This is a genomic window from Cyanobium sp. ATX 6A2 (genome assembly GCF_024346355.1).
Classification (GTDB): Bacteria; Cyanobacteriota; Cyanobacteriia; order PCC-6307; family Cyanobiaceae; genus NIES-981.
Map to the genome: position 1 here is coordinate 1 of NZ_JAGQCU010000018.1, position 55,507 is coordinate 55,507.

At 69.3% G+C, this 55,507-nt stretch carries 53 protein-coding genes and 2 tRNA genes (1 of these 55 cut by a window edge); 20 read left to right on the forward strand and 35 right to left on the reverse strand.

Annotated features, from left to right (window positions below; genetic code table 11):
* A partial coding sequence (locus KBY96_RS13360) for a hypothetical protein (RefSeq protein WP_254979970.1) occupies positions 1-373 on the forward strand: 373 nt, incomplete at its 5' end.
* A 1,014-nt stretch (positions 374-1,387) separates the two neighbouring features.
* Here KBY96_RS13360 and KBY96_RS13365 read toward each other — a convergent pair.
* The 19 genes from KBY96_RS13365 to KBY96_RS13455 form a co-directional block, all read right to left on the reverse strand.
* Positions 1,388-1,942 (reverse strand): N-acetyltransferase, encoded by a 555-nt coding sequence (locus tag KBY96_RS13365; RefSeq protein ID WP_315859500.1) that lies wholly within the window; start codon positions 1,940-1,942, stop codon positions 1,388-1,390.
* Positions 1,943-2,104: 162 nt separating this feature from the next.
* The gene (locus KBY96_RS13370) at positions 2,105-3,625 is read right to left on the reverse strand and encodes a GMC oxidoreductase (protein WP_254979971.1); all 1,521 of its coding nucleotides are present in this window, start codon (positions 3,623-3,625) and stop codon (positions 2,105-2,107) included.
* A 13-nt stretch (positions 3,626-3,638) separates the two neighbouring features.
* The gene (locus tag KBY96_RS13375) at positions 3,639-4,253 is read right to left on the reverse strand and encodes a cytochrome c oxidase subunit 3 (protein ID WP_254979972.1); all 615 of its coding nucleotides are present in this window, start codon (positions 4,251-4,253) and stop codon (positions 3,639-3,641) included.
* Positions 4,254-4,257: 4 nt separating this feature from the next.
* Positions 4,258-5,970, reverse strand: a complete 1,713-nt coding sequence (locus tag KBY96_RS13380) for a cbb3-type cytochrome c oxidase subunit I (protein WP_254979973.1) — start codon at positions 5,968-5,970, stop codon at positions 4,258-4,260.
* 2 nt (positions 5,971-5,972) lie between these two features.
* On the reverse strand, positions 5,973-6,932 hold the full coding sequence (locus KBY96_RS13385; protein ID WP_254979974.1) for a cytochrome c oxidase subunit II: 960 nt from the start codon (positions 6,930-6,932) through the stop codon (positions 5,973-5,975).
* Complete coding sequence (locus tag KBY96_RS13390) at positions 6,929-7,573, reverse strand: DUF2231 domain-containing protein (RefSeq protein WP_254979975.1); 645 nt, start codon at positions 7,571-7,573, stop codon at positions 6,929-6,931. The genes KBY96_RS13385 and KBY96_RS13390 overlap by 4 nt, the downstream gene beginning before the upstream one ends.
* Positions 7,573-8,070 carry a DUF2231 domain-containing protein gene (locus KBY96_RS13395; RefSeq protein WP_254979976.1) on the reverse strand — a complete coding sequence of 166 codons (498 nt, stop codon included), beginning with the start codon at positions 8,068-8,070 and terminating at the stop codon, positions 7,573-7,575. Before KBY96_RS13395 ends, KBY96_RS13390 begins: the two co-directional genes overlap by 1 nt.
* A 146-nt stretch (positions 8,071-8,216) precedes the next feature.
* Complete coding sequence (gene ggt, locus KBY96_RS13400) at positions 8,217-10,058, reverse strand: gamma-glutamyltransferase (RefSeq protein WP_254979977.1); 1,842 nt, start codon at positions 10,056-10,058, stop codon at positions 8,217-8,219.
* A 2-nt stretch (positions 10,059-10,060) separates the two neighbouring features.
* Entirely contained in the window at positions 10,061-11,905 is a 1,845-nt protein-coding gene (locus KBY96_RS13405) for a V-type ATP synthase subunit A (RefSeq protein WP_254979978.1), read from the reverse strand.
* The gene (locus KBY96_RS13410; RefSeq protein ID WP_254979980.1) at positions 11,902-12,642 is read right to left on the reverse strand and encodes a DUF2764 family protein; all 741 of its coding nucleotides are present in this window, start codon (positions 12,640-12,642) and stop codon (positions 11,902-11,904) included. Before KBY96_RS13410 ends, KBY96_RS13405 begins: the two co-directional genes overlap by 4 nt.
* Entirely contained in the window at positions 12,639-13,340 is a 702-nt protein-coding gene (locus KBY96_RS13415; protein ID WP_254979982.1) for a hypothetical protein, read from the reverse strand. The genes KBY96_RS13410 and KBY96_RS13415 overlap by 4 nt, the downstream gene beginning before the upstream one ends.
* Before the next feature lie 67 nt (positions 13,341-13,407).
* On the reverse strand, positions 13,408-13,863 hold the full coding sequence (locus KBY96_RS13420; RefSeq protein WP_254979983.1) for an ATP synthase subunit C: 456 nt from the start codon (positions 13,861-13,863) through the stop codon (positions 13,408-13,410).
* Positions 13,860-15,683, reverse strand: coding sequence for a V-type ATP synthase subunit I (locus KBY96_RS13425; protein ID WP_254979984.1), 1,824 nt, complete (start codon positions 15,681-15,683; stop codon positions 13,860-13,862). The genes KBY96_RS13420 and KBY96_RS13425 overlap by 4 nt, the downstream gene beginning before the upstream one ends.
* Entirely contained in the window at positions 15,680-16,285 is a 606-nt protein-coding gene (locus KBY96_RS13430; protein WP_254979985.1) for a V-type ATP synthase subunit D, read from the reverse strand. The genes KBY96_RS13425 and KBY96_RS13430 overlap by 4 nt, the downstream gene beginning before the upstream one ends.
* Positions 16,286-16,295: 10 nt before the next feature.
* Complete coding sequence (locus KBY96_RS13435; protein ID WP_254979987.1) at positions 16,296-17,636, reverse strand: V-type ATP synthase subunit B; 1,341 nt, start codon at positions 17,634-17,636, stop codon at positions 16,296-16,298.
* Positions 17,637-17,700: 64 nt separating this feature from the next.
* Positions 17,701-21,582: a hydantoinase B/oxoprolinase family protein gene (locus KBY96_RS13440; RefSeq protein WP_396122327.1), complete on the reverse strand. Its 3,882-nt coding sequence runs from the start codon at positions 21,580-21,582 to the stop codon at positions 17,701-17,703.
* Positions 21,582-23,120, reverse strand: coding sequence for an inorganic phosphate transporter (locus tag KBY96_RS13445; protein ID WP_254979989.1), 1,539 nt, complete (start codon positions 23,118-23,120; stop codon positions 21,582-21,584). The genes KBY96_RS13440 and KBY96_RS13445 overlap by 1 nt, the downstream gene beginning before the upstream one ends.
* Positions 23,121-23,122: 2 nt before the next feature.
* Positions 23,123-23,782, reverse strand: coding sequence for a DUF47 domain-containing protein (locus KBY96_RS13450; RefSeq protein ID WP_254979992.1), 660 nt, complete (start codon positions 23,780-23,782; stop codon positions 23,123-23,125).
* Complete coding sequence (locus KBY96_RS13455) at positions 23,779-24,276, reverse strand: YajQ family cyclic di-GMP-binding protein (RefSeq protein ID WP_254979993.1); 498 nt, start codon at positions 24,274-24,276, stop codon at positions 23,779-23,781. The genes KBY96_RS13450 and KBY96_RS13455 overlap by 4 nt, the downstream gene beginning before the upstream one ends.
* A gap of 62 nt (positions 24,277-24,338) precedes the next feature.
* Here KBY96_RS13455 and KBY96_RS13460 point away from each other — a divergent pair, with 62 nt between their 5' ends.
* Complete coding sequence (locus tag KBY96_RS13460) at positions 24,339-24,812, forward strand: MAPEG family protein (RefSeq protein ID WP_254979994.1); 474 nt, start codon at positions 24,339-24,341, stop codon at positions 24,810-24,812.
* Positions 24,813-24,824: 12 nt separating this feature from the next.
* Here the strand turns inward: KBY96_RS13460 and KBY96_RS13465 are convergent, their stop codons facing one another.
* The 3 genes from KBY96_RS13465 to ebsA are packed head-to-tail and all read right to left on the reverse strand — an operon-like array spanning position 24,825 to position 26,987.
* Positions 24,825-25,337, reverse strand: a complete 513-nt coding sequence (locus tag KBY96_RS13465; protein WP_254979995.1) for a DNA recombination-mediator protein A — start codon at positions 25,335-25,337, stop codon at positions 24,825-24,827.
* 47 nt (positions 25,338-25,384) lie between these two features.
* Complete coding sequence (locus KBY96_RS13470; protein WP_254979996.1) at positions 25,385-26,482, reverse strand: phosphotransacetylase family protein; 1,098 nt, start codon at positions 26,480-26,482, stop codon at positions 25,385-25,387.
* 25 nt (positions 26,483-26,507) lie between these two features.
* A complete protein-coding gene (gene ebsA / locus KBY96_RS13475; protein ID WP_254979997.1) occupies positions 26,508-26,987 on the reverse strand; it encodes a type IV pilus biogenesis protein EbsA in 480 nt (159 codons plus the stop codon).
* Positions 26,988-27,125: 138 nt separating this feature from the next.
* Between ebsA and KBY96_RS13480 the strand changes: the two genes are divergently transcribed.
* Positions 27,126-27,887, forward strand: a complete 762-nt coding sequence (locus tag KBY96_RS13480; RefSeq protein ID WP_254979998.1) for an NAD-dependent epimerase/dehydratase family protein — start codon at positions 27,126-27,128, stop codon at positions 27,885-27,887.
* Here the strand turns inward: KBY96_RS13480 and map are convergent.
* Positions 27,884-28,762, reverse strand: coding sequence for a type I methionyl aminopeptidase (map, locus tag KBY96_RS13485; RefSeq protein WP_254979999.1), 879 nt, complete (start codon positions 28,760-28,762; stop codon positions 27,884-27,886). The two genes, KBY96_RS13480 and map, sit on opposite strands and share 4 nt — an antisense overlap.
* A 94-nt stretch (positions 28,763-28,856) precedes the next feature.
* Here map and KBY96_RS13490 point away from each other — a divergent pair, with 94 nt between their 5' ends.
* The 6 genes from KBY96_RS13490 (at position 28,857) to gltX (ending at position 31,853) form a co-directional block, all read left to right on the forward strand.
* A complete protein-coding gene (locus KBY96_RS13490) occupies positions 28,857-29,168 on the forward strand; it encodes a peptidase (protein ID WP_254980001.1) in 312 nt (103 codons plus the stop codon).
* A gap of 48 nt (positions 29,169-29,216) precedes the next feature.
* The gene (rplS, locus tag KBY96_RS13495) at positions 29,217-29,708 is read left to right on the forward strand and encodes a 50S ribosomal protein L19 (RefSeq protein ID WP_254980003.1); all 492 of its coding nucleotides are present in this window, start codon (positions 29,217-29,219) and stop codon (positions 29,706-29,708) included.
* A 67-nt stretch (positions 29,709-29,775) separates the two neighbouring features.
* Positions 29,776-29,848 (forward strand) — tRNA-Trp (locus tag KBY96_RS13500).
* A 70-nt stretch (positions 29,849-29,918) separates the two neighbouring features.
* Positions 29,919-30,107 carry a hyperconserved protein Hcp gene (locus tag KBY96_RS13505; protein WP_006043540.1) on the forward strand — a complete coding sequence of 63 codons (189 nt, stop codon included), beginning with the start codon at positions 29,919-29,921 and terminating at the stop codon, positions 30,105-30,107.
* Positions 30,108-30,281: 174 nt separating this feature from the next.
* A tRNA-Asp gene (locus KBY96_RS13510) sits at positions 30,282-30,355 on the forward strand.
* A gap of 28 nt (positions 30,356-30,383) precedes the next feature.
* Entirely contained in the window at positions 30,384-31,853 is a 1,470-nt protein-coding gene (gltX, locus tag KBY96_RS13515) for a glutamate--tRNA ligase (protein WP_254980005.1), read from the forward strand.
* Here the strand turns inward: gltX and KBY96_RS13520 are convergent.
* From KBY96_RS13520 to KBY96_RS13530, 3 genes are read right to left on the reverse strand one after another with little or no spacing between them, the layout of a single operon-like run.
* Positions 31,785-33,068: a sodium:proton antiporter gene (locus tag KBY96_RS13520; RefSeq protein ID WP_254980006.1), complete on the reverse strand. Its 1,284-nt coding sequence runs from the start codon at positions 33,066-33,068 to the stop codon at positions 31,785-31,787. The two genes, gltX and KBY96_RS13520, sit on opposite strands and share 69 nt — an antisense overlap.
* Entirely contained in the window at positions 33,065-33,310 is a 246-nt protein-coding gene (locus KBY96_RS13525; RefSeq protein ID WP_254980007.1) for a hypothetical protein, read from the reverse strand. Before KBY96_RS13525 ends, KBY96_RS13520 begins: the two co-directional genes overlap by 4 nt.
* On the reverse strand, positions 33,268-33,858 hold the full coding sequence (locus tag KBY96_RS13530; protein WP_254980009.1) for a DUF1643 domain-containing protein: 591 nt from the start codon (positions 33,856-33,858) through the stop codon (positions 33,268-33,270). Before KBY96_RS13530 ends, KBY96_RS13525 begins: the two co-directional genes overlap by 43 nt.
* Positions 33,859-33,892: 34 nt before the next feature.
* On the opposite strand from KBY96_RS13530, the gene KBY96_RS13535 reads away from it, so the two are divergent.
* The 7 genes from KBY96_RS13535 (at position 33,893) to KBY96_RS13570 (ending at position 43,066) form a co-directional block, all read left to right on the forward strand.
* Entirely contained in the window at positions 33,893-36,004 is a 2,112-nt protein-coding gene (locus KBY96_RS13535) for a mechanosensitive ion channel family protein (RefSeq protein WP_254980010.1), read from the forward strand.
* 62 nt (positions 36,005-36,066) lie between these two features.
* Positions 36,067-37,557, forward strand: coding sequence for an SGNH/GDSL hydrolase family protein (locus KBY96_RS13540; protein WP_254980011.1), 1,491 nt, complete (start codon positions 36,067-36,069; stop codon positions 37,555-37,557).
* A gap of 216 nt (positions 37,558-37,773) precedes the next feature.
* Entirely contained in the window at positions 37,774-38,112 is a 339-nt protein-coding gene (locus tag KBY96_RS13545; protein ID WP_396122328.1) for a nucleotidyltransferase domain-containing protein, read from the forward strand.
* The gene (locus KBY96_RS13550; RefSeq protein ID WP_254980013.1) at positions 38,109-38,501 is read left to right on the forward strand and encodes a HEPN domain-containing protein; all 393 of its coding nucleotides are present in this window, start codon (positions 38,109-38,111) and stop codon (positions 38,499-38,501) included. Before KBY96_RS13545 ends, KBY96_RS13550 begins: the two co-directional genes overlap by 4 nt.
* Before the next feature lie 49 nt (positions 38,502-38,550).
* Positions 38,551-41,538: a DNA polymerase I gene (gene polA, locus KBY96_RS13555; protein ID WP_254980014.1), complete on the forward strand. Its 2,988-nt coding sequence runs from the start codon at positions 38,551-38,553 to the stop codon at positions 41,536-41,538.
* A 768-nt stretch (positions 41,539-42,306) separates the two neighbouring features.
* Positions 42,307-42,579 carry a DUF1778 domain-containing protein gene (locus tag KBY96_RS13565; protein ID WP_254980015.1) on the forward strand — a complete coding sequence of 91 codons (273 nt, stop codon included), beginning with the start codon at positions 42,307-42,309 and terminating at the stop codon, positions 42,577-42,579.
* Positions 42,572-43,066, forward strand: a complete 495-nt coding sequence (locus KBY96_RS13570; protein ID WP_254980016.1) for an N-acetyltransferase — start codon at positions 42,572-42,574, stop codon at positions 43,064-43,066. The genes KBY96_RS13565 and KBY96_RS13570 overlap by 8 nt, the downstream gene beginning before the upstream one ends.
* A gap of 130 nt (positions 43,067-43,196) precedes the next feature.
* On the opposite strand, the gene KBY96_RS13575 is transcribed toward KBY96_RS13570, so the two are convergent.
* Entirely contained in the window at positions 43,197-43,463 is a 267-nt protein-coding gene (locus KBY96_RS13575) for a CopG family transcriptional regulator (protein ID WP_254980017.1), read from the reverse strand.
* A gap of 213 nt (positions 43,464-43,676) precedes the next feature.
* On the opposite strand from KBY96_RS13575, the gene KBY96_RS13580 reads away from it, so the two are divergent.
* Positions 43,677-44,126: a hypothetical protein gene (locus tag KBY96_RS13580; RefSeq protein WP_254980018.1), complete on the forward strand. Its 450-nt coding sequence runs from the start codon at positions 43,677-43,679 to the stop codon at positions 44,124-44,126.
* On the opposite strand, the gene KBY96_RS13585 is transcribed toward KBY96_RS13580, so the two are convergent.
* From KBY96_RS13585 to KBY96_RS13595, 3 genes are read right to left on the reverse strand one after another with little or no spacing between them, the layout of a single operon-like run.
* Entirely contained in the window at positions 44,111-44,677 is a 567-nt protein-coding gene (locus tag KBY96_RS13585; protein ID WP_254980019.1) for a hypothetical protein, read from the reverse strand. The two genes, KBY96_RS13580 and KBY96_RS13585, sit on opposite strands and share 16 nt — an antisense overlap.
* Positions 44,677-45,582: an archaeosortase/exosortase family protein gene (locus KBY96_RS13590; RefSeq protein ID WP_254980020.1), complete on the reverse strand. Its 906-nt coding sequence runs from the start codon at positions 45,580-45,582 to the stop codon at positions 44,677-44,679. The genes KBY96_RS13585 and KBY96_RS13590 overlap by 1 nt, the downstream gene beginning before the upstream one ends.
* Positions 45,579-46,349, reverse strand: a complete 771-nt coding sequence (locus KBY96_RS13595) for a DUF1631 domain-containing protein (protein WP_254980021.1) — start codon at positions 46,347-46,349, stop codon at positions 45,579-45,581. The genes KBY96_RS13590 and KBY96_RS13595 overlap by 4 nt, the downstream gene beginning before the upstream one ends.
* A gap of 132 nt (positions 46,350-46,481) precedes the next feature.
* Between KBY96_RS13595 and KBY96_RS13600 the strand changes: the two genes are divergently transcribed.
* Complete coding sequence (locus KBY96_RS13600) at positions 46,482-48,866, forward strand: polysaccharide biosynthesis tyrosine autokinase (protein ID WP_254980022.1); 2,385 nt, start codon at positions 46,482-46,484, stop codon at positions 48,864-48,866.
* A complete protein-coding gene (locus tag KBY96_RS13605) occupies positions 48,863-49,522 on the forward strand; it encodes a hypothetical protein (RefSeq protein ID WP_254980023.1) in 660 nt (219 codons plus the stop codon). Before KBY96_RS13600 ends, KBY96_RS13605 begins: the two co-directional genes overlap by 4 nt.
* Here the strand turns inward: KBY96_RS13605 and KBY96_RS13610 are convergent.
* From KBY96_RS13610 to KBY96_RS13625, 4 genes are all read right to left on the reverse strand, one after another.
* On the reverse strand, positions 49,480-49,971 hold the full coding sequence (locus KBY96_RS13610) for a dual specificity protein phosphatase family protein (RefSeq protein ID WP_254980024.1): 492 nt from the start codon (positions 49,969-49,971) through the stop codon (positions 49,480-49,482). The two genes, KBY96_RS13605 and KBY96_RS13610, sit on opposite strands and share 43 nt — an antisense overlap.
* Positions 49,972-49,980: 9 nt before the next feature.
* Positions 49,981-51,030 carry an SLBB domain-containing protein gene (locus tag KBY96_RS13615; protein ID WP_254980025.1) on the reverse strand — a complete coding sequence of 350 codons (1,050 nt, stop codon included), beginning with the start codon at positions 51,028-51,030 and terminating at the stop codon, positions 49,981-49,983.
* Between the two features lie 113 nt (positions 51,031-51,143).
* A complete protein-coding gene (locus KBY96_RS13620) occupies positions 51,144-51,461 on the reverse strand; it encodes a hypothetical protein (RefSeq protein ID WP_254980026.1) in 318 nt (105 codons plus the stop codon).
* A 70-nt stretch (positions 51,462-51,531) separates the two neighbouring features.
* Complete coding sequence (locus KBY96_RS13625) at positions 51,532-52,572, reverse strand: hypothetical protein (protein WP_254980028.1); 1,041 nt, start codon at positions 52,570-52,572, stop codon at positions 51,532-51,534.
* Positions 52,573-52,750: 178 nt separating this feature from the next.
* Between KBY96_RS13625 and KBY96_RS13630 the strand changes: the two genes are divergently transcribed.
* Positions 52,751-55,075, forward strand: a complete 2,325-nt coding sequence (locus tag KBY96_RS13630) for a polysaccharide biosynthesis tyrosine autokinase (protein WP_254980030.1) — start codon at positions 52,751-52,753, stop codon at positions 55,073-55,075.
* On the opposite strand, the gene KBY96_RS13635 is transcribed toward KBY96_RS13630, so the two are convergent.
* A protein-coding gene (locus tag KBY96_RS13635; RefSeq protein ID WP_254980031.1) for a glycosyltransferase family 4 protein crosses the window boundary here: on the reverse strand, positions 55,065-55,507 show its end. 958 nt of this gene lie beyond the right edge of the window; the window shows 443 of its 1,401 coding nt (coding positions 959-1,401); its start codon lies beyond the right edge, outside the window — the gene reads right to left on this strand; it ends in the stop codon at positions 55,065-55,067. The two genes, KBY96_RS13630 and KBY96_RS13635, sit on opposite strands and share 11 nt — an antisense overlap.

Sequence of the window (55,507 nt, forward strand, 5' to 3'; positions counted from 1 at the left end):
ATGGGCAAGTTTCGGCTCCCAGAAAGGTGAAATCAGGCCAATCGAGGCTCAGATCCGCCAAAAATTGTTCATTCCGAGCAAATTGGAACCTTGGCCTCTCTTTCAGGGCTCGTTGCCCAGAGGTTCCCTAGAAACATGGGGAGACAAGCTTGATGCGATTGACTTCTACGTGGTGATTGGCCAGAGCAGGCCTGTCTCATTGCGATCAGGGTCTAACTTGAAAGCCGGAGTTGATGATAGCGCCAATAGGGATCCTGGATTGGTTAACTTTAAGATCTACAAGCCAACAACCAATCATGGCTCAGTGATTGAGCAAGAGCACACGGTCACCCAAGACGGTTTTGTTCGCTTTGCGATTTCAGGAAAACTCTAAAGACTATCAACTTAGCGAGTTGCATCCTCTTGGCGCCTAGGATACAAAACCAAGGCTATTCTATTCCGAAGTAAAGCGCGTTCTGCCTAAGCAGAACGCGCCTTGGATGTATAACGTGACTTTACAGGCCTAGGGTGCATAATCTCGTGGATTCTGAATAGGAAGCCAGACAGTCGTGCCTCGGCCTGTTTCCAGGGAGTTTCCAGGGATTAGCTTGCTGCCGGGAAGCAACAGGTCCTCTTCCTTGCCCAAGCAACCAATGAATGCGCTGCCTATCGAGTAATGGCTCATTCATTGCTGAGACTTATGCAAGGTAGCAGTCTCTTATTCGATCAGGTCTGAAGGGGCAAGTGTCTTTGCTTCCGCGAGAAAGCAGGTAACTGCGCTTGACATCTTTACGAATGTCTTGGCGGTCGCGAAGTTTCGAGAATCCAGTCTGTACGGGCGGCTTGACTCACGCGCCTCTTCCTTCAACGCTCCATCTAAATCAACAAATACATCAACGGTGTACTCGTTGTAGCCTAATACAATGTCTGGCGTTTTTCGTGGCTTTCCATTCTTGAAGAAGCAATGGAGAGAAATAGTCTGTTCAGCAAGTTCTACATGCCAGCCTAGCGACTGGAGATCCTCTACCCCGGCTGCAAGAACCCCCCGGAATGCTACCAGACAATTCAACGGCTGTAGGATACGCAGGGTTGTATTCCGGAGTACTTGTGGACGCATCTGCTAACTCGATCTTTTCAAGTTTGAAGGTTTTGACAGCCCCAACCGCGAGGTCGCGAGCGCGTACCTCCAGCTCAGTAACGGCAATAATGCTGATTGAGCGAACAGTTCCCGGCTGACTGCCGCCATGGTAGATGATGCGAACTACCTCGCCGTTATCGCATGCCTCAGCCAATATCTTTCGGATGGATCGCGACATTTCTTCCTCACCTAACGCCTCGCATGACCCTCAAATGGACACGCCTGCGGCGGGTTCATTTGTAGTGGTCGATGCGGTTGTTGGCAGAATCCTCACCATAGTTTTGGGTTGCACAGGGCCGGGACACAGGAGATAGGTCCCAGACATTTCTTGGCCAGCGCTTCATCTAGAGTGATGGCCTGCCATCCAAACGGGTATTGCAGATCGTAAGGGGGCTTAAAGGGTTTGGCGACATCGCCGCTAAACCCGAATCTTCCGTAGTACTTGGGGTCCCCATAGACAAAGAAGATGCTTGTGCCCATTTCCGAAAGTTTGCGGATACCGTCCTCAACAAGCGCCGACCCGATTCCGGTTTTCTGATGGGTCGGTTCCACGGCGAGGGGGGCAAGAATGTGTCCGTGGACGTCTTCGCTGTTCCTAAAGGCCACCGGACTGAACGCCACGTGACCAACAGCATCGCCTCCTGATTCAGCAACCAATGAAAGAGTGACGGGGGTCGTCCTCTGCGTAAGGAGGTCGACGGCAAGATCAGAGATGAGATTCCTCTCGCCTTCCGGAAACGCTGATAAGTAGATGCTGCGCACATCGTCACGATCAGCCTGGTTTGCGATTCGGATTTCCATCATTCCTCTCTGCCAACTAGTCATTGGAAGGTTCCGTGAACCACGGGGAGCGCTGTCCCCCTTTCCGATAACCACATCCCTGCCATGGCTCCATCCCTCGCAGAACTCTGGTGAGGCATGGCTTCTGGCTTCGACACTTCACAGGGTCGAGGTGAATATCGGACCCGAGAACCACCCGCCCCAACCTCACCCCAACACCCCCTGCACCTCCCCCGCCACCCGCAGGGCATTGGCGATCACCGTGAGCCCAGGCCCCACCGCCGGACAACTGGGGAACACGCTGGCATCGGCAATCCAGAGGTTCTCGAGCTCATGGCAGCGGCCCTGCAGGTTCACCACCGAGGTGGCCGGATCGGGGCCCATGCGGCAGGTGCCGCAGGCCTGGCCCATCACGCTCAGCGGGGCCTCGCCGCGGGGATAGATCGGGGCTCGTTGCACCACCGTGGTGGCGGGGTCGGCCTCGGTTTTCTGGATCGTGTCCAGCCAGCGGTACACCAGCCGGTCGTGGGCTTCGCGGTTGTTGGCGATGTAGGCCACATCGATGCGCTCGCCCCGCACCGTCACCCGGTTCTCCGGGTCGGGCAGCACCGCCGTCATCGCCCACCAGGTGATCGAGCGGTCGGCCAGCCACTCCAGCGCCGGATCCGGCAGCAGCCGGCTCACCAGCGACAACAGCGGCGGCGACTCGGCGAACAGCGGATCCTGCAGCACGCCGCCGCCGTTGCGGATCGAGCCCAGCGCATAATCCACGTTCTTGTCGCCCCAGTAGTACTCGGTGAGGCCCAGGGCCGGTGAGTAGCGCCCCGAATTGGGGCTGCTGGCCCGTTGCAGCAGCGCCGTGAGCTGGGGCTTCATCAGGTTGCGGCCCACCTGATCTGAACCGTTGGCCAGCCCGCGCGGGTGCCGCTCCCCCGCCGAACGCAGCAGGATCGCAGCCGTGTTCACCGCTCCCGCCGCCAGCACCACTTGGTGGCCCTGGAAGAGCCAGCGGTCCTCCCCGATCCGTGCCTCCACCCCCTTCACCTGGCGGCCGGAGGGGTCCACATGCAGGGCCTCCACCGTTGCGCCGCTGCGCAGGGTGGCGGGGGTGGCGGCGGCCAGGGCCCGCTCCACGCCGAACTGCTCCGCATCGCCGCTGGGATCCGCTGCGCTCTCGCTCCAGCTCAGCGGCAGGTGGTAGGGCCGCAGCCCCTGGCGCGAGAGGTCGGCGTGCAGCTGCTCCAGCACCGGCTCCATCGGCCGCGGTTCATGGGGATAGGCCCCCGAGCGCGGTGGTGCCGTGGGGTCTTCGCCGGCCTGGCCGTGCACCCGGTAGAGCGCCTCGGCCCGGTCATACCAGGGGGCCAGATCGCCGTAGCGCAGGCCCCACTCCGGCGAGCGGCCGTCCTGCATCGCCACCCCCTCGAATTCCGCCTCCCGCAGCCGCTCCAGCACCGCCGCCCAGATCTTGGTGTTGCCCCCCAGCGCATACACCATCTGCGGCTTGAAGGGATCGCCGTCGCTGCCAAACCATGGCTCTTTTGGGTGGTAGCGCTGCTTGCGGAACAGGTCCACATCGCCCACGTTCTGATCCACCAGCGGCAGCCGCTCGCCCCGCTCCAGCAGCAGCACCCTGCGGCCCGCCTCGGCAAGGTCGGCCGCCAGGGTGCCGCCGGCCGCGCCGCTGCCGATCACCACCACGTCGTAGAGCGTGTCGTCGATGATCATCGCCAGGGCTCCATCAGCGCTGCCACACGTAAATCAGCACGAACAGCACCACCCAGATCACATCCACGAAGTGCCAGAACAGCGACACGGCCGTCACCCCCACCGAGCCGGCGTCGTAGTTGCCCGGCCGGAACGAGCGGGCCAGCATCAGCCCCATCAGCAGCACGCCGGTGAGCACGTGCAGTCCGTGGAAGCCGGTGAGCAGGTAGAAGCTGGCGCCATAGACGCCATCACTGAGGCCGAACGGCAACGCCGCCCACTCCAGCCCCTGGCCCACCAGGAAGATGGTGCCCATCGCCATGGTGAGCAGCCACCAGGCCCGGAACTGCCACAGCCGGCCCCGGTGCAGGGCCCGTTCAGCCAGGTAGATCACGCCGCTGCTGCTCACCAGCACCACGGTGAAGCGCAACGGCTCGCTCACCTCCAGCCCCTCCACCCCCGGCGGCAGCCACAGGGGAGAGGAGGTTTTGTAGATCGCGTAGCCGGCGAACAGCGCCAGGAAGATCACGCTCTCGGAGAGCAGGAAGATCACGAACCCGGTGAGGGTGTGATCGGCATGGCCGTGGCCATGGCCATGCGCTGCTGGCTGGGCGGGCAGGTCGGCCGGGGTGGGTGTGGTGGTGGTCATGGCGTCAGGCTCCGGTGGCGGCGCTGGCGGCTTTGGCCACGTAGCGCTCCTCGTCTTCAACAAGCGGCCGGCCCAGGCCGTAGCCGTAAGGGCCGCTGATCACCGTGGGCACGTCGTCTTCGAAGTTCTCCGCCGGTGGTGGCGAGGGCAGCAGCCACTCCAGGCCGATGGCGTTCCAGGGATTCGGCGGCGCCTTCTCGCCCCGCACCCAGGAGCTCACCAGGTTGAGCAGGAAGGGGATCGTGGCCACCCCCAGCAGGAAGGCGCCGAGGCTGGCGAGCACGTTGGCGAAGGCAAACTCCGGGTCGTACGACGCCACCCGCCGCGGCATGCCCATCAGCCCCGCCGCGTGCATCGGCAGAAAGGTGAGCTGGCTGCCGATGAAGGTGAGCACGAAGTGCAGCTTGCCCAGGCCCTCATACAGCATCCGGCCGGTGAATTTCGGAAACCAGTGGTAGATGCCGGCAAACACCCCGTAGGTGATGGTGGAGAAGATCACCGTGTGGAAGTGGCCCACCACGAAGTAGGTGTTGCCCACGTGGATGTCCACCGGCACCGTGGCCAGCATGATGCCGGTGATGCCGGCGAAGATGAAGTTGAACACCCCCCCCAGGCTGAACAGCATCGCCGTGGTGAGCCGCAGCTTGCCGCCCCACAACGTGCCGATCCAGGCGAACACCTTGATGCCGGTGGGCACCGCGATCAGCATCGTGGTGACCATGAACAGGTTGCGCATCCACTGCGGCGTGCCGCTGTAGAACATGTGGTGCACCCACACGATCAGGCTGAGGAAGGTGATCGCGAACGAGGCGATCGCCACCACGTGATAGCCGAACAGCGGCTTGCGGGCATACACCGGAAACAGCTCCGAGAAGATCCCGAACACCGGCAGCACCATCACATACACCGCCGGATGGGAATAGAACCAGAAGAAGTGCTGATACAGCATCGGGTCGCCGCCACCCTCCGGCAGGTAGAAGCTGGTGCCGAAGCTCAGATCAAAGAGCAGCAGCACCGCCCCGGCGGTGAGCACCGGCAGGCCGATCAGCTGGATCGCCTGGGCGGCCACCGCCGTCCAGCAGAAGATCGGCATCCGGAACCAGCCCATCCCCGGCGCCCGCATGCGGATGATCGTGGTGATGAAGTTCACCGCCCCCATGATCGAGGAGATGCCCGAGAGCGCCACCGCCAGGATCCACAGGAACTGGCCGTTGATGAAATGGCCCAGCGGATTCTGGATGCTCTGGGGCGGATAGGCCCACCAGCCGGCGCCGGAGGGCCCGCCAGGCACCAGGAAGCTGGCCATCAGGATCACCCCGAACACTGGCACCATCCAGAAGGCGGCCGCGTTCAGGCGCGGAAAAGCCATGTCCGGCGCGCCGATCATCGGCGGAATCAGCAGGTTGTTGAAGCCATTGAGGATCGGGAACAGAAACAGGAACAGCATCACCGTTCCGTGCATCGTGTAGAGCCCGTTGTACACCGTGGGGTCCACCAGATCTGCCGCCGGCGTGATCAGCTCGCCGCGCATGATCATCGACAGCAGGCCGCCCACCAGCAGGAAGAACAGCGCGGTGATCATGTACTGCAGACCGATCACCTTGGCGTCGGTGTTGAAGCTCAGGAAGCGCCGCCAGTTGTTCGGCGCGCCGGGCACCGGATGGGGCGCCTTGAGCACACGGGGATCGAAGGGGGGAGCCGGGGTGGTGCTGGTCATGGTCAGGACTCGTGGGGGGCTTCGGGGTCGGCACTCACATGCACCAGGGGCGGCGGGGCCGGCGGCACCGTGGCCCAGCCGCGATCACCGCGCGCCAGACGCTGGTTGTAGAGATCGGTGGCGGCATTGGCGGCCGGGCGCAACGGCTGGCGCAGGGCCTCGGCCAGCCAGTCCTCATAGGCCTCCGGCGGCTCCACCACCACGTCGGTCTGGTTGGAGGCGAAGTAGCCGCCGCTGAACATCGAATCCCGCAGCCGGTAGCGGCCGGCGCGGGTGGGGATGAGGCTGTAGTCGATCACGCTGCCGGGGATCAGGTCCTGCTTGAGCCGGAAGGCCGGCACGTAGAAGCCGTGGATCACATCGGTGGCGCTCAGGCGCAGGAAGCTGCGCTGGCCTTCGGGCAGGTGCAGCTCGCTGCTGTGCACGCCGTTGGGATAGATGAACTCCCAGCTCCACTGGCGGCCGATCACGTCGATCGGATTGGCCGCGGCGGTGGCATCCGCCGCCATCGGTGCGGCCGCCGGCGCCTCGGCGCCGTGCATCGCCGCGTGCCCGCCGCTCACGCGCACCTTGCCCCCCAGGGTGGAGAGGGTGGTGCTCACAGCGATCGCCTTCCAGGCGATCAGCATCACGATCACCAGCGGGATCACCGTCCACACGATCTCCAGCTTGAGGTTGCCCTCGATCGGATCGCCGTTGTCGAGGTCGTACTTGGGGGCGCGGTTGAACAGCAGGGTCCAGAGCATCACGCCGCTGCAGCCCAGGAAGATGAAGCTGCCGATGCCCACCTCCAGGGCGAACAGGTCATCCACCGGCCCGGCCGCCGCCGAAGCCGCCACCGGCAGCCAGCGGTGCGACTGGGCGGCCATCCAGAAGCTGGCGGCCAGATCGCTGAGCACCGCCGCCAGCAGCAGCAGCACCGCCCAGGGCCGTGGGGAGCCAGAGGTGGCCGTGGTGGTCATGGCAGGGCCTCCCGCAGATCCACGCCGCTGGCCAGCAGCTGGGCCGCGGTGATGTGCACGCCGAACTCACCGGCCAGCTGGGCGCCGAGGGTGCCGTGCACGCCGATCAGCACGAACAGCCCCAGGCCGGCCAGCAGATAGCTCCACTGCACCTCGCGGCCCAGGTCGCGGCGCCAGCGGAAGCGCTGCAGACCGCGCCACACCGTCATCGCCACGATCAGCAGCAGCACCACCACACCGCCCACCCCGTGCCAGAGCATGGTGGCGGGGCCGCCGAGGCCGAAGACGCTGCTCACCCCCTTGATCGGCACCGCCAGGAGCATCTCGTAGAAGCCGGCCGCCACCGTGAGGAAGGTCACCGCGGCGCAGGCCAGCAGGTTGTACCAGCCCACGTCGTGGAAGCCGGCGCGGGTGACCGGCAGGGCCAGAAAGCGGAACAGGCGCTTCTCCAGCGGGAACAGGGCCCCGGCGATATCGAACACGATCGCGATCACGAACAGCCCGATGGTGAAGTGCACCAGGTTGGGATGGATCGGCAGGGCGTAGGGCAGCTGGTTGGGCCCGAGCTGCTCCGCCACCGGCAGGGCACCCAGAGGGAGGGCCGCCAGGGTGGCTGCGGCGAGAGGCGGAAGGGCTGTCATCACACCAGGCCCGCCCGCACGGCCTCCACCACGGGCACCGTGTGCAGCCCGTACACCCACACCAGCTGGTTGCCGAGCACCACCTGCACCACCACCAGCACGCTGAGCAGGGCCCCGGCCCCCAGGAAGGCCGGCGGCAGGCGCAGGGGGTCGCGGCTGCGGATCACGTAGCGCCAGCCGGAGAGCAGGGCCAGCACTCCCGCCAGCGACCAGCCCAGGGTGCTGTGCAGGTTGAGGATCGTGCTCGACTCGCCGTAGGGGTTGGCCAGGCCCGCCTCGATCTGGCCGAAGATGATCGCCACGAAGATGGCCAGGGTGGCCACCAGCAGGTTCCAGTAACTCACCTCGAACAGGGCCGGCCGGCGGGCAAAACGACCGATCAGATCAAACACCACGCTGATCAGCGCCATGGCGATCACGAAGTGCACCACGATCGGGTGGATGGTGTCCATCCACGGCAGGTTGCGGTCGTTGAGCGCGGGCAGCAGCTCCAGCATCGGGTGGGGGTTGGCGGGGAGACGTGTGGAGAGCTTGGGGTGCCAGAACCCTGGCGCAGATGAGATCCACCATCGGTAGCCCGCGACACGAGCGCGGGGGGCTGTGACGGATTGCCACAGAGTGATCAGGGTTCGCTGATCCCGGTTCACTCCACCGCCACGGCAGCCTCCGGCCGGCGGGGATCCACCACCCCAAGGCTCCCGGCCAGCTGGGGCGACCCCGCCGGGCCCGGCTGCCACAGCAGCTCCACGCTGTTGGCCGAGCCCATGGCGCTGCTCGCGGCCAGGCTGTGGCCCCGGGCCGCCAGCAGCGCCAGGGTGTCGGGGCTCAGGCCCTGCTCGTGGCTGAGCCGGTCGGGCCAGAGCTGGCTGTGCACCCGGGGGCTGGCCACCGCCGTGGCCAGGTTGTGGCCGTGCACGATCCGGTTGAGCAGCACCTGCAGCACGGTGGTGGGGATGCGGCTGCCCCCCGGCGATCCGGTGGCCAGCCAGGGACGGCCATCGGGGCGGAACACCAGGGCGGGGGCCATCGAACTCAGGGGCCGCCGGCCCGGGGCGATGGCGTTGGCCTGCCCCTGCACCAGAGCGAAGGCATTGGGGCGCCCCGGGGCGGCGCTGAAGTCGTCCATCTCGTTGTTGAGCAGGAAGCCGGCGCCGGGCACGCTGATGCCGTTGCCGTAGGCGAAGTTCAAGGTGGTGGTGGTGGCCACCAGGCCGCCCCGGCGATCCGCCACCGACAGGTGGGTGGTGTTGTCACCGCCAACACCAGCAGCCGGCAGCCGAGCGGGATCCAGCTCGCTGGCCGGGCGATGGCTCAGGGGATCGATCTGCCGGCGCAACGACGCGGCATAGGGGCGGCTGAGCAGCCGCTCCAGGGGCATCGCCACCTGGTCCGGGTCCCCCAGCCAGCGGTTGCGGTCGCGGTACACCAGGTTCATGGCCTCCACCAGCCGGTGCAGCGAGGCGGCACTGTTCGGACCCCAGCTCTCCAGGGGCAGGGGCTCGAGGATCTGCAGCAGCTGCAGCAGCCCCACACCCCCGGCGCTGGGGGGCGGCATGGTGAGCAGCCCATGGCCGTGGAAGCGACCCACCAGGGGCCGCACCAGCTGGGCGCGGTAGGCGGCCAGATCGGCGGCGCTGATCAGGCCGCCCCGCTCCTCCATCAGCGCCACGATCCGCTCGGCGGTGGGGCCGGCGTAGAAGCCCGCGTCCCCGTTCTCGGCAATGCGCCGCAGGCTGGCGGCCAGATCGCTCTGGCGCAGCCGCTCGCCGGCGGCATAGGGCCGGAGCCCACCACCCGGCTGCAGCGGCGGCCGGTAGAACAGCGCGCGGGAGGTGGGGTCGGCCTGCAGCAGGGGCACCGCCCGGGCCAGGGACGCGGCCAGGGGCTCACCCACCGCGAAACCGTCCTCGGCCAGGCCGATCGCCGGCTGCAGCACCGCCGCCAGGCTGAGGCGGCCGTAGCAGCGCTGGGCCAGCACCAGCCCCGCCGGGGTACCCGGCACAGCGGTGCTGAGCAGGCTGCGGGTGGCCAGGCGCCGATCCACGCCGCCGTCCGGCGCCAGGAACAGATCCGCGGTGGCGGCCTGGGGGGCGGTTTCGCGGAAGTTCACGGCCACGGCCGTGCCGCCGCCGATCGCCAGCTCGGCGGCCGTGGGGCAGCCGCGAGCGGCCGCCGGCGACGGTCCCGGCAGCCACAGCACCAGGAAGCCGCCACCGCCGAGGTTGCCGGCCTGGGGCAGGGTCACGGCCAGGGCAAAGGAGGTGGCCACGGCCGCGTCCACGGCGTTGCCGCCCCGGCGCAGCGTCGCCGCGCCCACCTCCGAGGCCAGCCGGTCCTGGCTGGCCACCACCCCGCCGGCCGACACCACGCCATGGAAGCGCTGGTCGCGCTCCTGCAGGGGCGAGGCGCGCAGGGCCGGGGCCAGCAGCCCAGCCGCCACACCGAGCGCCGGCAGCAGCAGACGGATCAGCGGCCGCAGGGCCATGGTCAGGAGCTGGCCACGGGCAGGCAGGCCGCCTCGGCCAGGGCCTCGATCTGCTGCCGGTAGGAGAGGAAGCTGGGGGACTCCTCCTGGGCGTAGTTGAGGTTCTTGAACAGACCGGTGAGCCGCGTGAAGAAGTCGCGGGCGGCCGCCTTGTCGCTGAACTGATACGGGCGCTCGATCAGGTCGCAGACCAGATCGAGGCTGCGCTGCTGGCGACTGAGCGGACAGCTGGCATCCACCGCATCGAAGGCGTCCTGCTGCAGATACACCATGTCCAGGAACTGGCCCTTCTGGTAGAGGAGAAAGTCGTCGAGACTCACCCCCTCCTCGCCGGTCACCTGGATCATCTGCTGCACCCCGTCGCCGCGGTGCAGCAGATCGGTGAGCTGCTGCACGCGCGGCACCCAGTCGGGCGACAGGTGACTGGAGAACCAGCCCTCCAGCTGGCTGAAGTAGCGCGACCAGGAGAGCAGCAGATCCACCGCCGGATAGCAGCGCTTGTAGGCCCGTTCGGCACTCAGCCCGAGAAAGGTCTTCACGGTGCTGAGGGTGGACTGGGTGACCGGCTCCTCGAAGTTGCCGCCGGCGGGCGACACGGTGCCGATCATCGTGAGGCTGCCGATGCTGCCGTCGTTGGTGCGGATGATGCCGGCCCGCTCGTAGATGGCCTTGATCGAGGAGTCGAGATAGGCGGGGAAGGCCTCTTCCCCCGGGATCTCCTCCAGCCGGCAGGAGGTTTCCCGCATCGCCTGGGCCCAGCGGGAGGTGGAATCGGCGATCAGGAGCACGTTGTAGCCCATCTGGCGGTAGTACTCGCCGAGGGTGAGGCCGGTGTAGATCGAGGCCTCCCGCGCCGCCACCGGCATCGAGGAGGTGTTGCAGATGATGATCGTGCGATCCATCAGCGAGCCGCCGCTCTTGGGGTCGGTGAGCTTGGGGAATTCGGTGATCGTTTCCACCACCTCACCGGCCCGTTCGCCGCAGGCCACCACCAGCACGATGTCCACATCGCTGTGGCGCGAGATCAGGTTCTGCAGCACGGTTTTGCCGGCGCCGAAGGGCCCCGGGATGCAGCCGGTGCCGCCACGGGCGATGGGCAGAAAGGTGTCGATGATCCGCTGGGTGGTGATCATCGGCTCCTGCGGATAGAGGCGCTCGCTGGTGCGGTTTTCGAGCAGGTGCTGGGGCAGGGGGCGGCGCACCGGCCAGTGCTGCACCAGGGTGAGCGAGCGGCTCTGGCCGCTGCCATCGACGATGCGGGCCACCACGGTGTCCACCGTGAATGAGCCCTGCTGGATCCAGTCCAGGCGCACCGTGCCCGACAGGTCGAAGGGCACCATGATCTTGTGGCTGAAGCGCCCCTCCTGCACGGTGCCGATCACGTCGCCGGCCCGCAGCGTGTCGCCCATCCGGGCTGTGGACTGGAACGACCACTTCGCCTCCGGATCCAGGGGCGTCACCGCGGCGCCCCGGGGCAGGAAGGTGCCGTAGCCGGCGGCGAGGCCGGCCAGGGGGTTCTGCAGCCCGTCGTACACCTGGGTCAACAGCCCCGGGCCCAGGCTCACCGAGAGCAGCTCGCCGGTCTGCTCCACCGGATCCCCCACCCCCACGCCGCGGGTGCTCTCGAACACCTGGGCATCGGCGCTGGTGCCGTTCACCCGCAGCACCTCGGCCTTGAGCCGCTCCTGCCGGTCGCCATCCAGGCGCCGGGGGCAGATGTAGATCAGCTCGTTCTTGAGGATCGGCCGCGGCTGGCTGGGGGCCATGGCGATCGTCACCAGATCGTCCTGAACAGCCACCACACGGGCGGGATTGAAGCTGGCGGCGGCTGTGGTCGCGTCGGTCATCGGGCTGCGCAGACGGCGATGGTGTCGGTGAAGCGGCCGAGGCCGCCATGAACGAGCTGGCGGAAGCGCCGGGCGGCGGCAACGGTGTCGTAGTTCGACCAGCGCTCCACCAGGCTCCAGCGGGCCAGGTAGATCACCACCGCCTCGAAGTCGAAGTTGTGGCCCTGGGCCAGGCGATCGAGTTCGCGCCAGATCAGGGTGAACAGCAGGCGCTCGAGGCCGATCAGGTCGTTGCTCTCCAGCAGGCGCACGGCCTCGCCGATCCAGGGGAGCACGCCGGCCAGCCCCAGGGTGGGTTCACTCCAGTGGCGCTCGATCGTGGGCAGCAGGGGCCCATACCCCCAGGCCTGATCGCGGGGGGGTTCGCTCTCGCCGCGGTGGCGGCGACGCAGGGCGGCCACCACCGTGCGCAGATCGAGCCGGTGGCCCACCAGTTGGCGCAGCAGCGGGTTGCTCACCTCCCGGAAGAACCGCTGGGTGTCCGCCAGCAGCAGGGCATCGCCGCCGGCGCCCCCCTGGGCCGCTCCCCCGCCGGAGGTGCCGCCGTCGTCGCTGCTGGTCTCGAAGAGCCCCTGGGAGAGGATGCCGATGGCGCGATCCAGGCTGCGGCGGTCGTTGGGGTGCAGCAGGGAGAGCCGGCTCTGCAGCTTCAGGCGGGAGATGGCCGGCTCGCGGGCCTCGAACAACCCCCCCAGGGGCGGCAGGCTGGCCACCAGGGTGGTGTAGCGGGGGCTCACTTCACCACCCCCTCCAGCAGCGCCCGGAAGCGGGGCTGCAGATGTTCGAGGATGGCGTCAGCGACGGCCCGGTCGCTGAGGTCGAGCACCACCTCCCGATCCACCAGGCGCAGGCTCAGGCCGGCGGCCTGACCTCGGCCCACACCGAAGCTCACCCCCTCCCGCAGCATGCCGGCGGACACCAGGCGCACGAACTGGGTGAGTTCCCCCTGGGCCAGCTCCTCGGGGTTCTGGCTGAGCTCGGCGAAACCCACCGCCCGCTGCGGCAGCAGCACTTCGATCTGCTCGGCGCGGTCGGCCTCGGGGCGCACCCGGCCCACCACCTCGAGAATCATCTTCTCCAGCAACTCCTGCTTCTGTTGCTCCTCGCCCAGCAGCTGGCGCACCTCGCCCCGGAAGCGCTCCATCAGCCGGGTCTTCATGGTGAGCACGGCATCGCGCAGGGCCAGTTCCAGCGCCTCACGGCCCGATTGCTCCAGGTTGCCGGCCTGCCTGCGGGCGTCGGCCACGATCCGCTCGGCCTGCTGGCGGGCCTGATCGAGGGTCTGGCGGGCGTCGGCCTGGGCCTGGGTCACGATCTCCTCGGCCTGGCTGCGGCCGGCCTCCACGCCCTGATCCCGCAGGCGCGCGATCAGGCCCTCCACCCCGGCAGCCACCTGCACGGGGGTGTCCTTGCGGCTGGAGCGTTGCTGGGCCATGGGAACGACGCTTGCGCGGGCGGGGTGGGGGTGCGGGAGCTGGTGGGGTCGGCGGGCGGGGTGGGACTCAGCTGGTGGGGATGCCACCGGCCGCCACCAGGGCGAACACGAAGGCGAACACGGCGAAGCCCTCCACGATCGCCGCCGGCGCCAGGGCCAGGCCGAAGATCTCCGGCTTCGACTTGGAGCCGGAGATCGCCGAGGCACAGCAGAGGCCCTGGTAGATGGCGGCCACCAGGAAGGCCAGGCCCGAGAGCACGCCGATGCCGAACAGCCCCCCGGAATTGATCGGCGTGACGGGGCGGTTGAGGATGAACATCACGACGATGCCGTAGATCGACATCGAGGAGGGCAGGGCCGAGAGCCCCACGAAGCGTCCATAGCCGCTGCTCACCTCCATCATCGCGCCGATGGCGGCCTGGCCGGCGATGGTGCAGCCGATGGCGGCCCCGATCGCCCCCAGGGCCACCGGGGCATAGATGCCGATCCAGCCGAGCACGGTGAGGGAGAGATGGTCGTTCACGAAGCAGGCTCCTTTTTGAGAAATGGCTTGAAGGGAATCCCCTCACCGGAGAGGCCCCAGTTGAAGAATTCGATGTAGTTCAGGCGCAGTCCATGAACAAAGCCGCTGATCACGGCCAGCAGCAGATTGATGCCATGGCCGAGGATCAGGATCAGGATGGCGATGGGCAGGGCCAGCACCACCCCCGACTGCACCACCTGGGTGGCCAGTTGGTTGAACGTGACCGCCAGGGAGGCGCTGGCCAGACCCAGGGCAAACAGCCGCAGGTAGCTCATCACATCCCCGAACAATTTGGAGATGTTGGTGAGTGAACCCAGGCCATCGATCAGCCGCAGCAGCAGGTGGGCCGGATGGGAGATGCGGCGCTCACTGCTGAGCAGCAGGATGGTGAGCAGGCCGCCCACACCCAGTCCCACCCCCAGGTGCAGCCCCCAGGCAACGCCGGCCCCCAGGTAGAGCACGAAGCCCGCCAGGATCACCGCCATCCAGCCCAGGGGGCGGGCCCGGGCCGCCACACCCGTGGCCCGCACCGCCACGATGCCGTTGGCCAGCAGCAGATGCAGGGCGCCCACCACCAGGGCGAGCTTCATCATCGCGTCGTAGTCGTTGAGGTTGATCACCTTCAGGGCCGCCAGCGGTGAGGCGGCGGCCGGGGGGATGCCGAAATAACTGCCGGCGAGGATGCCGTAGATCAGCGCGAAGCTCAGGCCCACCAGCGCCTGAATGCGGAAGTGGCGCCCCCCGGCCGTGCGGCCCATGCTCCGCCACAACAGGCCCACCACCACGGCCAGCACCAGGGCGTAGCCGGCGTCGGCCAGGATCATGGCGAAGAACACGGCGAAGGAGAAAAACACCAGCAACGAAGGGTCCCAGTCGCGATAGGCGGGGGTTTCGTAGAAGGTCACCAGGTCCTGGCCGCCGCTCAGGGCGGGGGGGTTCTCCAGCAGGGTGGGCGGCGTGTCGCGGGGCTGGGGCGTTTCCGCCAGCCAGGCCAGGCCGCGGCTGGCCGTGAAGGCCTCCAGCCGGGGCAGCTCCCGACGCGGCAGCCAGCCCTGGAGCTGCACGAGGCTGTCGTCGTCGCGGGTCATGGCGCTGGCTTCGGCCCGGGCCTGGGCGTCTTCGGCGCGGGCCAGATGGCGGCAGAGCAGGAAGATCCAGCGGCTGAGGGCCTCATGCTCGGCCTCCACCTCCTCGAGGGCGGAGCGGGCCGCATCGAGCTGACAGCGCACCGTGGCCGGCGATTCGGAGCCCACACGGGAGCGGGGCACCGGCAGGGCGGCGGCGTTGGGTTCCGCCGCCGCGATCAGCACCACATAGAGGTGGCGGGGGCTCTCGTAGAGCTGCTGCCAGGGGGTGTCGAGCTGGGCCAGGGCCTGCCGGAACGCCTTCGCCTTCGCCTGGGGCACCCGGTAGAACCACAGGCGCTGCCCCCCCAGGTGATCGAGATCGGGGAGCACGAAGTCACCCCAGGGCTCCAGTTGCTGCAGGCGGGCCTGCAGGGCCAGCACTCGGTCTTCGGCCTCGCGCTTGGCGCCCCGGTTGGCGAGGGCCTCGGCGATCAGGCGATCGAAATCGAACGCCGCATCAACCCGCGTCTGGTGACGCAGCCGGCGCACATCGCCGAGGTAGCGCAGGGCCTTGCGGGCATCCTCGATGGGCCGGCTGCTCACGAACGGCTCCGCCCCCTCCCCGGAATCCTGCTGCGGGTTGTGCAGCGGAATCAGATGCACACAGCCCAGCTGCTGCAGGCCTTCGACGAGGTCGTGCTTGTCGGCGGTGAGGCCGATCACGGTGACTTTGCTGAGGGGAACGATGGTCATCGCGTCTGGGCCCGCTCCTTCTTGCGCTTGGCGAGCTTGGAATTCACCACCCCGGCCCGATCGGCGTCGGAGAGATAGATGGCAATGGAGCGGATGTTGCTCCGGGTGCGCGGAATCAGCACCTTGTCGAAGAGGTTGAAGCGCTGGGTCACGGTGCGCTCGGCCTGCACCAGCCGCTCGATCCGCTCCCGGGCCACCTGCAGCCGAACCTGGGTCTCCAGCGCCTCCCGCAGACAGCCCACCACGTGATCCACCCAGAAGGGCAGGCTGAGCAGGCCGTAGTGGGCCACCGCCACCGTGATCGCCTCAACCCGGGGCAGGCGGGTGCCGATCAGGTTTTCCTCGCTGAGCCGCACCTCCACCACCCGGGCCAGACCCTCGAGCCGGATGTGCTCGTGGGCCAGCATCGGGCACACGCGGGCCACCTCGGCCTCGAGCTCGCGGCAGCGCTCCTCCAGCACCTGCAGCTGGCGCCGCGCCCGGGCCCGCTCGGCGCTGATCTGGCGGCGCTTGAGATCCAGCGACGGCAGCACGGCGCCATAGGTTTTGAGCAGGCCCTTCTGGCGGCTGAGCGAGGCCTTGGTGAGGGTGATCCGGCCCATCAGGGTGTCCTCATGGGGCCTTGGGGAAGTACTTGTCGATCAGCTCCTGCTTCATCAGCAGTTCCTGGGGCTCGAAGCACTCCGCCATCGTCTGCCAGGCCAGATCCAGGGCGGCCTCGAGGGCCATGTCCACGTTGATGTCCATGAAGCGCTCGCGGAAGAGATCGCCGAAGCGGATCAGCTTCTGGTCGTAGCTGGAGAGATCGAAGGCCATCGCCTGCTTCTGCTGGGCATCGCGGGCGCCGGAGTAGAGGCGGATCGTGGTGTTCATCACCTGGTTGTGATCATCCCGGGTCTGCTTGCCGATCACGTTCTGCTTGAGCCGCGACAGCGAGCCGAAGGGATCGATCACCCCGTTGTGCAGATAGAACTGCCCTTCGGTGATGTAGCCGGTGTTGTCCGGCACCGGATGGGTGATGTCACCGCCGGGCATGGTGGTCACGGTGAGCAGCGTCACCGAGCCGCCCTTGGCATAGTCGGCGGCCTTTTCGTAGCGGCGGGCGAGCTGGGAGTAGAGGTCGCCCGGATAGCCCCGGTTGGCCGGCACCTGATCCATGGCGATGCTCACCTCCTTGAGGGCATCGGCGAAGGCGGTCATGTCGGTGAGCAGCACCAGCACCCGCTTGCCCTCCTCCACCGCGAAGCGCTCCGCCACCGCCAGGGCCATGTCCGGGATCAGCATGCGCTCCACGATCGAATCGGAGGCCAGGTTCACGAACATCACCGTGCGGTGAAACACGCCGGCGTCTTCGAAGGTTTTGCGGAACGCGTAGTAGTCGTCGAAGATCAGGCCGAGGCCGCCGAAGATCACCACGTCGGCGTCGGCCTGGATGCCGATCCGCCCCAGAAAGGCGTTGAACGGTTCGCCCGACACCGAAAAGATCGGGATCTTCTGGCTCTCCACCAAGCAGTTGTAGACGTCGATCATCGGCACGTTGGTGCGGATCATCTTCGAGGCCAGCACGCGCCGCATCGGGTTCACCGACGGCCCACCGATGGTGACGCGGGGATCTCCGGACAGGTCGGGGCCGCCGTCGATGGGCTCGCCGGTGCCGCGGAACACCCGGCCCAGAATGTTGCCGGAGTAGGTCACCGTCATCGGGTGGCCGAGGAAGCGCACCTGGGAGGCGGTGGACACCCCCTTGGTGCCGCTGAACACCTGCAGCGCCACCGAGTGTTCGCGCAGATCGATCACCTGCGCCAGCGACTGGCTGCCATCGGCGGCGTGCACCACGGCCAGATCGTTGAAGCGGGGCGCGCCGTCGCTGTCGTGACCGCCGGGGGGCACCTCCACGCGAATGATGTCGCCGGCGATCTCGAGCACCTTGGAGTAGCTGATCAGAACGCTCATCGCTGCTCCTGCCGAACCCACGGCGCCGGCCCCCACTCTGGAGCGGATGGAGAGGTCTGGGCGCCTATGTGAAGGCTGGATCAGCCGTATCGCCTGCGGTGGCCGGATCAGCAGCGCCGAAGCCGCCGCCGCCGGGGGTCTCGATCACCAGCACATCACCGGCCACCACCTCGATCTGGGCCGCGCCGGGCAGCACCTCCTGCAGGGGCTTCGCCGCCCCGTCGATACCGGCAGCACCGGCCCGCAGCAGACGGTTGCGACCCACCAGCCCAGGCTTGCCGCCGGCCAGGCCGAAGGGGGCCACCCGCCGGCTGCCGCTGAGCAGCGCCACGGTCATCGGTGCCAGGAAGCGCAGGCGCCGCACCACCCCGTCGCCCCCGGGCCAGCGGCCGGCACCGCCGGAACCGCGGCGGATGGCGAAGGCCTCCAGCCGCACCGGGAAGCGCGCCTCCAGCACCTCCGGGTCGGTGAGGCGGGAGTTGGTCATGTGGCTCTGCACCGCCGAGGCGCCGGCAAAGCCCTCGCCGGCGGGCGTGCGGCCGCCACCGCAGCCGCCGCAGATCGTTTCGTAGTACTGCAGGCGCGCGTCGCCGAAGCTGAGGTTGTTCATCGTGCCCTGGGCCGCTGCCTGGATGCCGAGGGCGGCAAACAGGGCATTCGCCAGGGCCTGGGAGGTTTCCACGTTGCCCGCCACCACCGCCGCCGGCGGCCGCGGCCGCAGCAGGGAGCCCTCGGGCACCACCAGCTCCAGGGGCTCGAAGCAGCCGGCGTTGAGGGGGATGTCCTCCCCCACCAGGCAGCGGAACACGTAGAGCACCACCGCCTTGGTGATCGCCAGGGGGGCGTTGTGGTTGCCGGCCTGCTGGGGGGAGGTGCCGCTGAAGTCGATGCGGGCCCGGCGGCGCCGATGATCGAGGCTCACGGCCACGGCGATGCGGCTGCCGTCGTCGAGCTCCACCTCGGCGCTGCCGCTCTGGAGCCTGCCCAGGGCCCGGCGCACCGCCTCGGCCGCGTTGGCCTGCACATGGGCCATGTAGGCCTCCACCTCCTCGCGGCCGGCCAGGCCCAGCAGCCGCTGCAGCTCGCGCACACCGAGGCGGTTGGCCGCCGCCTGGGCCTTGAGGTCGGCCAGCAGCTGGCCGGGGTTGCGCACCGGATGGGGGCCGGCGGCGAAGCGCTCCAGCCAGGCCCGCTCATCCAGGTCACCGCCCCGCAGGAAGGGGGCGTTGTCGAGCAGCAGCCCCTCGTCGTCGATGCAGCGGCTGAAGGGGGGCATCGAGCCGGGGGTGATGCCGCCCACATCGGCGTGGTGGCCTCGGCTGGCCACGTAGAAGAGGGGGGCGCCAGGCAACGGCGCAGCGGCGACCGCACCGGCCCCTCCGGCGCCGTCCACGAACACCGGCGTAATGGCGGTGATGTCGGGCAGGTGGGTGCCGCCGTTGTAGGGGTTGTTGGCGAGCACCACATCCCCCGGCGCCAGGGGATCCCGCTGGCCGGCGGCGATGGCGGCCAGCAGGGCGGCGACGCTGTCGCCCATCGAGCCCAGGTGCACGGGGATGTGGGGGGCATTGGCCACCAGACGGCCGCGGCCGTCGAACACGGCGCAGGAGAAGTCGAGCCGCTCGCGGATGTTCACCGAGCGGGCGCTCTGCTGCAGCTGCACCCCCATCTGCTCGGCGATGGCCGAGAAGCGGTGGTTGTAGAGCTCCAGCAGGGTGGGGTCGGGCGGCCCGGCGGCTGGGGCCGTGGGCGCGGCAGTGGCAGGGGCAGGGGCGGTGGCGGGGGCAGGCTGATGGCGCAGCAGCAGGGCGCCATCAGCCAGCAGCTGGCCGCTCCAGTGGGGCTCCAGCAGGGTGGTGCTGGTGGGATCGAGCAGCAGCGCCGGACCCTGCAGCTCCTGGCCAGGCCGCAGCTGATCCCGCCGCCACAGGGGCACCGGTTGGGGGCCGCGATTGATGGTGAGCCACACCGGCACCGCCTGGGGGCCCAACTCAGCGCCCGGCCCATGGCCAGCGGCCACCAGCCGGGCCGGCGGCAGCGGGCGCAGGGGCTCGGCCAGCTCCACCAGCAGGCGCTCCACCACCAGATCGGCCGTGAGATCTGGCCGGTAGCCGAAGCGCCGCTGGTGGCTGCGGGCGAAGGCCTGCCGCAGGCGCTCCAGCTCACCGGCCACCGCCCCGGGCCCGTCCGCCCCGGGCCCATCCGCCTCGAGCTCATCCGCCTCGGGGCCATCCGGCGGCTCCCAGGCCACCACCAGCCCCTGCTCGCTGGCGGCGAACCGCAGCTCCAGCCGCCACCACACCCGGCCCCCCTCGCCGGCGGCCAGGTCGCCGGCCCGCTGCAGATCGGCGCGGGCCTGGGCGCTGAGGGCCTCGGCCTGGCGGCGCAGCTGCCCCAGGGTGGCGGCGCTGAGCGGCAGCCGGGGCGAGCGCTCCAGCAGCAGCCGCTGCTCGGCGCGGCCGATGCCGTAGGCCGAGAGCACGCCGGCCAGGGGGTGCAGCAGCACCTGGCTCAGCCCCAGCGCCTCGGCCAGGCGGCAGGCGTGCTGACCGCCGGCGCCGCCGTAGCTCACCAGCAGGGCACCGCGCAGGTCGTGGCCGCGCTGGATCGAGATGCGGCGGATGGCGGCGGCCATGGTTTCGATGGCGATCGCCAGGGCACCGGCGGCCACCCGTTCGGGGCTCACACCGATCGCCGCCGCCAGGGCCTCGAAGCGCTGGCGGGCGGCCGCCAGGTCGGCGCTCTGATCGCCGCCGGGGCCGAACACCGCCGGCAGGGCCGCGGCCGGCAACCGGCCCAGCAGCAGGTTGGCGTCGGTGATCGTGGCGGGGCCGCCGCGGCGGTAGGCGGCCGGGCCGGGATCGGCGCCGGCCGACTCGGGACCCACCAGCAGCCGCTGGCCGTCGAAGCGCACGATCGAGCCGCCACCGGCGGCCACCGTGTGGATCGGCAGCATCGGCGCCTGCAGCCGCAGCCCGGCGATCTCCGTTTCCGGCTGGCGCTCCCAGGCCAGGCCGGCGAGGGCCGGATCGAAGTGGAACACGTCGGTGGAGGTGCCGCCCATGTCGAAGCCCACCACCGGCCGGGGCGCCTGGCCCGCCGCCGCCAGGGCCTGCTCGGCCACCGCCACCGCCCCCACCATGCCGCCGGCCGGACCGGAGAGGATCGTGTCCTTGGCGTGCAGCAGCTCGGGAGCGGCCAGCGAGCCGCTGGAGCGCATCACCCGCAGCCGCGGCCCCGGCCCGAGGGCGCCGCGCACCTGCTCCAGATAGGCGTCGAGCACCGGCGCCACCGCCGCCTCCACCAGGGTGGTGTGGCCGCGGGGCACCAGGCGCGGCTGGCGGCTGAGCTGGTGGGAGAGGGCCAGCCGCTCGAAGCCGAAGCCCTCCAGCCAGGCGGCCAGCCGGCGCTCGTGGTCGGGGTTGCGGCAGGCGTGCAGCAGGGCCACGGCACAGCTGCGGTAGCCATCGGCCATGGCGGCACGCAACCCGGCCGCGAGGACGTCGTCGAGCTGCAGGGGTTCGAGCTCGCTGCCGTCGGCCGCCAGCCGGCCCTCCACCTCCAGCACCCGCACCTGCAGGGGCCGGGGCTTCTCGATCGCCAGGGCGAAGATCTGGGCACGGTGCTGGTCGCCGATCTCCAGCAGGTCGGCCAGGCCGCTGTTGATCAGCAGCAGCACCGGCGCGCCGCGGTGCTCGAGCAGGGCATTGGTGGCCACGGTGGTGCCCAGCCGCACCTCCGCCACCGGGGCCGGGGTGGCATCGCCGGCCAGGGCCGCCAGCAGCTCGGCGATGGCGTTCACCGCCGGGTCTCCCGGCCGCTCCGGCTGCACCGAGAGCACCTTGCGCACATGCAGGCCACCGCCTGGAGCACGACCGATCACATCGGTGAAGGTGCCGCCGCGATCAATCCAGAAGCTCCAGCCTGCGGAAGCCCGCACCACCATCAGCCCTCCGCCTGGGGCGAGGCTAGGGAAGGCGGCGACGGCGGCAGGCGGCCAGCCGCCTCCGGAGCGGCCGTGAAGGTGTCGAGCACCAGCGCCAGCTGGGCCTCCTGACGCTTCACCGCGGCCACGGGCGCCGCCGACGGCAGGCTCCACAGGGGGCTCTGGCGGGCCAGGGCCTCGGCCAGCTGCCAGGGGTGCAGAAAGCTGCGGCCCTGCAGGGCCGCCACCGCCACGCGGTAAGCCGGTGACAGGGGTGTGTCCTCCAGGGCCCGCAGGCCCTCGGCGTGGATCGACACCGGACGGATCTCGGCGATCCGCAGCACCAGCGCCTCCTCGGCCGGGTCCAGGCGCACCTGGCGGCGCAGCCAGCCCCGGAAGCGCACCGCCCCCTGCACCGGCTCCCGGTCCATGGCCAGGGCCTCGGTGGGGATGCCGACCTGGGCCAGCCGCACCAGGGCCGGCGGTGAGAGCTGGTAGGCCACCGGCCGATACACCTGCTGGCCGAACACGTTCTGCACCACGAACAGCAGCACGAACGACACCAGCGCGGCGATCACCGGCGTGGTGAGCCAGCCGGAGGCGATCCGCCCCAGCACATCCCAGCGGATCTGGCGCACGCCGCGGGCACCCTGCAGCAGGCCGATGCCCAGCACCGCGCCGATCACCGCCTGGGAACTGGACACGGGAATCAGGGGGATCGGCGGCAGCCCCAGGGCCACCACGAACGCCGACAGCTGCCGCGAGGAGAACACGAACAGCACCAGGGCATTGGCCACCACCACCACCAGCGCCGCCAGCGGTGAGAGGGTCATCAGGCTGCCGCCCACGGTGGTCATCACGCGCCGGGAGTAGGTGAACACGCCCACGGCGATGGCGATGGCGCCAAGCAGGAACAGCTGCTCCTCGCCGCTCAGCCGCACCAGGCCGGCGATGCTCAGCTCCTGGAAGGGGGAGGCGGGCACGAACACCCCCATCACGTTGCCGATGTTGTTGGCACCGAGGCTGTAGGAGCCGAACACCCCGGCCAGGATCAGGCCCACCCGCAGGTTGGCGTCGAGCCGCAGCAGGTGGGGGCGGGTGCGGCGGATGCCGGCCACCACCAACCGGTAGAGCCCGGCCGCGAACAGGGCCGCCAGCAGGGGGGACAGCACCCAGGTGGCGACGATGCGGGAGAGCTGGCTGAGGTCGGTGATCGAGCCGCTGAACCAGTTCCAGCCCACGATCGCCCCCACCACCGCCTGGGTGGTGGAGGCCGGCAGGCCGGCGCGGGTCATCCAGGTCATGGTTGCGGCGGCGGCCAGGGCGGTGGTGAACGAGCCGGCCAGGGCGTTCACGGCCCCCAGCTCACCGAGGCCGCCGGAGGCGCCGGCACCGGCGGTCACCGCGCCGATGATCACGAACACGCTGCAGAGAACGGCGGCGGTGGAGAAGCGCAGCATGCGGCTGCCCACCGCCGAGCCGAACACGTTGGAGGCGTCGTTGGCGCCCAGCGTCCAGCCCAGGAACAGCCCGCTGGAGAGAAACAGCAGGCTGCCCACCGTCAGAGCACCCGCTTGATCGCCAGGATCGAGAGCTCGTCGCTGATCTCCTCGGCCCGGTCGGCCAGGCCATCGATCACCTCCAGGGCGTCGCGGGCCAGCAGTTTGCGTTCCAGCGGCCGATCGGAGGCGAACAGGGCCTTCATCAGCCGCAGGGTGATGGCATCGGCCTCCGACTCGTAGACACGGATGTGGTTGATGTGATCGCGCACGGCTTCCGGATTGCGGAAGAAGGCCCGCGCCCCCCGCACCGCCTCCTGCAGGCTCTGGGCCACCACCGCCACCAGTTCCTTCACCTCGGCAATCGCTTCAGCCCCCTCGATCGCCCCGGTGTAGCCGATCAGCAGTTCCTGGAACACGTTCTTGGTGGCGTCCAGGAGGGCATAGAGATGGGTGAGCAGGCGCAGCACATCGCCGCGGAAGTCGGGGATCAGCATCTCCGTGTAGAGCGTGTTCACCACGGCCCGGCGCAGCTCGTTGGCGCGCTCCTTGAGCTGCATCAACTGCTCGAGCTTGCGCTCGGTTTCCTCCACCACCCCGCGCTCCAGCAGCAGCTCGATGCCGCGCTGGAAATAGATGGCACCCTCCGACACCTTGTCGAGGAACTCATCGATCTGAGCCTCGAGAAAGCGGGTTTTAGCGAACAGCGCCGGGGTACTCAACGGTAGTTCTGGAACTGCAGCGCCACCTCCAGCTCCTCCTCCTGCCCCTTGAGCAGCTGGATCACCTGCTGCAGGTCGTCCTTGTTCTTGCTGGTCACCCGCAGGCTGTCGCCCTGGATCGCCACCGTCACCTTCTTGATGGCGTCGCGCACCTGTTTGCTGAGGGCTTTGGCCAGCTCCTGGCTGAGGCCCTTGCGCAGCTTCACCTCCTGCTTCACCCGGTTGCCGCCCACGGCCTCGGGATCCTGGAAGTCGAAGATCTTCAGCGACAGGTTGCGCTTGGTGGCCTTCTGGCGCAGCACATCGCCCACCGCCTGCAGGGTCATGTCGCTGGCGGTGGTGATCGTGAGGCTGGCCTCCTCCAGCTCGAGGGTGGTGGCGGAGTCCTTGAGGTCGTAGCGCTGCACCAGCTCGCGGCGCACCTGATCCACGGCGTTCACCAGCTCCTGGCGGTCGAAATCCGACACGACGTCGAAGGAGAAGGACTCAGCCATGGGACGGATCCGCGCTGGGGGGTGTGGGCCACCCTAGAAAAAGGCCGCTTCCGGCCCCCACCATGCTGCTCGCCACCGCCTCCCACACCTCAGCCTCTGCTCACTTCGCCTGGTCGCTGCTGCTGAGCTCGGCGGTGGTGGTGTTCAGCACCGTGCCCCTGGGGGCGGCTCGCTCCCAGGCCGATTTCCAGATGGCCGACCTGGCGGCCCCCAGGGCGATGTTCGAGCGGCTGCCGGCCTGGGGCAAGCGGGCGGCCTGGGCCCACCAGAACTGCTTCGAGGCCTTCAGCCTGCACGCGCCGGCGGCCCTGCTCTGCCTGCTGGCCGGGGTGGGCGGCGCGGGAGAGGGGGCCCCGCTGGCGGTGACGGTGGCGGTGGTGGCCGCCTGGCTGCACCCGGTCCTGCGCCTGGCCTACATCGGCGCCTACCTGGGCAACGTGCCGCCGCTGCGGGGCCTGTGCTGGGCCGGTGGCCTCACCTGCAGCGGCCTGCTCTACGTGGAGGGGCTGAAGGCGGTGCTGGCTGCCCAGGGCTGATTCAGGCGCCGATCAGTCGAAATACATCAGGCTCACCACCTTGCCCATCTCCTCGGCCAGCCGCACGCTCGCCAGCAGCGTTTCGCTGTCGTGGAAGGCGTAGCAGATCAGCTGGTCGCAGCGACTGATGATCTCCTGGTTGCAGAGGCTGCTGGCCATGGGCAGGGGCAGATCATCGTGCTCGGGCTTCTCCACCAGGTGCAGCACCCGCTCCAGCTGCTCGCGGGATTCACCGGGCTGACGATCGAGGCTCTGGGGCAGCAGCACCGTGAGCTTGCCGGGGTCGATCTCCAGCACGCTGCGGATCACGGCGGCGTTCACCCCCTGGGAGCCGGAGGTGATCAGGCTGTGGCCCTCCTGGGCGAGGGAGCGGGCCACCAGTTCCACCAGATGGATCGACACCACCGGCACATGGCGGCTGCCGAGGATGGCGATGCGGCGTTTGCTGCGGTCCTGGAGCATCGCCAGCTCCTGGGCCAGCGTATCGATGCGATCCAAGGCGGCAATATCCAGAGACCGGGTCACACCAAAGCCCAGGCGGCACCCAGAAACTAGCAGTGGTCTCGGGGGATTCAGGCCACCGGCTGGGGCAGCGCCAGGCGTTGAAACAAGGAGGCGAAGTTGCAGTGCTCCTCCACGAGCCGCACCGCGTAGGTGGCCTTGACGGCCTCATGCAGGCGCACATGGCCGAAGGCCTGCTCGATCACCTCCACCGTGGTGAGGGTGTCGTGCTCCACCTTCAGCAGGGGCACATCCAGTTCCTCAGCGCGGGTGACGAGCTGGGGCAGGGGGTCACCCACACCGGTGAGGATCAGGCACTGGGTGGAGGCCTCCAGGGCCGCCAGCTGGATGTCGGTGCGGTCGGCTCCGGTGACCACGGCCATGTTGCGGCGGCGGCGGAAGAACTCCATGGCGGAGTTCACGTTCATGGCGCCGATCGAGAGGGTTTCCACCAGCAGATCGAGCCGGTCGTGGCTGCAGAGCACCTCGGCCTGCAGGCGACGCACGAGCTCCTCCACGGTGACGCTGCGCAGCAGGGGGCTGCGGGGCATCACGCCCAGCACCGGGATGCCGAGGCGCTCGAGGGCGGGCACGATCTCCTGGCGCAGGTCCGCGAGCCGATCGGGGTCAACGCCGTTGAGCACCACCCCCGCCAGCCGTTCACCGAGGGCGGCCCGGGCTGCCAGCAGCGCATCCACACTGCGCACATCCGTCCACAACTCCACCAGCAGCACGGGGGCATCGAGACCGTGGGCCAGCTGGGGGAGGCTGAGGCCATAGAGCAGACCCTCCACCAGGCTGCCGGGCGCCTCCAGCAGGTTGAGCCCGGGCCCGCCCGCAGCCAACAGGGCCTGCAGGCGGTCATAGCCATCGCCAGGTTGCAGCTCACCGGCCAGCAGGCGGCGGTGCACCTCAGCCAGCTCGAGGCTGTAGAGCGAGGGCAGCAGCTGGTCGTCGCTCAGGCGCAGGGTGGCGCCCACGAAGCGCACGTCGGCGTCCAGCAGGGGGCCATCGCCAGTGGCTGGTTCGCCGTTCTCGGGGGCGGAGGCCAGCGGTTTGCCGAAGCGCACCGCCACACCGGCGCGCAGCAACTGGCGGGCCAGGCCGAGCACCACGGCCGATTTGCCACTGAACGGCTGACAGGAGCCGATCAACAACGTGGGGGCCATCAGTGTTCTCGCCGGAGACCGCAGGCTAGGCAACCGCTGTCGCTCCATCCAGGGGCGAGGCACCGCTGGCTGAACGGGGCCGTTCGCCGAGCAGCAACCAGCGCCAGAAGCTCACCGGCAACTGGTGCTCATGGCGCTGCATCAGCCACAGCACCAGCTGATAGGCCGGCAGGGTGAACTCGTAGCGCACCGCCGGCAGATCGGGGAACTGCAGCTCGCAGCGCAGGGTTTCCAGGGGTGCCGGCTCGCCGTGCCAGCGCAGGCTGAACGCGCGCACGCCATCCCCCTCCAGACGCCGCTCACCGTTCCATTCCCCCATCAGCAGCTGCCCCACGGCCCCTTCCAGCAGCAGCTGCTGGGTCACCCCCCCGCAGTAGGGGGCGAACAGGGGCACCAGCGGCTCGAGGATCGAGGCTGGATCAATCCCGGCTGAATCAAAGAGTGCCACGCCGTTGGCTGGGGGCTTGAAGCCGTCGCCGGGCGGTGGTGGTGGTGGAAAGATCATGGGGGATGGGACAGACAGCGCGTTGCGGATGCGGGGTTGCCACTGATCTAGGCACAACCCAGTCCCTTGGACTTCATGATGGGCCCCCCAGGCAGCTCTGTTGCCCACTTGTCGCCAGACGTCAACCTCCACCCGGCGATGCCCTCACCCCCCTGCGTGGCGATCACCGGCGCCAGCGGCAGCCTCGGCCAGGCGCTGCTGCGCCAGTGGCACCGGCGCGGCGCCCGGCTGATCGCCCTCAGCTGCGGGCCGCGCCAGCTGGAGCTGCGCGATGCGGCCGGCCAGCCGATCGCCCTGCGGGATGTGACCTGGTGCGTGGGCCAGGAACCCGACCTGCGGGAGCTGCTGCAGGAGGTGGACGTGCTCGTGCTCAACCACGGCGTGAACGTGTATGGCGAGCGCAGCGCCGCCGCCACCGAGCGCTCCCTGGAGGTGAATGCCCTCAGCAGCTGGCGGCTGCTGGAGCAGTTCGCCGCCGTGGTGTCCGAGCGCAGGGCCCGGGAGGGTGAGCAGAGCGCCCGCCCCCGGGCCGAGGTGTGGCTGAACACCTCGGAGGCCGAGATCCAGCCCGCCCTCAGTCCGCTCTATGAGATCAGCAAGCGGCTGCTGGGCCAGCTGGTGAGCCTGCGGGCCCTCGACCTGGCCCACGACCCGGCCGGCCCCCGGCTGCGCATCCGGCGCCTGGTGCTGGGACCGTTCCGCTCGTCCCTCAATCCCGTGGGCGTGATGGGCGCTGACTTCGTGGCGGGGCAGATCCTGGCCCAGGCGCGGCTGGGCCTGAACCTGATCATCGTGACCCCCAACCCCCTCACCTACCTGCTGATGCCCCTGGCCACCCTGGGCCGCTGGGCTTACTTCGGGCTGCTCACCCGGGGTGCCGGAGCGGCCGCCAAGCCCTAGAAATCGCGGTCGGTGAGGATCTCGCAGCCGTCGCTGGTCACGGCGATGGTGTGCTCCCACTGGGCCGAGAGGCTGCCATCCACCGTCACCACGGTCCAGCGGTCCTTGAGGGTGCGGCAGGCCTTGCTGCCGGCGTTGAGGATCGGCTCCACCGCCAGGGTCATGCCGGCCCGCAGGGTCATGTTCGGCAGGTCGCGGGTGCGGAAGTTGAACACCGAGGGCTCCTCGTGCAGGTTGCGGCCCACTCCGTGGCCCGTGTAGTCCTCCACCACCGCATAGCCGTGGGCCTCCACGTGATCCTGCACGGCGCCGGCGATGTCGAGCAGGGTGTTGCCGGCCTTGATGCGGGCCAGGCCCTGCATCAGCGACTCCTGGGCCACCCGCGCCAGACGCCGGGCGTCCTCAGAGCTCTCCTCACCCACGCAGAGGGTCACGCAGCTGTCGCCGTGGTAGCCGTCGAAGTAGGCGCCGGTGTCCACCTTGAGCAGGTCACCGGCCTTGATCACCCGCTTGCCGCTGGGGATGCCGTGCACCACCTCGTTGTTGATCGAGGCACAGATGCTGGCCGGGAAACCGTGGTAGCCCTTGAAGCTGGGGGTGGCACCCAGCTCACGGATGCGACGCTCGGCGTGGGCGTCAAGGTCGCCGGTGGTCATGCCGGGAGCGGCCATCTCCATGGTTTCGCGCAGCACCGTGGCCACGATGCGGCTGGCCTGGCGCATGGTGGCGATCTCGCGGGCGCTCTTCACCTCCACGCCGCGGCGGGATTTCTGGATGCGCGGCCCCGCCGCCACCAGGGGGGAGGGGCTGGCCCCCTGGGTGCCGGCCGAGCGGGTGCCGGTGGTGCTGGCCAGCAGATCGGCGAAGAGATTCATGAAGGGGGGGAGGGCGGCAGCCCTGCGACCTGGGCACGGATTCAGGGTCAAGCTATCAACGGTGCACCTGCCACCGCCCGGTTCTCGCGCACCGATGCCCCTCTTGCCCGCTCCGCTGGTTCAGCGCCTGCGCCGCCTGCACGCCGCCCTGGCGCCGCTGGTGCTGCTGCCGCTGCTGCTCACCGTGGGCACCGGGATGGGCTACCGGCTGCTGCGCGACTGGGGCGGCCTCGACCGCGACCAGGCCCACCTGCTGATGGTGCTGCACGAGGGGGAATGGCTCACGGGCTGGTTTGGAACCAGCGGCGAAACGCTCTACGTGCTGCTCAATGGCCTCGGCCTGCTGTGGATGCTGGTGAGCGGCGGGGCCATGGCCCTGCAGCGTCTGCGCCGAGGCGGGGGGTGACACCCCGGCCGGTACACTCTTGGTTTGGCCAGGCGTTGCGGAGCTGAGATGGCAGCTGAGGACACACAGACCGGTGAACTCGCCGGAGAGGTCTCAACCGGAGAGGTCTCAACCGGTGAGATCCAGGACGTGGCTGTGCAGGACAAGCCTGCTGGTGAAACGGCCAAGCCGCGCGTCGGCCGCCTGAGCGCCCAGGAGATGATCCGCGCCTTCGAGGCCGAGCAGCTCAAGAGCGAGCTGCCAGACATCTACGTGGGCGACACCGTGAAGGTGGGTGTGCGCATCCGTGAGGGCAGCAAGGAGCGCGTGCAGCCCTACGAGGGGGTGGTGATCGCCAAGCGCCACGGCGGCCTCAACGCCACCATCACCGTGCGCCGCATCTTCCAGGGCGTGGGCGTGGAACGGATCTTCATGCTTCACAGCCCCCAGGTGGCCTCCGTGAAGGTGGAGCGGCGCGGTAAGGTTCGCCGAGCGAAGCTCTTCTACCTGCGGGATCGGGTGGGTAAAGCCACCCGGGTCAAGCAGCGCTTCGATCGCTGAGCCAGCGTCCGCTGAGCCAGCTTCGCCGGCCTCCTGTCACCATGTTGATTCCGGGGACATCACCCCTGCGCCGTTAGTTCAGTTGGTAGAACGCAGGTCTCCAAAACCTGATGTCGGGGGTTCAAGTCCTCCACGGCGCGCTCGATGTCCCCACCGCTCAACTCCGTTGGCGGTTTTCTGTTCTCGCCTCGCCGTTTCTCCCCGCTGACTATGGAGTTGGATCTTCAACCCGGAGATGTGGTCAAGGTGCTCGAATCCGCAGCCCTGGGCTGGGTTCGTGCCCGTGTGATTCGGGTCAAATCCGGTGGACGCGTTGTTGTTCAGAGTGATCAAGGTCGGGAATTCACCGCCCGCGGAAATCAGGTGCGCCTGATCGAACCGGCCGGGTTCCGCCCCTGATTCCAGCCCGCATTCTTCCCCCATTCCCCTCCGCAGCGTTCCTTGCGGTGTTGTTGACGGAGGGGGGGGCTGCAGCGGATACTTTTCTGATCGCACCAGCGATGTCAGCCGCCCTCCGGACGGCCTGGGCCAGCGTCCTTCGGGCGACTTGGGCCAACGCCCTCAGGGCGATCTGGGACTGTAGTTCAACCGGTTAGAGCACCGCCCTGTCACGGCGGAAGTTGCGGGTTCGAATCCCGTCAGTCCCGTTTCCATTCCACCTCAGGAGAGCCGGCTGTGACAGCTGAGGCGCGTTCCGTTCGCGTTCGCCTGGCCCCCAGCCCCACCGGCACCCTGCACATCGGCACGGCGCGCACGGCGGTGTTCAACTGGCTGTTCGCCCGCCACAGCGGCGGCCGCTTTCTGCTGCGCATCGAGGACACCGACCGGGAGCGCAGCAAGCCGGAATACACCGCCAACATCCTCGACGGCCTGCGCTGGCTGGGGCTCGACTGGGACGAGGAGCCGGTGATCCAGAGCCAGCGGCTGGAGCAGCACCGCGCCGCCATCCAGCAGCTGCTCGATGCCGGCCAGGCCTACCGCTGCTACGCCAGCGAGGAGGAGCTCACGGCCATGCGCGAGCAGCAGGCCGCCGCCAAGCAGGCCCCCCGCTACGACAACCGCCACCGCGATCTCAGCCCCGAGCAGGAGCAGGCCTACATCGCCGAGGGCCGTGAGCCGGTGGTGCGCTTCCGCATCGACGACGACCGCACGATCACCTGGACGGATCTGGTGCGCGGGGAGATGCGCTGGAGCGGCCGCGATCTGGGCGGCGACATGGTGATTGCCCGCCGCGCCCCGGCACACCGGATCGGCGATCCCCTCTACAACCTGGTGGTGGTGGTGGACGACGCCGCCATGGCCATCAGCCACGTGATCCGCGGCGAGGACCACATCGCCAACACCGCCAAGCAGCTGCTGCTCTACGAGGCCCTGGGCCAGCCGGCGCCGGCGTTCGCCCACACGCCGCTGATCCTCAACCAGGAGGGCAAGAAGCTCTCCAAGCGCGACGGGGTGACCTCGATCAGCGACTTCCGGGCCATGGGCTACAGCGCCACCGCCCTGGCCAACTACATGACCCTGCTGGGCTGGTCGCCGCCGGAGGGGATGGGCGAGCGCTTCAGCCTCCAGCAGGCGGCCGCAGTGTTCGGCTTCGAGCGGGTGAACCGGGCCGGCGCCCGTTTCGACTGGGACAAGCTCAACTGGCTCAACGGCCAGGTGCTGCGCGAGCAGGGCGCCGAGAGCCTGCGGCAGCAGCTGGCACCCCTGTGGGCCGAGCGCGGCTGGGGCCAGGCCGGCGCGGCCAACCCCGTGCAGGCCGATCCCGCCTGGCAGTGCCAGCTCAGCGAACTGCTGGGCCCCTCCCTCACCCTGCTGGCCGATGGGGTGGAGCAGGCCGAACCGTTCTTCACCACCCCGGAGCTCAACGACGCCGCCCGCGCCCAGCTGGAGGTGGCGGGGGCCCGGGCGGCCCTGGCGGCCCTGGCCGAGGCCCTCGAGCCCCTGACAGCCTCCGACCTCGGCGCCGATCAGGCCCAGGCCCTGCTCAGCGAAGCCGCCGCGGCCGCCGGCGTGAAGAAGGGGGTGATCATGAAGAGCCTGCGCGCCGCCCTGCTGGGCAGCCTGCAGGGGCCCGACCTACTCACCACCTGGCTGCTGCTGCACCGCAGCGGCGACGACCTCCCCCGCATCGCCCGCTGCCTCTGAGCCCCCTGCCTCTGAGCCATCTGCCTCAGTGAGCCCCAGGCGGCGGGCCAGGGGGCCGGCACTTAGGCCCTGCAGGCCCACGGTGAGCAGGATGGTGAGGAACACCAGCCCCTGCAGTCGCCCGGCCCCCACCACCCCCGCCTGCTCCAGGCGGATGGCGAACAGGCTGGCCACCGCGGCCGTGACGATGCCCCGCGGCGCCAGCCAGCTGAGCAGGGCCCGCTGGGCGAGGCTGAAGCCCATCCCCCAGGTGGCCAGGCCGATGGCCAGGGGCCGCAGCACCAGCATCAACGCCAGCACGCAGGCCACGCCGCCCCAGCCCAGGGGGCTGAGCTGGGCGAAGGTGACGTCGGCGGCGAGCAGGGGAAACAGCATCGTGATCGCCAGCTGGGCCAGCTGGCGGATCAGCTCATCGAGCTCCTTGGCGTCGGTGTCGGGGCGGCGACCCACCACCACGCCGGCGGCCACGGCAGCGGGCAGGCCCGATTCCGGCAGCACCTGCTCGCAGCCGGTGAACATCAGAAACAGGATGCCGAGGCTGAGCTGCAGGCGCAGGGCGCCGTTGCCGGCCGAGGCGGGGATGCGGCGCAGCAGCTCGGCCAGCAGCCAGCCGCAGGCGGCACCGATCAGCACGCCGCCGCCGAGCCGCTGCAGCAGCCCGGTGGCCAGCTCCCGCCAGCCGTGCAGGGTGCCGAGCAGCAGCTCCAGGAGCAGCAGGGCCAGCACGGCGCCGATCGGCTCCAGCACCAGCCCCTCCCCCTCCAGCACCTCCCCCAGGGGCGCCGCCAGGCCGATCTGGCGCACGAGCGGATTCACCACCGTGGGGCCGGTGGCCAGCACGATGGCGCTGAACACCGCCGCCAGGGGCCAGTTCAGGCCGGCCAGGCCGTGGGCCAGCAGCAGCCCGCCCAGCAGGGCCAGCACCAGGCGCACGGCACAGATGCGCAGCACCGCCTGGCGGGTGCCATCGGCGGGCAGGCGCAGGTTGAGGCCGCCCTCAAACAGCACCAGGCTCACCAGCAGACCCACGATCGTGCCCAGGCCGGGCCCCAGATCCAGGGGTTCCACCAGCCCCAGGCCGGCGCGGCCGATCAGCAGCCCGGAGCTGAGCAGCAGCACCACCCCGGGCAGGCCGGTGGCCCAGGCCAGCGCCTGGGCCACGGCGCCGGAGAACACGGTGACGCCCCAGAGCAGCCCCAGCCGCTCAGGCGTCATTCATCATCGAGGGGATTGAACCGGGGTTCCACCCGGATGCCCACCACGGCACTGGGCCGCACCACCAGGTATTCCCCCTCCAGCTCACCCATCGGCACGTTCACGAACGTGTCGGGGCTGGAGGCGGTGAGCACGTCGCCATACCACTGCTGGAAGGCCTGCAGGCTGGCGAACATCACCGTTTCCGTCTGGCCGCCGCTCATGTGCAGATGAACGGCATAGCGCCGTGGGTGGGGGGACATGGAGACGCGGCGGAGCAGCGGGCGAACACCCCCTCAGGATGCCCCAGGCAGGAGTCATCGTGCCATTCGCCGCCGGGCCAGGGCTCCAGGCCGGCGCTGGCGGGCAGGTAGAGGGGATGGCGGGGCTGGCCGCCGCGGGTGCTGCCCAGGGCCAGCAGCCGCCGGCCCCGCAGCAGCGACAGCACTGCCGCCTCGCGGCCGCACCAGCCGCCGAGGGCGCCCCAGCCCAGCCACAGCGGCGCGGTGGGGCAGGCCGCCAGGCGCCGCCGGATCCAGGGGTCGGCCTCGGCGCCCACCGGATCGGCCAGGCGCCGCAGGGCCGCCGGCGAGGGGCTCACGGCGGCGAAGAGGTTGAGCACCTCCAGCGCGCCGTAGCCCCAGCCGCGGGCGAAGCCGATCAGGCGCCGCAGGGTGGGGTCGTCGCGCTCCGCGTCGGCGCGGGAGGGGTTGAGGCCGATGAACAGCAGCGGCGGCGCGCCGGGATCCCAGCGGCGCTGCAACCACCAGCGGTAGCGGCCGCAGGCACTGAAGCGGGCGCGGCGCACCATGGCACCCCCCTTAGCCTGAAACCCTGCCGCAGCGATGGGGCCACTGACGGCAGGACGGGACATGGGCCGGGATCCGAGTGGGCAGAGGCAACGGTGGCGCCGGAACCGGCGCCTGCGCAGCTGGCAGCTGGCGCTGCTGCTGGGGCTGATCCTGAGTCTGCTTCCGGGGCGGCCGGCCCTGGCCTTCGTGCAGTTGCCCGGCGGCGGCGGCGGCAGCGGCGGCGAGGCCGACGCGGCTGAAGAACGCTGGCTGGATCGCCATCAGGCCTATTCCTGCGGCCGCTTCTGGTGCGTTGACGTGCTGTTCCCGCACGACCTGCTGAGACCCCCGATCACCCTGGCGATCGATCCGGGCGACACGCTGTCGGCACGAGCCGCCGCCCGGGCGGTGAAGAACCGGGCCGAAACGGTGGAGCGGAGTGTGGAGGGCGTGATTGCCCAGCTGCGCCAGGCCTGGGTGGCAGGGGCGCTGACACCGGAGAGCGCGGCGGTACCGAATGAGGCGGAGTCGGCCCTCTGGAGCGTGTTCGGCCGTCAGGCCCTCCACCCGCTCACCCCCACTGTGGCGGTGGGGTTCCGCAACAACGTGCCGGTGGTGTTCATGCCCGCCGAGCCCGACCAGGGCCTGGCGTCGGGGACCCTGCTCACGGTGACCGAACCCGATGCGGCCAGGGCCGGCATCACCACGATGGAGCTGGCGGAGCGCTGGAAGAGCACGCTCCAGAAGGTGATCAGCGAATCGCTCTGGGGCCTGGAGTACAACCGCCGCCATCCCACCGGCCGGCTGCTGCTGGCGGGGAAGGTGGCGGGCGGCGTGCTGCTGCTGCTGCTGCTGCTGTCATGGATCCGCAGGATGCTGCGCCGGGCCCTGCAGCACCTGCATGACAACACCCAGGCCCTGCGCGACTCGGCCACGCGGGAGGTGATGGCGGCCTTCAGCGGCAACCTCGAGTCGCAGGAGGCACCACCCGGCACCCCGGAGTGGGGAGATGACCGCGGCGACTCCGGCGATCTCGAGGAGCCGGTTTCAGCGCCGCCCCGCCAGCGCGCCTTCAGATGGCTGGAGCGCCTCGGCCGCCGCGCCGGACGCCAACCCCAGCTGCTGCTCGCGGGCACCGGCCGCCTGATCGAAACCCTGTCGATCCCCACGCTGCAGCGGCAGGGCTGGCGCAACCAGTTCCGCAACCTGCTGGAGATGGCGCTGCTGATCACCACTCTCCTGCAGCTGAGCCTGCTGGCGGGCGGCATCGGAGCGATCGCCATCTTCTTCCCTGCCAGCCGCATCGCCTCCCTCGTGCTGATGCAGAAATCGGTGAGTGTGCCGCTGATGTGGCTGGGGCTGATCGTGGTGCGCTGGCTGCTGCTGCTGGTGATCGACCACAGCGTGAACAGCTGGACGATCGAATCGATCATCCGCAATCCCAGTTCCCGGCGCTATGCGCTGCGGGCCGTGACCTACACCAAGATGCTCAGGAACGCGGCCACGATGGTCTGCGTCATGGTCGGCATCGTGCTGACCCTGCTGATCGTGGGGGTCAATCGCAACATCCTCACCGGTGCCGGCGTGCTGGCCGTGGGGGCGGGTCTGCTGCTGCGCAACCTGCTGGATGACTTCATGCAGGGCCTGCTGATCATCAACACCGACCGCTTCGCCATCGGCGATGTGGTGACGATCCAGCCCCACAGCGGCTTCGTGGAGAACATGAATCTGTTCAACACCCAGCTGCGCGGGATCGACGGCCAGCTCACCAGCCTGCCCAACGGCGGGATCCGGGCCGTGGAGAACCTCACCAAAGACTGGTCGCGGGTGAACTTCACGATCGAGGTGGCCGCCGGCGAAGACCTGCGCGCGGTGCTGGAGCTGCTCCGGCGGGTGGCCGAGGAGATGCGCGTCGACCCCGACTGGGCCCGGTATGTGATCGGCACACCCGAAGTGCTGGGGGTGGATGAGCTGCGGCAATCGGGCTGCCTGATCCGGGTGTGGATCCAGACCCTGCCCCTGGCCCAGTGGCCGGTGGGGCGGGAATTCCGCCTGCGCGTGAAGGAGGCCTTCGATCGCGAGGGCATCAGCCTGGGCACCCCGCGCCAGGAAGTGGTGCTCGAGAAGGCGCAGCCCGCCACGCTGAGGCCCTCGACAAGCCCCTGAGGCCACTGTGGAATGGGCGGTCAGCCGTCCCCCGGCGGCACCCGGTCTCCGCATCACCCCCGATGGCCCGTTTCAGCCAGCTGTACGTGTTCGGCGACAGCGCCAGCGACTACGGCAGCCTGGCGGCGGCCCTGCGCCAGGAGAGCTCGCCGCGGGGCCGCTACAGCGGTGTGACCGCCCACAACACGCCCAACAACTGGCAGGTGCTGCTGCGGCGGCGGCTGAATCTGCCCCTGCCCCGCGATCCGGGCAGCGGCGAGTTCCGCATCGCCAACCGCTTCATCGCGCCCCCGGGCGCCGGCTCCGCCAGCGACCCCTCCTTCGCCGTGAGCGGCGCCACCAGTGGGCGGGAGCACCTGGCGGAGTTCGGCGATCTGCGCGAGCGGCTGGCGGCGATCGCCGGGCTGCGGGGCCGCGGCCTGCAGGGCCAGATCGAGGCGGCCCTGGGGCAGGGGATCCGCCCCAGCTCGGGTGATCTGGCGCTGGTGTGGGGCGGCGGCAACGACTTGCTGCTGGGGGTGCGGCAGGAGCGTGATCCCCAGAAGGTGGTGCGCCAGACGGTGGGGCGCATGCTCGCCAACGTGGAGGTGCTGCTGCGCTCCGGGGAGACGCGCCAGATCGTGGCCTCCGCCCTGGTGCCCTTTCAGGGCCAGGTGAACGGGGTGGCGTACCAGCTCCCTTACATCACCGAGCTGCTCAAGCGCGCCGCCCGTCCCGACGCCAGCCGCAACACCCGCGCCTGGGCCGACTACTTCCGCGGCAATGGCAGCAGCGCCCTGCTCGACGCCTTCGATCGCGGGCTGGAGACCCTGCGCGCGCGCTACCCCTACGCCGCGATCGTGGGCTTCCGCAACGAGTTCGAGAGCTCCTGGGATCAGTTCGGCCGGCGCCTGGGCGACTTCTCCGACTTCGGCATCGGCGACGCACGGCGGTCGGCGCAGAGCCGCAAGGGCTTCGCCGATCTCTCCAGGCGACAGATCGCCCGCTTTCTGCACTTCGACAACGTGCACTTCAGCGAGAGCGGCAACGCCATGCTGGCCCGCTCGCTGGAGCTCACCCTGGAGCGCAACCGCTCCCGCTTCACCGCCGCCGCCCTCACCCGCCGGCGCGAGGGGGGCGACGGCGACGACCGGCTGAAGGGCAGCAAGGCCAACGACCTGCTGATCGGCGGCGGCGGCGACGACCGCCTGGTGGGCCGGGCGGGGAACGACGTGCTGATCGGCGGACCGGGCAGCGACCGCATGGGCGGCGGCCCCGGCGCCGACGCCTTTGGGTGGCAGGCCGGGGATCTGCGCGGCCGGCCCCTGGATGTGATCACCGACTTCAACGGCCAGCAGGGCGACCGGCTGGCGATCACGGCCCTGCTGGATCGCGGCAATCCCTTCGCCAACAAGGGCTGGCGGTTCATCGGCAGCGATGGCTTCTCCGGCCGGCGCGGCGAGCTTCGCTTCAGCGGCGGGCTGCTGAGCGGCGATCTGAGCGGCAACCGCACGGCCGACCTGCGGGTGCAGCTGCTGGGGGTGGATCGCTTCTCGCCCGACTGGATTGCATGATCGAGATGGAGCAATCGAAGATTCGTGTTCTGGAGAGATGCCCTTGAATACTCGACAGACGACCTTGTTTAATTCCCAAACAAATGACTCTTGATTCCCGAACAGCAACTTATATCCCCGACCAGACGACTTTTATTTCCGAACAGACAACTTTTTTTATTTCCTAAACAAATGACTCTTGTTTTCCGCACAGACGAGCCTTGATATCATGATATCGTGACTGATCTTGCCGCGTTAAGGGATCAACGCCGCAGCGCCCGCCTGGCGACCTTGCGCCAAGGGGCCCAGCAGGTCGTGGCCAACCACCCCGGGGCCGAAGTGTGGCTGTTCGGCTCCCTGGCCCGCGGCGACTGGGACGCCTATTCCGATGTCGACCTGCTGGCGATCGCCCCTAGCCAGTCCGCGGCCCAGGCCATGGCCAACGATCTCCTTGCCGCCCGCCTCGGCGACGACGTGCTGGCCCTCACCAGCGAGCGCTGGCAACGCCTCAAAGCGAGCGACGATCCCTACTGGCGCGCCATCGGCCACGATGCCCTGCGCCTCGATCGACCATGACCCCCCGGGCTGAGGCCTGGCTTCGCCAGGCCCAAAGTGATCTGGACGCCGCCCGCTGCATGGCGGCTGAGGCGTTCCATGTCCAGGCCTGCTACCTGGCGGGTCAGGCGGCTGAAAAGGCCCTCGAGGCGCTGCTGGTGGCGGCCGGCATCACCCCGCCCTACAGCCACTCGCTGGAGCGCTTCGTGGAGTTGCTGCAAACCCAGGGGCTCAACACCCAGGCTCTGACCGTGCTGCGCCTCAAACCCCTCACCCGCATGAACAGCGACAGCCTCTATCCCCAGGGTGATGAGGCACCGGCCGATCTGTTCGATGCCAATGACAGCGCAGCAGCCCTGTCCACAGCGGAGGCCGTGCTGCGGATCGCCACGGCTGAGCTCAGGAGCTGAGCTCGCCCCCAGCTCTGCCAGGCTGGGCCCTCGATCGGCGAAACCACCTGTGAGCGCGGCTGAGGGCAATGGCGACAAACCCCTGCTGCTGCTGATCGACGGCCACTCCCTGGCGTTCCGCAGCTTCTACGCCTTCGCCAAGGGCGGCGAGGGCGGCCTCAGCACCAAGGAGGGCGTGCCCACCTCGGTGACCTACGGCTTCCTCAAGGCCCTGCTCGACAACTGCAGGGGCCTGCGCCCCCAGGGGCTGGTGGTGGCCTTCGACACCGACCAGCCCACCTTCCGCCACGAGGCCGACGGGGCCTACAAGGCCCACCGCGATGAGGCCCCCGAGGCCTTCTTCGCCGACGTGGAGAACCTGCAGCGGATCCTGCGCGAGCACCTCGACATCCCCCTGGCCATGGCCCCGGGCTACGAGGCCGACGACGTGCTCGGCACCCTGGCCAACCGGGCGGCGAACGAGGGCTGGCGGGTGCGCATCCTCTCCGGCGACCGCGACCTGTTCCAGCTGGTGGACGACGGGCGCGACATCGCCGTGCTCTACATGGGCGGCGGGCCCTATGCCAAGAACAGCGGCCCCACCGAGATCCGCCGCGAGGGGGTGATCGCCAAGCTGGGCGTGACGCCCGAGGAGGTGGTGGACCTCAAGGCCCTCACCGGCGACAGCAGCGACAACATCCCCGGCGTGAAGGGCGTGGGCCCGAAGACGGCCGTGAACCTGCTCGCCGCCTACACCCACGTGGACGGCATCTACGCGGCCCTGGAGCAGCTGGAGCAGGCGGGGCCCAAGGCCAAAGACCCCAAGGGCGTGCTCAAGGGTGCCCTGATCGGCAAGTTGACGGCCGATCGCGAGAGCGCCTACCGCTCGCGCATGCTCGCCGAGATCCTGGTGGACATCCCCCTGCCCGAGCAGCCGCGGCTGCAGCTGGGGGCCGTGAACAGCGAGGCGCTGCAGCAGAGCCTGGAGGAGCTGGAGCTGAAGTCGCTGGCGCGGCAGGTGGGCCGCTTCGCCGAGCTGTTCTCGGCCGTGCCGCCGGAGCCCAGGGAGGACCCGGCCGTCACAGCCACCGCAGGCAGTCGCGACGCAGAGAGCTCAGACGGCGACGCCGGCGACGAAGCGCCCGCCCCAGCCGCCCCAGCCGCCCCGACCGCCCCGGCCGCTCCCGAGCTGGAGCCCCAGCTGATCACCACCCCCGAGGCCCTCGCCGCCCTGGTGGCGCGGCTGCTGGCCGCCACCGATTCGGCCGGCCCCGTGGCGCTCGACACCGAAACAACCGCCCTCAACCCCTTCAAGGCGGAGCTGGTGGGCATCGGCCTGGCCTGGGGCGAGGGTCCGGCCGACCTGGCCTACATCCCGATCGGCCACCAGGAACCCCCCGCCCAGCTACCCCTCGATCAGGTGCTCACCGCCCTGGCCCCCTGGCTGGCGAGCGCGGCGCACCCCAAGACGCTGCAGAACGCCAAGTACGACCGGCTGATCCTGCTGCGCCACGGCCTGGAGCTGGGCGGGGTGGTGATGGACACGCTGCTGGCCGACTACCTGCGCGACGCCAACGCCCGCCACGGCCTGGACGTGCTGGCGGCGCGCAACTTCGGCTTCACCCCCACCAGCTACACGGAACTGGTGCCCAAGGGGAGCAACTTCTCGGCGGTGCCGATCGCGGCGGCGGCGCGGTATTGCTCCATGGACGTGCACCTCACCCGACGGCTGACGCCGCTGCTGCGCGGCCAGCTGGCGGCGTTGGGGCCGCGGCTGCTGGAGGTGCTGGAGCAGGTGGAGCTGCCCCTGGAGCCGGTGCTGGCGCTGATGGAGGCCACCGGCATCCGCGTCGACACCGCCTATCTGGCCGAGCTGAGCACCGAGCTGGGCGCCACCCTGGAGCGGCTGGAGGCCGAGGCGAAGGCGGCCGCCGGGGTGGACTTCAACCTGGCGTCGCCCAAGCAGCTGGGCGAGCTGCTGTTCGACACCCTGGGGCTGGAGCGCAAAAAATCGCGCCGCACCAAAACGGGCTGGAGCACCGACGCGGCGGTGCTGGAGAAGCTGGAGGACGACCACCCGGTGGTGCCGCTGGTGCTGGAGCACCGCACCCTCAGCAAGCTCAAGAGCACCTACGTGGATGCCCTGCCGGCCCTGGTGGAGCCGGAAACCGGCCGGGTGCACACCGATTTCAACCAGGCCGTCACCGCCACCGGGCGGCTGTCGAGCAGCAATCCCAACCTGCAGAACATCCCGGTGCGCACGGAGTTCAGCCGGCGCATCCGCAAGGCCTTCCTGCCGGCCGAGGGCTGGACCCTGCTGAGCGCCGACTACTCCCAGATCGAGCTGCGCATCCTGGCCCACCTCAGCGGCGAGGAGGTGCTGATCGAGGCCTACCGCGCCGGCGATGACGTGCACGCCCTCACCGCCCGGCTGCTGCTGGAGAAGGGCGAGGGCGAGGCGGTGAGCACAGGCGAGCGACGGCTGGGCAAAACGATCAACTTCGGCGTGATCTACGGCATGGGCCAGCAGCGCTTCGCAAGGGAAACGGGCGTGAGCCAGGCCGAGGCCAAGGAGTTTCTGGCCCGCTACAAGCAGCGCTACCCGAGGGTGTTCGCCTTCCTGGAGCTGCAGGAGCGGCTGGCCCTGAGCCGGGGCTATGTGGAAACGATCCTGGGCCGGCGGCGACCGTTCGCCTTCGATCCGGGCGGCCTGGGGCGGCTGCTGGGCAATGACCCGCTGGAGATCAACCTGGAGGTGGCCCGCCGCGGCGGCCTGGAGGCCCAGCAACTGCGGGCGGCCGCCAACGCCCCGATCCAGGGCTCGAGTGCCGACATCATCAAGCTGGCCATGGTGCGCCTGCACCACCGGCTCGCGGCCGGTGACCTGCCGGCCCGGCTGCTGCTGCAGGTGCACGACGAACTGGTGCTGGAGGTGGCTCCCGAGGCCCTGGAGGCGGTGCAGGCGGTGGTGAAAGAGGCGATGGAGGGGGCGGTGCAGCTCGACGTGCCCCTGGTGGCGGAGATGGGCGCCGGGCCCAACTGGATGGCGGCGAAGTAGGGGGAGATCAACGCAGACCAGATCGCGTCATCAACCAGCTCCAGCCGTGGACTGATCAATCGACGCCTGTGATGGCCTGGCGAAACCAGGCGATGGTGGGCCAGGTCGATCAGGTCGTCCCCATAACAGAAGCTGCGGATGCCGAGCGTGTTCACGCAGCCGCGGTAGCTCTCGGGCTGGGGGTGCACCTCCGGATCGCCGTACCCGGCGTCAAAAGGCAAACGGATCGGCTGCCCAGCCCCTTTGTCAGGCCCAGATCCAGATTGCGCACCAGCAGCAGGGCCGTGGACCTGCCCAAAGGTTTTCAGCGCTGCAGGCTATTGCTATCACGATAGCGGCAGGGTGCAGTCTCCATAACACGCCTTCCCGGCCCGTCACCTGATTCACAGGCGATCACCTGGCCCACACTGCTGCGCTGTTGACGGGCCAGCACGCGGGCGGCGTTGAGCACGTCGTCGTCGAGAGCGAGGGTGGTGCGAGGGCTCGAACCGCACCCACCAAAAGCGACCCCGTTTTGGGGCAATTTGTTTGGGGCAATTTGGTATCGAGAGCCACAAGAACCCCAGCCAGGGTTCGATATCGGAGACACTGCCCGTTACACACCGGCAGCACCCTCACGGGCACCGGCCGCAACGTTGTCCTGCCGGCCCGGCTGCTGCTGCAGGTGGCTGCGATGGGCGCGGGCCCCAACTGGATGGCGGCGAAGTAGGGAGCTTCCTAGATACGGCTTTTCCCCGTATGGTTGATGGATTGTGTGGGAGCGGTCGGGTGGCGGTCGATGAGCGGCTGGATCTCAAGCTCAGCGCTGCAGACAAGCGACTGTTTGCGCAAGCCGCGGCCATCGAGGGGGTGAGCATGGCGGCCTTTGTGCGCCTGGCCGCCAAGCAGCGCGCTGCCGAAGCCATCGAGCGCGAGCGGCTGCTCTCCCTCTCCCAGCGGGATTTCGCGGCCTTTCAAGCCGCCATTGCCGAGCCGTTTGCCCCCAATCCCGCCCTGCGGGAAGCGATGGAGCAGGTCCGCACCCGCGTGAGCCGTGCTTGAGGAGCAGCAGCTCAACCCCACACAACACAACCGCAAAGCCTTCTCCTCTGGTGTGGCTGCGCTGGATCGCTTCCTGCAGCAGCAAGCCCACCAGAACATGCGCCGCGGGGTGAGCCAGACCTTCGTGCTGGTTCCGGCGGACGCCCCTGCAGAGATCGCCGGCTTCTACACCCTGGCGCCGGCCGAGGTGGCGCTGGCTGACCTGCAGCCGGCCGATGCCAGGCCACTGCCGCCCTACCCAGTGCCCTGTTTCCGGATGGGACGCCTGGCCCGCGATCAGCGCTGGCGGGGCCAGGGCATCGGACCGCTGCTGCTGGGCCTGGCGGTTCAGCGCTGCCGCGACGCGCAGCGCTCGGTGGGGGGCTATGCCCTGATCGTGGACGCCAAGGGCGAGGCGGCCCAGGCGTTCTACAGGCGCCATGGGTTCCGGCCCTATCGCGACACGCCGCTGAGCCTCTACCTTCCTCTCGGCAAGGGGCTGTGCTGAACGCTCCTGGTCATCGGCTCAGGTGGGGATCAGGCGCAGCACCGCATCGCCGCCGGGAACGGCCCCGGTGCCAGGGCCAGGAGATAGGTGTCGGTGATGGCGCCGGCATCGAGCAGGGAGCAGACGCTGGTCATCCGCTCAGGAGGCCGGGAACCGGTCCGATCGTCTCGTCGCGCAGCTGATTCACCAGCTCGAGATCCACGGGCACGCCGTCCGGCCGGCGCGGAAGCACCGGCAGGCCGGACCGGGACGCTGCAACAGGCTCGGTGGCATGCCGGCCCGCCAGACCCTGGCGGGCGAGCTCGCTGATCACCTGGCCCACGCTGCTGCGCTGTTGCCGGGCCAGCACGCGGGCGGCGTTGAGCACGTCGTCGTCGAGGGAAAGCGTGGTGCGCATCTGATGCAATGCATCACACATCATCCTAGGACGCGGGCCTGTTCGGCAGCTGAAGACCCTGCCCGGAACTGTCCAGCGCAGGGCGACAGCAGACACCACATCTGGTGTGGTTGTTGAAGCAGACCTGGACACCGCAGGACAGCAACGAGTATCAGGTGCTACCAAGAAACCAGGTTCCCTCGGAGGATCGTGGGCGGGTAAAACTCAGCACTGATGGTCAGCTCAGGACTTCCGCCCGAGTTCGCCGGGCGCAGGCGCCGCCCCCAGCGGCGAGAGCTGCGCTGCCCGGCGCACCCCGAAAGCGCCCTGACGGGCAACGGCCGCAAGTTCTTCCTGCACCTGCTCACCCCCGAGGAGCTGAAGCAGCGGGGCCTGAGCGACAAGCGGGCCAGGCTGGCGATCCAGGCCCATCCGGTGCTGGTGCTCAGCAACGAATGGCTGGAGGAGCTGTGGTGTCCGCAGTGCGGCCAGAAGCGCTGGTGCCACGTGACCCGCCACGACCGCATCCGCCACACGGTGCGCTGGGCGCCGCGGGATCTCTGGCAGCAGGTGGCCCATGTGGATCCGGTGGGGGCCAACCCCAGCGTGAGCGAGTTCAGCCGGCGGGCCGCCCGGCGGGGCGATGGCCGCCGCCGCGACGGCAGGCGCTACTGGGAGCCCTGAGGCGGAACCCCGGGCGCGCTCATCCACAGGCAGCTGTTGTCGCCGTAGGGACGCAGGCCGGCCAACCAGGCGAGGCGGTGAGACCAGCGCGCCGAGCGGGCATCACGGGCGACGCGCCAGGTGGCGGCGGTGGGCCAGCCCCGGAGCACCCGCCCGCCGGCATCGAGCTGCACGCATTGCCCCGCCACCCCCTCAGCCACCAGCAGGGTGCCCAGCCGCTCCACGGGAATCACGGCGCTGCGGCCGGTCTGGGTGAGGGCCACCCGGCGCAGGCGCAGGTGCGGCTGCCCCGTTGGAGCATGCCCAGACCCGTTCGTGCCGGTGATGGACACGTAGTCGGCAGCGGCACGGAGCACCAGACCCTCGGGCAACGGGCCGGGAGGCGGTGGGGCCGGCACGGGGCGGTAGAGCCGCCCGCCCAGCAGCAGCTGGGGCGGCAGATCGGCGCGGCCGGGTTGGCGCACCAGGGCCAGCAGGGACAGCGCCAGCGCCCAGGTGGCCAGAGCCCAGAGCAGCGGGGCGGGAACGCGACGCGGCATCAGGGGTGCCATCAGGACGTGGGATGCTGCTGGCGCAGGGCTTCCTGCACCCCCACATAGCCCGCGCAGACGATGGCGCTGGCCAGCAGGGAGAACAGCTGGGCCCCATGGCCGTCGTGCCAGAAGGCGAAGCTGCCCAGGGTGTCCAGGAGACCAGCAGGGGTCTGCTGGCTGGTGAAGGCGAGCAGGGTGATGCGCACGCCGTTGAGCAGCACCACGCCCAGCAGCGCGCCGACCGCGAACAGCCCCAGCAACAGGCTGCGCTGGCGGCGGCGGCGGGCCGACACCAAAGCCGGCAGGGGAAGCAGCACCAGCAGCAGCGCGGCGGTGGCCAGGCAGAAGGCCAGGGTGGTGCGGCCTGTGCAGCTGGCATCCACCAGCAGGATCTGATCGGGGAGCACGATCCGGTTGCCCTCGGCGAAGGCGGGACGGCCGAGCATCCACAGCAGCAGGGCCGAGATCTGGGCGGTGAGCCGGGCCAGGGGCTCCACGGGCAGGAGCACGTTGATCAGCACCTGGGCGGGCAGCAGGGCGCCGATCGCCGCCAGCTCCCGCACCAGCGGCTGCCGCGGAGCGAGTCCACTGAGCAGGGCCAGCGCCGGCAGCACCGCCAGGGGGATGAAGGCCAGCAGCGGGTCGTAGAGCCGGGCGGCGAAGCTGAGCACCAGCAGGCTCCAGAGCAACAGCACGAGGGCCAGGCCCGTGGCCAGGGGACCGGCATCCGCGGCCGGAGCGGCGGAGGGCTCCTGCTCCCGTTCGAGCAGCAACACAGCGCCACCCAGCCAGGGCAGGGCCGCCATGATCACGAAGGCCCCCTGGCCACCGCGGGTCGCGAGGGTGAGCTGGGCGCTGGCCACCGCCATCAGCAGGGTGAGGCGGGCCCAGGCCGCAGACGAATGGATGCTGGAGCCGCTCATGGGGGAGGCGGGTCAGCGGCTGGGTCAGGGGCCGAGCGTGACTCCAGCACCCGCAGCATCGTGTCGGCGAGGGAGAGGGGCCAGATCAGCGAGGCCAGGACGTGGAAGAGGGCATACACCACGGCAGACAGCGAGAGCCGCAGTACCTGCCGGCGCAAAGTGCCGCTGGCCTCGGCCCGCTCCCGCACCCCCTGGGCCCGCAGATTAGCGAGGCCGCGGTCGATCAGCTCCGCCGCCAGCTTGCGCTGCTGGGCCAGCGTTGCCGCGTCATCTCCCGCTTCGAGCCGCTGCTGCAGGGCCTGGAGCAGGGCCGGCTCCACGGCCAGCAGGCGCTGCAACGCACCGGCGTCGGTGGGGACATCGAGGCTCTGGCGCAGGCGATCCAGCCGCTGCACCGACGCCTGCACCTGGGCCTCCAGGCCCTGGCTGCCCGTCGCCTCGATGCGACCCGCAATGCTGATCACCGCCACGGCGCTGAGCAGATAGAGCAGGGCCACGGCGCGCAGCAGCAGCGGCAGCCAGCGGGCCAGGCCCAGTTCCCAGAGGGCCGGCAGCGGCGGGCCGGCCAGCCCGATCAGCAGCAGCACCAGCGCCACCAGGGGCAGGGAGGAATTGGCCAGCAACTCCGCCAACAGGGTGAGCAGGGCCGAAGGATCGGCGAGGGGCAGTGGAAGGGCCACCGGCACCAGGGTGACCAGGAAGATCACCAGCAGCGTGTAGGCAGCGAGGCGGGCCAGGCGGCGGGCCCGGGCTGGAGAGAGGTCCATGGGGCGACGCGCCGTGGGCCGAGATTAGGGGCGGCCGGCGTGCCAGCCGCGCTTCTGTCCCCCGGGACGGCACCGGAGCCAAACGTCAGCTTTGGTACAACGACAACTGTGTAGCTGGCCCATAATCCACCGATGGCCAGCAGCGGCACCAGCGGCAGCATCAATTCCCCAACCCCTGGAACCCTCTCCGGGGCCTACTACTACGTGCCGCCGGCCCAGCCCGCCGAACCGGCTGGCGAGTCGTTCCGGCTGGAGAGGCTCTTGCGGGTGCTGCGCCGGCGGCGGGGCACGTTCGTGGCCGTGGCCCTGGCGGTGGCCCTGGCCGGCACCCTTCACACCATCTCCAGGCGAGTGCTCAGCCCGGTGTATCAGGGAGGCTTCACCCTGCTGATCTCCGACCCGGTGAATGAAGCCAGCGCCGGGGCGACCGCCCGCGAGGAGGGCGTGGGCATCTCGTCGGTGGCGCGCAACCTGAGCCGGGTGGATGTGCCCACCCTGATCCGGGTGCTGGAGAGCCCCGCCGTGCTGGAGCCGGTGTACAGCCAGCTCAGCGAACGGCATCCTGATCGCCCCCTGCCCGCTGTGAAGGTGTCGCTGGTGGCCGCCGATCCCTCGCAGCGCAGTCCGATCCTGGCCGGAGGGGTGCTGGCGGTGACGGCCCGGGGCAACGACCCCGACCTGGTGCGCGACACCCTTCAGCTCACCGAGAAGGCCTACCTGACGTGGGCGCTGCAGCAGCGGCGCGAGAAGTTGCGCGACGGTGTGGAGTTCCTCGACGAGCAGGCCCCATTGCTGCGCGAGCGCAGCAGCGCACTGCAGGGGGAACTGGAACGCTTCCGCAGTGCCAACAACCTGCTCGATCCCGGGGTCGACGCCCAGACGGTGCGCAGCGAAGTGGAGGGGCTGCGGGCCCAGCGGCTGGCCCAGCAGGCTGAACGCAACCGCCTGGCCCAGGTGCGCCAGCAGGTGGAGCAGGGCCGGTTGGTGACCCGCAGTTTCAGCAGCCAGCCCGGCAGTGACAGAACCGCTACCGAGGGCCAGAGCAGCGGCGTGCGCGTGGATGTGCCCGACCAGTCGCTGCTGGAGGAATACACCCGCCTGGAGCAGCAGATCGCCGAGGCCCAGGCCAAGTATGTGGCCGGCACGCCGATGCTCGACACCCTGCTCGCCACCCGGGAACGGCTGCGCCCCGTGCTGCAGCGCAAGGAACTGGAGGCGGTGGATGCGGCCCTGCTGCAGCTCGACAGCGCGATCAACGCCAGCGATCAGCAGATTGCGGCGCTGGAGGGGCGCTTCAGCGGCCAGCCGGCCCTGCTGCGCCAGTACGAAGACCTGCAGCAACAGCTGGAGATCGCTCAGGGCAATCTGCTGAATTTTCAGAACACCCGGGATCAGTTCCAGCTGGAGATCGCCCAGAACAACGTGCCCTGGAAGGTGATCGCGCCGGCGGCGGTGGGCAGCGCGCCGGTGGAGCCCTCCCTGAACCGCGGTCTGCTGCAGGCGCTGCTACTGGGCCTGGCGGCGGGGGTGGGCGCAGCCCTGCTGCACGACCGGCTCGACCACGTGTTCCACAGCCCGGGGGAGGTGCGGGAAGAGCTCAAGCAGCCGCTGTTGGGTCACATTCCCCACATCGGCTTCTTTGAAAACGTGCGCCAGCAGAGCCGTTTCCTGCTCAAGGAGCTGGACGATCAGCAGAGCGGCCTGGCCGGATTCCAGCGCTTCTACTACCAGGAGGCCTTCCGCAACCTCTACACCAGCCTGCGCTTCCTGGGCAGCGACCGGCCGCTGAGGTCGGTGGCGCTCACCAGCTCGGTGCCCGATGAGGGCAAGAGCCTGGCGGTGGTGCTGTTGGCGAAAACGCTCAGCGAACTGGGCCAGCGGGTGCTGCTGGTAGACGCCGACATGCGCAAGCCGCAGGTGCACACCCGCCTCGGCCTCGACAACCTCGAGGGGCTGAGTCACCTGCTCAACACGGAACACAGCCACTGGGAGCAGCTGGTGCAGGCGGTGCCGGATCACCCGGGGTGGGAGGTGCTCACGGCGGGGCGACGTCCACCCGATGCACCGCGGCTGCTGAGCTCGGCCCGGATGGGGGAGCTGGTGAGGGAGATCGCCGCAAGCGGCCGTTACGACCTGGTGCTCTACGACACCCCACCGGCCCTGGGGCTGGCGGATGCGGCGCTGGTGGCTGAGCACCTCGACGGCATCGTGCTGCTGGTGAGCCTGAGCAAGGTGGATCGCCAGCTGCCCGCCGAAGCGATCCGGCGGATCGAGAGCTCCCGGGCGCCACTGCTCGGTGTGGTGAGCAATGCCCGCAGCCGCAACGAGGTGGAGGAGCGGCCCTACGGGGCGGGCGGCGATGGCTACCGCTACGGCTACGGCTACGGCGGCGCGGTGGAGGGCGGCAGCGGCGGGCTGGATCCGGCGGCGGCCTACGGCTACTACAGCGAGCGGCCGCCGGCCGCCGCCGGCAAGCCCAACCTGTGGCAGCGGCTCAACCGCTGGCTGGCCCGATGAGCAGGGCAGTGCGAGGCCGCCACGCCGCCGCTGGCCTGGCTCTCACCGCACTTGCGCTGGCCGTTCTGGTGCTGCCGAGCGCAGCCCAGGCGGTGGTGATCGAATACTTCTTCAACAACGCCCGCTTTACAGACAATTTTCAGTCCAGAAAAGACTGGACAGGGTTCATCAACGGCACGTTCAACTTTGATGGCACCACGGTAACCCAGCCCAATATCAGCATCAGCATCTTCAACGAAACCAATCAGCTTGTCGCCTCAAACACAAGCTTTACGGAGATCAATTTCAGCACATTCACGTTCAACAACACAACCTACCAAACGCTCAACTTCTTTGTACCCACCGGGCAGGTGGCCCGTTTCTCGGTGGAACGTTCGCCCGACGGCTCCTCGGTCAGGCTCCTCGGCGCCGGCAACCTGAACACCGGCAGCAACACGGTGTTCGGCTACTGCCTGCAACCGAGTGGCTCGTTCTGCCAACCCCCCGGGCAACTGGTGGGCGCCGACAGCTTCGGCAGCGGCGCCTCAATCGTGCCGGTTCCCGGCCCGTTGTCGCTGCTGGGGCTGCTGCCGATGGGAGCCCTGGCCAGCGCCCGCCGGCGGCTGCGCCGGCGCTACCGCAACGAGACGGCGAAGGCATCGAGCGCGTTGAGCTGACCGGCCAGGGGACTGGTGCCGGGGTGCACCTGCATCAGATAGTCGAGGGCCTGGAGGCGATTGAGGCCCCGCTCGCGCATCATCCAGGCCATGCACAGCAGCGGTGAGCGCTCCACGCCGGCCAGGCAATGGGCGTACACCACCAGACCCTGCCGGCGCAGGCTGGCCAGCTGGCCGAGGGCTTCTCCGAGCTCGCCAGGGCTGGGGTGGCGGCCGCTGCGGTGGTCGGGGAGTTCGCAACGCCGGCACGCAAAGCGTCGCTCCAGGTCGTGAGGCCAGGGCCACTCCTGCTGGGAGCAGAGGCTGAGCAGCGCTTGAACCCCCTCACCCCTGAGCTGCTCGAGATGGTGTGGGGCCGCAGGGGCCGGCCCCACGGCCAGCTCGTCGCGCAACACCCAGTCGATCCGGAAGGGGCCCCTGGCGGGCCCGGTGGCTTTGGGCGGAGCCATTGGCGCGGATCAGTCGCTGGCCAGGCGGTAGAGGGTGAGGATGCTGGCCAGGCTGGTGAGGGGGCTGCCCACCGCGTCGATGGCGTCGGCGAGCTTGGCGTAACTGCTGCGGAACACCACCACCGTGTCGCCGTCCTGCATGGGGGGGTTGAGCTGGCGGGAAGCGGGCGCGCCGAGGTTGAGGGGCACGGCCTGGCGGGTGAGGGTGCCGTTGCGGTTGATGCGCAGCAGCTCCACGCGGCCGTTGTTGGCGCGCCAGGTGCGGGTGCCGCCGGCGGCGAGCACCGCCTGCACCAGGGGGGTGTTGGGGCGCAGGGTGACGGGGCCCGGGCGCTCCACTTCGCCCACCACATTCACGCTGATCTGGGTGGGCGCGATGGTGGTGACGGCCAGCTCACTGAGCTCCACCACCGGCTCCTCGGCCCTGGGCAGCTGGATGATGTCGCCGTCGAAGAGGATCGGGTTCTGCACCAGATCGCCCTCCTGGATCAGGGCGAGCAGATCCACGCGGGTGCGGCGGTAGCGCACCTCCTCGCCGGGCAGGCGGCGGCGCAGCAGCACCTGGCGCAGGTCGGCTTCACTGGTGACCCCGCCCGCCTTCTGGATCGCGTCCACCAGGGTGGGTAGGCCGGTGATCGGCACGGCGGCCAGGGATTGGGAGGTTTCCGTGGTGGTGAGGGTGTAGGCGCCGGGCCGCTGCACCTGGCCCACCAGCGCCACCCGCAGGGGCCGGGGCCGCACCAGGGTGAGGTCGAGCTCGGGCCGCAGCAGCTCGCGGCCATAGAGCGACTGCAGCCAGAGCGAGGCCTGGGACAGGGTGAGGCCGGTGAGGCGCACGCTGCCCAGCAGCGGCACGGTGGCGGTGCCGTCGCTGATCACCTCCAGCGGGCCGGAGAGATCCTGGGCGGTGCTGAGGCTGAGAAAGCGCAGGGCCAGGCCGTCTCCCGGGCCGATGATGTAGGCGTCGTCCTGGGGCACCGGGGCGCGGGCCGGGGGCGACTCCACCAGCTGTCCCTGCTGGGTTGGGGCGAGCGGCTCAGCGCGAACAGCTGGAACCATCCCGGGAAGCGTGAGCGAGGAGCCCACCAAGGCGGCAAGACCAGTGCGAAGGACCCGGACCGACAAACGCTGCAGCATCAAAGCGGAACGGAGCTCCCCAGATCGGCCAAAGATTATCGGCCCAACCCGGGAGGGCCTCCCACCGGGGCCGCGGGGGCGAAGCGCACCGTGGGGGCGAGGTTCGAATTGGTGGTGGTGGTAACACCGCTGTTGCGGCCGGCGTTGCCGCGGGAAGGGTTGGGGCCCTTGCCGGGGTTGCCACCAAAGAACGGAGGGGTCCCGGTGGGGGGGTTGCCACCAGCGGACGGCGACCGAGCCTGGGCCAGGGCCCCTTCAGGGGCGGCAACAGTCACCAGAAAGCCCGACAGCCCGGTGATCAGCGGCAGGGCCAGAAGGGTGGGGAGTTTCATGGCGCTCAGGCTGGCGGGCATCCACCGGGCATCGAAATTTTGCTCATCAAAGATTAGCGGGTGTGAGCGCGGCCTGCACCGGCGGCGCAGCTCAGAACAATCCGCGGCGGAAGTTGTCACCCCAGCTCACGGTGAGCACACCCACGGTGCCGAAGGGGCTCTGGTCGAACACATCGGCGGCGAGCACGTTGATGGAGATCGGCAGCTCGCGGAAGGGGGTGTAGGAGAGGTTGATGTTGGTGCCGCGGCCGCTGATGCCGGCGGAGAGGCCCACATTCGGCGCCAGCTCCACGCCGATGGCACCGAAGGCGCTGGTGCTGCCGCCGCGGAAGTTGGCATCGAGGGCGGCGAAATCACGGCCGCCCACCCCCGCGCTCAGCTGCAGCACCTGGTTGAACTCGAAGTTGGGCTCGCGCAGGGGCAGGGCCACCGTGAGCACCCCGTAGCCAGTGGGATCGGGCTGGGGCTTCTCGTTGCCGTAGGTGTAGAAGTCGAACACACCGCCACCCACCAGCACCTGCAGGCGCGGCTCGTTGAGCAGCATGCGCGAAGCGAACAGGTTGAAGGCCCCGTTGGCGTTGAAGTTGTTGATGCTGCCCACACCCCAGTTGAGCTCCACGGCGATCAACTCCTGATCGTTGCCGAAGCCGATGCCGGCGCCCACCGAGCCATCGGGCTGGCTGTCGCGCTGTTTGCCGGGGGTGCCGGCACTGCCGGTGATGTAGAAGTCGCCCCAGTTGGCCACATAGGCGGCGGGCAGGCCGCCGCTGAGGTTGGGGGGTGAATAGGGCTCGGGCAGGCCCAGGAGCAGGGCCTGCACGTCCTCGGGGCTGAGGGGCTGGCTGGTGTCGGGCAGCTCGCCGCGGGCGATGGAGTCGCCGGAAGCGGCGGCATCGGGCTGTTCCGCCCACAGCGCCGGGGGATCGGGTTCGGCTTCCCACACCAGGGCCGACGCCACGGACGGCGCCGGAGCATCGGCGTCAGCGGCCAGCGACTGGGGAGTGGGTTCCGGCTCCGCCTCCCACAGCAGCTGGGCAGCGGCGGCGCCGGGCCAGCAGCTGAGCAGAACGAGGAACGCTGAGCCAAGTGATCGGAACCCCAGTGATCGACGCTTAAAAACGGTCTTCGGCACGGTCGAAACCCGCGGGCGCTGGGCCCTGCATGTCGTGCCGAGGATGCCAGAAGCCAACGCAGAACAGAACCCAACGCAAAAAGGCTGGGTAAAGTTCGCCCATCGCACGCCAGGGATGCCAGTTTCAAGTCGCTCGGGCGATCCTCCAGCGGGGTCGATCAGCACGGCTCAGCCTCTGGTGATCAGCCCCGCAGGCGTTGTCGCCGGTGTGCCCCTTACCGCCTACCCCAGTGGACCGGAGAGTGAGCAGGGGGGGTTCAACGCCGCACTCCTCCTGCGCATCCTGCGTCGCCGCAAGCGCTGGTTTGCGATCACATTCCTGCTGCTCGCGGGCCTGCAGGTGGGGCGCACACTGCATCAGCGCATCACCTCCCCGGTGTTTTCCGGCGCGTTCACCCTGCTGATCACCGACCCGGTGAATGATCCAACCAGGGGCCAGTCCGCCGAGGAGGGCGGAGCGATTGCTTCCTTGGCTCGCAACACGGCCACGGCTGATCTGCCCACCCTGATTCAGGTGCTGCAGAGTCGGGCGGTGCTGGAGCCTGTGTTCGATCAGCTCAGGGCCGAGGGAGCAGAGAACAGCGATCTTCCCAGGATCGGTGTGGGATTGGTGACACCCGATGCCGTGTCGCGCGAATTAGGCAGCCCCTGGGGGGTGCTGGAAGTGCGCGGCCGCGGCACCGATCGGCAGCTGCTGGAGCTGGGCCTGCAACGCACCGAGCAGGCCTACCTGGCCTGGGCCACCAGCCAACGGCAGGAAAGGCTCAGTGATGGTCTGCGCTTTCTGGAAGAGCAGGAGCCGCGACTTCAGGCGAACAGCAACGCTCTGCAGAACGACCTGCAGCGCTTCCGGGAAACCAACACCCTGATTGCACCCACCGAAGAGGCACTGGCCCTACGTGCTCAGCTTGAGGAGCTCAACCAGCGGCTGCTGGCGCAGCAGGGAGAGCGCCAGCGACTGCTGGATCTGCAGGGCGACGTGGCAGCTGGTCGCCTTTCAGCACGGGACTTCCGCATCGGCGGCGGCGGCGGGCAGGCTGCCTTGGGTGTGGAGGGTGCCGGGGCTGGCGCCGGCGGCGGCGGCGAGCTGGCGGCCAACCTGCCCAACCAGGCGCTGTTGGATGAACTGGGACGGCTGGAGCAGGAGATCGCCGTGGCGGAGGCCAACTTCCAGCCCGGGGCCAAGGTGCTGAGATCCCTCACGGCCGCGCGCGACAAGCTGCTCCCCGAGCTGCGGGCCAAACAGATGGATGCTGTGGAAGCGGCCCTGCGCCAGAACACCAATGCCATCCGCACCACCGGAGCCCAGGTCTCGCGGCTGGAGCGGCAGTTTCAGCAACAGCCGGAACTGGTGCGGGAATTCGAAGCCCTGCAACAGCGGCTCCAGATCGCCGACGGAAATCTTGAGAGCTATCTGCGCACCCGCGAACAGTTCCAACTGGAGATCGCCCAGCGCAGCACTCCCTGGAAGGTGATCTCCAGCACCCAGGTGTCAGACATCCCGGTGGAGCCTTCCCTGCGGCGTGGCTTGCTGCAGGGGTTGCTGCTGGGGCTCTTGGGCGGCACGGGAGTGGCCCTCGTGCGCGACCGGATGGACCATGTCTTCCACACCCCGCGAGAGGTGCGTGAAGACCTGCAGGCCCCCCTGCTGGGGCATATTCCATTCGTGGAATTCTTCGAGAATGTGCGGCGTGAAAACCGCTTTCTGCTCGATGATCTCGACCGGCAGACCGAGGGTGAGGGGGGCTACCAGCGCTTTTACTATCAGGAAGCTCTACGCAACCTCTACACCAGCCTGCGCTTTCTGAGCACGGAAAAACCCCTGCGTTCGGTGGGTGTCACCAGTTCGGTGCCCTCCGAGGGCAAGAGCCTGCTGAACGTGCTGCTGGCCAAGACCCTGAGCGAGCTTGGCCAGAGGGTGCTGCTGGTCGACGCTGATCTGAGAAAACCCCAGATCCATCACCGGCTCGGCCTCGATAATCTCCGCGGCCTGAGCAACCTGCTCACGGATGAGAATCTCGACTGGCGGGTCCTCGTGCAGACGCTGCCCAACTCCCCCTCCTGGCATGTGCTCACCGCCGGCCAGCTGCCACCGGATCCGCCCCGGCTCCTGGGATCAGAGCGCATGGGCCAGCTGGTTGAGACCCTGGCAGCCAGCGGGGACTTTGATCTGATTCTGTACGACACGCGACCAGCGCTCGGCCTCGCCGACGCGGCCCTTACGGCTCAGCACCTCGATGGCATCCTGCTGCTGGTGAGCCTCAACAGGGTTGACAGAGCACTGCCGCTGCAAGTGGTGGAGCGGATCCGTGAGGCCGGAGCACCGCTGCTTGGTGTGGTGACCAACTCCTGCCGGCGCAGCAGCGAGCGGGACAGCAGTCTCGGTTATGGCTATGGAAGCTACCGCTACGGCAGCTACCGGAGCTACGCCTCCAGCGGAGCATCGGCAGAGGACGACTCTGCCTCGCCGCTGCAGCGACTCAGGCGCTGGTTCAGCCGCTGAGCTTCTGCGCACCTTCGCGCGGGTTGCTGGGCTCTGGCTGGCCGTTTTCGGTGCGTACCAGCGGTTTGTGCTCCGGGAGGTGCCGCTCGATCAGTTGCAGATACCGGGCGGTGACAATCTCTGGGGTGGCGGTGCGCTCCAGCAGGTCGCGCGCGGCACGGCCGCAGGCGGCGGCCTGATCGGGGTTGGCCTTGAGCTCACGGATCCAGGCCGTGAGTGCTTCTGCATCGCCATTGGCGAACCAGCGGCCACAGCCCTCCTGCTCCACCAGTTGGCGCAGGTAGGAGTTGGCGGGGGTGATCGCGGCGATCGGCGTTCCGACAGCGAGATGGCCGTACAGCTTGGAGGGGGCCACCAGGCCCTCGGCTTCGATGCTCAGGGTGACGAGGGCCAGATCCGCTGCGGCAAGGGAGAAGGGCAGATCCTGGAGCT

Coding starts and splice junctions, on each gene's coding strand:
- KBY96_RS13605 (WP_254980023.1), top strand. CDS start 48,863: ATGAGCAGGGCAGTGCGAGGCCGCCACGCCGCCGCTGGCCTGGCTCTC.
- KBY96_RS13385 (WP_254979974.1), bottom strand. CDS start 6,932: ATGACCACCACGGCCACCTCTGGCTCCCCACGGCCCTGGGCGGTGCTG.
- KBY96_RS13620 (WP_254980026.1), bottom strand. CDS start 51,461: ATGCCCGCCAGCCTGAGCGCCATGAAACTCCCCACCCTTCTGGCCCTG.
- KBY96_RS13520 (WP_254980006.1), bottom strand. CDS start 33,068: ATGACGCCTGAGCGGCTGGGGCTGCTCTGGGGCGTCACCGTGTTCTCC.
- KBY96_RS13530 (WP_254980009.1), bottom strand. CDS start 33,858: ATGGTGCGCCGCGCCCGCTTCAGTGCCTGCGGCCGCTACCGCTGGTGG.
- KBY96_RS13460 (WP_254979994.1), top strand. CDS start 24,339: ATGCTGCTCGCCACCGCCTCCCACACCTCAGCCTCTGCTCACTTCGCC.
- KBY96_RS13435 (WP_254979987.1), bottom strand. CDS start 17,636: ATGAGCGTTCTGATCAGCTACTCCAAGGTGCTCGAGATCGCCGGCGAC.
- KBY96_RS13425 (WP_254979984.1), bottom strand. CDS start 15,683: ATGACCATCGTTCCCCTCAGCAAAGTCACCGTGATCGGCCTCACCGCC.
- KBY96_RS13415 (WP_254979982.1), bottom strand. CDS start 13,340: ATGGCCCAGCAACGCTCCAGCCGCAAGGACACCCCCGTGCAGGTGGCT.
- KBY96_RS13395 (WP_254979976.1), bottom strand. CDS start 8,070: ATGCTGGAGCTGCTGCCCGCGCTCAACGACCGCAACCTGCCGTGGATG.
- KBY96_RS13505 (WP_006043540.1), top strand. CDS start 29,919: ATGGAGTTGGATCTTCAACCCGGAGATGTGGTCAAGGTGCTCGAATCC.
- KBY96_RS13540 (WP_254980011.1), top strand. CDS start 36,067: ATGGCCCGTTTCAGCCAGCTGTACGTGTTCGGCGACAGCGCCAGCGAC.
- KBY96_RS13585 (WP_254980019.1), bottom strand. CDS start 44,677: ATGGCACCCCTGATGCCGCGTCGCGTTCCCGCCCCGCTGCTCTGGGCT.
- rplS (WP_254980003.1), top strand. CDS start 29,217: ATGGCAGCTGAGGACACACAGACCGGTGAACTCGCCGGAGAGGTCTCA.
- ggt (WP_254979977.1), bottom strand. CDS start 10,058: ATGGCCCTGCGGCCGCTGATCCGTCTGCTGCTGCCGGCGCTCGGTGTG.
- KBY96_RS13380 (WP_254979973.1), bottom strand. CDS start 5,970: ATGACCAGCACCACCCCGGCTCCCCCCTTCGATCCCCGTGTGCTCAAG.
- KBY96_RS13365 (WP_315859500.1), bottom strand. CDS start 1,942: ATGACTAGTTGGCAGAGAGGAATGATGGAAATCCGAATCGCAAACCAG.
- KBY96_RS13590 (WP_254980020.1), bottom strand. CDS start 45,582: ATGAGCGGCTCCAGCATCCATTCGTCTGCGGCCTGGGCCCGCCTCACC.
- KBY96_RS13405 (WP_254979978.1), bottom strand. CDS start 11,905: ATGACCGACGCGACCACAGCCGCCGCCAGCTTCAATCCCGCCCGTGTG.
- KBY96_RS13455 (WP_254979993.1), bottom strand. CDS start 24,276: ATGGCTGAGTCCTTCTCCTTCGACGTCGTGTCGGATTTCGACCGCCAG.
- KBY96_RS13440 (WP_396122327.1), bottom strand. CDS start 21,582: ATGGTGGTGCGGGCTTCCGCAGGCTGGAGCTTCTGGATTGATCGCGGC.
- KBY96_RS13470 (WP_254979996.1), bottom strand. CDS start 26,482: ATGGCCCCCACGTTGTTGATCGGCTCCTGTCAGCCGTTCAGTGGCAAA.
- KBY96_RS13375 (WP_254979972.1), bottom strand. CDS start 4,253: ATGACCACCACCACACCCACCCCGGCCGACCTGCCCGCCCAGCCAGCA.
- KBY96_RS13595 (WP_254980021.1), bottom strand. CDS start 46,349: ATGGACCTCTCTCCAGCCCGGGCCCGCCGCCTGGCCCGCCTCGCTGCC.
- KBY96_RS13490 (WP_254980001.1), top strand. CDS start 28,857: ATGCCCCTCTTGCCCGCTCCGCTGGTTCAGCGCCTGCGCCGCCTGCAC.
- KBY96_RS13550 (WP_254980013.1), top strand. CDS start 38,109: ATGACCCCCCGGGCTGAGGCCTGGCTTCGCCAGGCCCAAAGTGATCTG.
- KBY96_RS13525 (WP_254980007.1), bottom strand. CDS start 33,310: ATGTCCCCCCACCCACGGCGCTATGCCGTTCATCTGCACATGAGCGGC.
- KBY96_RS13580 (WP_254980018.1), top strand. CDS start 43,677: ATGGTCAGCTCAGGACTTCCGCCCGAGTTCGCCGGGCGCAGGCGCCGC.
- KBY96_RS13370 (WP_254979971.1), bottom strand. CDS start 3,625: ATGATCATCGACGACACGCTCTACGACGTGGTGGTGATCGGCAGCGGC.
- KBY96_RS13575 (WP_254980017.1), bottom strand. CDS start 43,463: ATGCGCACCACGCTTTCCCTCGACGACGACGTGCTCAACGCCGCCCGC.
- ebsA (WP_254979997.1), bottom strand. CDS start 26,987: ATGATCTTTCCACCACCACCACCGCCCGGCGACGGCTTCAAGCCCCCA.
- KBY96_RS13615 (WP_254980025.1), bottom strand. CDS start 51,030: ATGGTTCCAGCTGTTCGCGCTGAGCCGCTCGCCCCAACCCAGCAGGGA.
- KBY96_RS13600 (WP_254980022.1), top strand. CDS start 46,482: ATGGCCAGCAGCGGCACCAGCGGCAGCATCAATTCCCCAACCCCTGGA.
- map (WP_254979999.1), bottom strand. CDS start 28,762: ATGAATCTCTTCGCCGATCTGCTGGCCAGCACCACCGGCACCCGCTCG.
- KBY96_RS13430 (WP_254979985.1), bottom strand. CDS start 16,285: ATGGGCCGGATCACCCTCACCAAGGCCTCGCTCAGCCGCCAGAAGGGC.
- KBY96_RS13535 (WP_254980010.1), top strand. CDS start 33,893: ATGGGGCCACTGACGGCAGGACGGGACATGGGCCGGGATCCGAGTGGG.
- KBY96_RS13610 (WP_254980024.1), bottom strand. CDS start 49,971: ATGGCTCCGCCCAAAGCCACCGGGCCCGCCAGGGGCCCCTTCCGGATC.
- KBY96_RS13480 (WP_254979998.1), top strand. CDS start 27,126: ATGCCCTCACCCCCCTGCGTGGCGATCACCGGCGCCAGCGGCAGCCTC.
- KBY96_RS13390 (WP_254979975.1), bottom strand. CDS start 7,573: ATGACAGCCCTTCCGCCTCTCGCCGCAGCCACCCTGGCGGCCCTCCCT.